The 56,937-nt window shown below is 40.1% G+C and carries 64 protein-coding genes and 2 pseudogenes (1 of these 66 only partly in view); 20 read left to right on the top strand and 46 right to left on the bottom strand.

Annotation, left to right across the window (positions count from 1 at the left end; genetic code table 11):
• From rpsM to MSG95_RS13765, 25 genes and pseudogenes are all read right to left on the bottom strand, one after another.
• On the bottom strand, positions 1-278 hold the 5' portion of the coding sequence (rpsM, locus tag MSG95_RS13885) for a 30S ribosomal protein S13 (RefSeq protein ID WP_000090816.1). The gene continues 79 nt to the left of window position 1, outside the view; 278 of the gene's 357 nt are visible here — the first part of the coding sequence; the start codon lies at positions 276-278; the stop codon falls past the left edge of the window.
• Positions 279-385: 107 nt separating this feature from the next.
• Complete coding sequence (gene rpmJ / locus MSG95_RS13880) at positions 386-502, bottom strand: 50S ribosomal protein L36 (protein ID WP_000867907.1); 117 nt, start codon at positions 500-502, stop codon at positions 386-388.
• A 20-nt stretch (positions 503-522) separates the two neighbouring features.
• Positions 523-1,842, bottom strand: coding sequence for a preprotein translocase subunit SecY (gene secY, locus MSG95_RS13875; protein ID WP_170318186.1), 1,320 nt, complete (start codon positions 1,840-1,842; stop codon positions 523-525).
• A 45-nt stretch (positions 1,843-1,887) separates the two neighbouring features.
• A complete protein-coding gene (rplO, locus tag MSG95_RS13870; protein WP_002049750.1) occupies positions 1,888-2,328 on the bottom strand; it encodes a 50S ribosomal protein L15 in 441 nt (146 codons plus the stop codon).
• A 3-nt stretch (positions 2,329-2,331) separates the two neighbouring features.
• Positions 2,332-2,508: a 50S ribosomal protein L30 gene (gene rpmD, locus MSG95_RS13865; RefSeq protein WP_000849088.1), complete on the bottom strand. Its 177-nt coding sequence runs from the start codon at positions 2,506-2,508 to the stop codon at positions 2,332-2,334.
• Positions 2,509-2,514: 6 nt separating this feature from the next.
• A complete protein-coding gene (gene rpsE / locus MSG95_RS13860) occupies positions 2,515-3,012 on the bottom strand; it encodes a 30S ribosomal protein S5 (RefSeq protein ID WP_001141025.1) in 498 nt (165 codons plus the stop codon).
• Positions 3,013-3,014: 2 nt separating this feature from the next.
• Positions 3,015-3,365: a 50S ribosomal protein L18 gene (gene rplR, locus MSG95_RS13855; protein WP_002049741.1), complete on the bottom strand. Its 351-nt coding sequence runs from the start codon at positions 3,363-3,365 to the stop codon at positions 3,015-3,017.
• A gap of 14 nt (positions 3,366-3,379) precedes the next feature.
• Positions 3,380-3,913: a 50S ribosomal protein L6 gene (gene rplF, locus MSG95_RS13850; protein ID WP_004705382.1), complete on the bottom strand. Its 534-nt coding sequence runs from the start codon at positions 3,911-3,913 to the stop codon at positions 3,380-3,382.
• A gap of 13 nt (positions 3,914-3,926) precedes the next feature.
• Positions 3,927-4,322 (bottom strand): 30S ribosomal protein S8, encoded by a 396-nt coding sequence (gene rpsH / locus MSG95_RS13845; RefSeq protein WP_002049732.1) that lies wholly within the window; start codon positions 4,320-4,322, stop codon positions 3,927-3,929.
• 11 nt (positions 4,323-4,333) lie between these two features.
• Complete coding sequence (gene rpsN, locus MSG95_RS13840; RefSeq protein WP_001074624.1) at positions 4,334-4,639, bottom strand: 30S ribosomal protein S14; 306 nt, start codon at positions 4,637-4,639, stop codon at positions 4,334-4,336.
• Between the two features lie 9 nt (positions 4,640-4,648).
• Positions 4,649-5,185, bottom strand: coding sequence for a 50S ribosomal protein L5 (gene rplE / locus MSG95_RS13835; protein WP_004705381.1), 537 nt, complete (start codon positions 5,183-5,185; stop codon positions 4,649-4,651).
• 15 nt (positions 5,186-5,200) lie between these two features.
• Positions 5,201-5,518, bottom strand: a complete 318-nt coding sequence (gene rplX / locus MSG95_RS13830) for a 50S ribosomal protein L24 (protein WP_002049703.1) — start codon at positions 5,516-5,518, stop codon at positions 5,201-5,203.
• Between the two features lie 9 nt (positions 5,519-5,527).
• Entirely contained in the window at positions 5,528-5,896 is a 369-nt protein-coding gene (gene rplN / locus MSG95_RS13825) for a 50S ribosomal protein L14 (RefSeq protein ID WP_001982634.1), read from the bottom strand.
• A gap of 92 nt (positions 5,897-5,988) precedes the next feature.
• A complete protein-coding gene (gene rpsQ, locus MSG95_RS13820; protein ID WP_001291845.1) occupies positions 5,989-6,246 on the bottom strand; it encodes a 30S ribosomal protein S17 in 258 nt (85 codons plus the stop codon).
• Positions 6,243-6,440, bottom strand: a complete 198-nt coding sequence (rpmC, locus tag MSG95_RS13815) for a 50S ribosomal protein L29 (RefSeq protein ID WP_000849927.1) — start codon at positions 6,438-6,440, stop codon at positions 6,243-6,245. The genes rpsQ and rpmC overlap by 4 nt, the downstream gene beginning before the upstream one ends.
• Positions 6,440-6,853 carry a 50S ribosomal protein L16 gene (rplP, locus tag MSG95_RS13810; protein ID WP_002049688.1) on the bottom strand — a complete coding sequence of 138 codons (414 nt, stop codon included), beginning with the start codon at positions 6,851-6,853 and terminating at the stop codon, positions 6,440-6,442. Before rplP ends, rpmC begins: the two co-directional genes overlap by 1 nt.
• Positions 6,793-7,609 (bottom strand): annotated as a pseudogene (gene rpsC, locus MSG95_RS13805) (30S ribosomal protein S3). Before rpsC ends, rplP begins: the two are co-directional and overlap by 61 nt.
• 1 nt (position 7,610) lies before the next feature.
• The gene (gene rplV / locus MSG95_RS13800; protein ID WP_001982638.1) at positions 7,611-7,940 is read right to left on the bottom strand and encodes a 50S ribosomal protein L22; all 330 of its coding nucleotides are present in this window, start codon (positions 7,938-7,940) and stop codon (positions 7,611-7,613) included.
• An 11-nt stretch (positions 7,941-7,951) separates the two neighbouring features.
• Positions 7,952-8,227 carry a 30S ribosomal protein S19 gene (rpsS, locus tag MSG95_RS13795; RefSeq protein WP_001138119.1) on the bottom strand — a complete coding sequence of 92 codons (276 nt, stop codon included), beginning with the start codon at positions 8,225-8,227 and terminating at the stop codon, positions 7,952-7,954.
• 13 nt (positions 8,228-8,240) lie between these two features.
• Positions 8,241-9,065 carry a 50S ribosomal protein L2 gene (gene rplB, locus MSG95_RS13790; RefSeq protein WP_002049686.1) on the bottom strand — a complete coding sequence of 275 codons (825 nt, stop codon included), beginning with the start codon at positions 9,063-9,065 and terminating at the stop codon, positions 8,241-8,243.
• A gap of 11 nt (positions 9,066-9,076) precedes the next feature.
• Complete coding sequence (gene rplW / locus MSG95_RS13785; protein ID WP_003653662.1) at positions 9,077-9,397, bottom strand: 50S ribosomal protein L23; 321 nt, start codon at positions 9,395-9,397, stop codon at positions 9,077-9,079.
• Complete coding sequence (gene rplD / locus MSG95_RS13780; RefSeq protein WP_002049755.1) at positions 9,394-9,996, bottom strand: 50S ribosomal protein L4; 603 nt, start codon at positions 9,994-9,996, stop codon at positions 9,394-9,396. Before rplD ends, rplW begins: the two co-directional genes overlap by 4 nt.
• An 11-nt stretch (positions 9,997-10,007) precedes the next feature.
• Positions 10,008-10,646 carry a 50S ribosomal protein L3 gene (gene rplC, locus MSG95_RS13775; protein WP_002117051.1) on the bottom strand — a complete coding sequence of 213 codons (639 nt, stop codon included), beginning with the start codon at positions 10,644-10,646 and terminating at the stop codon, positions 10,008-10,010.
• A gap of 57 nt (positions 10,647-10,703) precedes the next feature.
• Positions 10,704-11,015: a 30S ribosomal protein S10 gene (gene rpsJ, locus MSG95_RS13770; protein WP_000070912.1), complete on the bottom strand. Its 312-nt coding sequence runs from the start codon at positions 11,013-11,015 to the stop codon at positions 10,704-10,706.
• A 241-nt stretch (positions 11,016-11,256) separates the two neighbouring features.
• On the bottom strand, positions 11,257-11,985 hold the full coding sequence (locus tag MSG95_RS13765; RefSeq protein WP_019457783.1) for a type 1 glutamine amidotransferase: 729 nt from the start codon (positions 11,983-11,985) through the stop codon (positions 11,257-11,259).
• Positions 11,986-12,153: 168 nt separating this feature from the next.
• Between MSG95_RS13765 and MSG95_RS13760 the strand changes: the two genes are divergently transcribed.
• The 7 genes and pseudogenes from MSG95_RS13760 to MSG95_RS13735 all read left to right on the top strand — a co-directional run bounded on the left by MSG95_RS13760 (position 12,154) and on the right by MSG95_RS13735 (position 18,310).
• Complete coding sequence (locus MSG95_RS13760) at positions 12,154-13,344, top strand: PLP-dependent transferase (protein WP_077165175.1); 1,191 nt, start codon at positions 12,154-12,156, stop codon at positions 13,342-13,344.
• A gap of 43 nt (positions 13,345-13,387) precedes the next feature.
• Positions 13,388-14,923 carry a helicase HerA-like domain-containing protein gene (locus MSG95_RS13755; RefSeq protein ID WP_077165174.1) on the top strand — a complete coding sequence of 512 codons (1,536 nt, stop codon included), beginning with the start codon at positions 13,388-13,390 and terminating at the stop codon, positions 14,921-14,923.
• Positions 14,911-15,041 (top strand): annotated as a pseudogene (locus tag MSG95_RS18935) (hypothetical protein). The gene MSG95_RS13755 and the pseudogene MSG95_RS18935 overlap by 13 nt, the downstream one beginning before the upstream one ends.
• A 23-nt stretch (positions 15,042-15,064) precedes the next feature.
• Complete coding sequence (locus tag MSG95_RS13750; RefSeq protein WP_049064635.1) at positions 15,065-15,829, top strand: globin domain-containing protein; 765 nt, start codon at positions 15,065-15,067, stop codon at positions 15,827-15,829.
• An 84-nt stretch (positions 15,830-15,913) separates the two neighbouring features.
• The gene (locus tag MSG95_RS13745) at positions 15,914-16,351 is read left to right on the top strand and encodes an RrF2 family transcriptional regulator (RefSeq protein WP_288420801.1); all 438 of its coding nucleotides are present in this window, start codon (positions 15,914-15,916) and stop codon (positions 16,349-16,351) included.
• Positions 16,352-16,459: 108 nt separating this feature from the next.
• The gene (gene yihA / locus MSG95_RS13740; RefSeq protein WP_019457788.1) at positions 16,460-17,236 is read left to right on the top strand and encodes a ribosome biogenesis GTP-binding protein YihA/YsxC; all 777 of its coding nucleotides are present in this window, start codon (positions 16,460-16,462) and stop codon (positions 17,234-17,236) included.
• A gap of 123 nt (positions 17,237-17,359) precedes the next feature.
• Positions 17,360-18,310, top strand: a complete 951-nt coding sequence (locus MSG95_RS13735; protein WP_077165173.1) for a metal-dependent hydrolase — start codon at positions 17,360-17,362, stop codon at positions 18,308-18,310.
• Between the two features lie 43 nt (positions 18,311-18,353).
• Here the strand turns inward: MSG95_RS13735 and MSG95_RS13730 are convergent, their stop codons facing one another.
• Complete coding sequence (locus tag MSG95_RS13730) at positions 18,354-19,619, bottom strand: dicarboxylate/amino acid:cation symporter (protein WP_077165194.1); 1,266 nt, start codon at positions 19,617-19,619, stop codon at positions 18,354-18,356.
• A gap of 106 nt (positions 19,620-19,725) precedes the next feature.
• Positions 19,726-20,598, bottom strand: coding sequence for an acyl-CoA thioesterase II (locus tag MSG95_RS13725; RefSeq protein WP_324624832.1), 873 nt, complete (start codon positions 20,596-20,598; stop codon positions 19,726-19,728).
• A gap of 275 nt (positions 20,599-20,873) precedes the next feature.
• Here MSG95_RS13725 and plsB point away from each other — a divergent pair, with 275 nt between their 5' ends.
• Positions 20,874-23,447: a glycerol-3-phosphate 1-O-acyltransferase PlsB gene (gene plsB / locus MSG95_RS13720; RefSeq protein WP_077165172.1), complete on the top strand. Its 2,574-nt coding sequence runs from the start codon at positions 20,874-20,876 to the stop codon at positions 23,445-23,447.
• A 42-nt stretch (positions 23,448-23,489) separates the two neighbouring features.
• On the opposite strand, the gene MSG95_RS13715 is transcribed toward plsB, so the two are convergent.
• Both MSG95_RS13715 and MSG95_RS13710 read right to left on the bottom strand, forming a co-directional pair.
• Positions 23,490-24,476 (bottom strand): putative solute-binding protein, encoded by a 987-nt coding sequence (locus MSG95_RS13715; protein ID WP_077165193.1) that lies wholly within the window; start codon positions 24,474-24,476, stop codon positions 23,490-23,492.
• Between the two features lie 67 nt (positions 24,477-24,543).
• Positions 24,544-25,371, bottom strand: a complete 828-nt coding sequence (locus MSG95_RS13710) for an NAD-dependent epimerase/dehydratase family protein (protein WP_077165171.1) — start codon at positions 25,369-25,371, stop codon at positions 24,544-24,546.
• A gap of 20 nt (positions 25,372-25,391) precedes the next feature.
• On the opposite strand from MSG95_RS13710, the gene recG reads away from it, so the two are divergent.
• Together recG and MSG95_RS13700 are read left to right on the top strand one after the other, a co-directional pair.
• On the top strand, positions 25,392-27,437 hold the full coding sequence (gene recG, locus MSG95_RS13705; protein ID WP_077165170.1) for an ATP-dependent DNA helicase RecG: 2,046 nt from the start codon (positions 25,392-25,394) through the stop codon (positions 27,435-27,437).
• Positions 27,430-28,065, top strand: a complete 636-nt coding sequence (locus MSG95_RS13700; protein ID WP_077165169.1) for a ComF family protein — start codon at positions 27,430-27,432, stop codon at positions 28,063-28,065. Before recG ends, MSG95_RS13700 begins: the two co-directional genes overlap by 8 nt.
• Positions 28,066-28,070: 5 nt before the next feature.
• On the opposite strand, the gene MSG95_RS13695 is transcribed toward MSG95_RS13700, so the two are convergent.
• Together MSG95_RS13695 and MSG95_RS13690 are read right to left on the bottom strand one after the other, a co-directional pair.
• Positions 28,071-28,469: an NUDIX hydrolase gene (locus MSG95_RS13695; protein ID WP_068932463.1), complete on the bottom strand. Its 399-nt coding sequence runs from the start codon at positions 28,467-28,469 to the stop codon at positions 28,071-28,073.
• A gap of 14 nt (positions 28,470-28,483) precedes the next feature.
• Complete coding sequence (locus MSG95_RS13690) at positions 28,484-29,065, bottom strand: TIGR00730 family Rossman fold protein (RefSeq protein WP_004705346.1); 582 nt, start codon at positions 29,063-29,065, stop codon at positions 28,484-28,486.
• A gap of 157 nt (positions 29,066-29,222) precedes the next feature.
• On the opposite strand from MSG95_RS13690, the gene MSG95_RS13685 reads away from it, so the two are divergent.
• Entirely contained in the window at positions 29,223-30,236 is a 1,014-nt protein-coding gene (locus MSG95_RS13685; protein ID WP_004705344.1) for a magnesium and cobalt transport protein CorA, read from the top strand.
• Positions 30,237-30,309: 73 nt separating this feature from the next.
• Here the strand turns inward: MSG95_RS13685 and MSG95_RS13680 are convergent, their stop codons facing one another.
• The 8 genes from MSG95_RS13680 to dxs form a co-directional block, all read right to left on the bottom strand.
• Entirely contained in the window at positions 30,310-30,597 is a 288-nt protein-coding gene (locus tag MSG95_RS13680) for an STAS domain-containing protein (protein ID WP_019457795.1), read from the bottom strand.
• An 11-nt stretch (positions 30,598-30,608) separates the two neighbouring features.
• Positions 30,609-31,250, bottom strand: coding sequence for an MlaC/ttg2D family ABC transporter substrate-binding protein (locus tag MSG95_RS13675; protein WP_039253560.1), 642 nt, complete (start codon positions 31,248-31,250; stop codon positions 30,609-30,611).
• A gap of 26 nt (positions 31,251-31,276) precedes the next feature.
• Positions 31,277-31,960: an outer membrane lipid asymmetry maintenance protein MlaD gene (locus tag MSG95_RS13670; protein ID WP_019457797.1), complete on the bottom strand. Its 684-nt coding sequence runs from the start codon at positions 31,958-31,960 to the stop codon at positions 31,277-31,279.
• On the bottom strand, positions 31,960-32,736 hold the full coding sequence (gene mlaE, locus MSG95_RS13665; RefSeq protein ID WP_004705340.1) for a lipid asymmetry maintenance ABC transporter permease subunit MlaE: 777 nt from the start codon (positions 32,734-32,736) through the stop codon (positions 31,960-31,962). The genes MSG95_RS13670 and mlaE overlap by 1 nt, the downstream gene beginning before the upstream one ends.
• Positions 32,733-33,551: an ABC transporter ATP-binding protein gene (locus tag MSG95_RS13660; protein ID WP_004705339.1), complete on the bottom strand. Its 819-nt coding sequence runs from the start codon at positions 33,549-33,551 to the stop codon at positions 32,733-32,735. The genes mlaE and MSG95_RS13660 overlap by 4 nt, the downstream gene beginning before the upstream one ends.
• A gap of 404 nt (positions 33,552-33,955) precedes the next feature.
• Positions 33,956-35,821 (bottom strand): DEAD/DEAH box helicase, encoded by a 1,866-nt coding sequence (locus tag MSG95_RS13655; protein WP_077165168.1) that lies wholly within the window; start codon positions 35,819-35,821, stop codon positions 33,956-33,958.
• A 410-nt stretch (positions 35,822-36,231) separates the two neighbouring features.
• Positions 36,232-37,062 carry an inositol monophosphatase family protein gene (locus MSG95_RS13650; protein ID WP_019457801.1) on the bottom strand — a complete coding sequence of 277 codons (831 nt, stop codon included), beginning with the start codon at positions 37,060-37,062 and terminating at the stop codon, positions 36,232-36,234.
• A gap of 121 nt (positions 37,063-37,183) precedes the next feature.
• Positions 37,184-39,088 carry a 1-deoxy-D-xylulose-5-phosphate synthase gene (dxs, locus tag MSG95_RS13645; protein WP_068932467.1) on the bottom strand — a complete coding sequence of 635 codons (1,905 nt, stop codon included), beginning with the start codon at positions 39,086-39,088 and terminating at the stop codon, positions 37,184-37,186.
• Positions 39,089-39,391: 303 nt separating this feature from the next.
• Here dxs and ribA point away from each other — a divergent pair, with 303 nt between their 5' ends.
• From ribA to aroE, 3 genes are all read left to right on the top strand, one after another.
• Positions 39,392-39,994: a GTP cyclohydrolase II gene (gene ribA / locus MSG95_RS13640; protein ID WP_001121170.1), complete on the top strand. Its 603-nt coding sequence runs from the start codon at positions 39,392-39,394 to the stop codon at positions 39,992-39,994.
• Between the two features lie 127 nt (positions 39,995-40,121).
• Positions 40,122-41,072, top strand: a complete 951-nt coding sequence (gene hemF, locus MSG95_RS13635; RefSeq protein ID WP_077165167.1) for an oxygen-dependent coproporphyrinogen oxidase — start codon at positions 40,122-40,124, stop codon at positions 41,070-41,072.
• A 179-nt stretch (positions 41,073-41,251) separates the two neighbouring features.
• Complete coding sequence (aroE, locus tag MSG95_RS13630) at positions 41,252-42,040, top strand: shikimate dehydrogenase (protein ID WP_077165166.1); 789 nt, start codon at positions 41,252-41,254, stop codon at positions 42,038-42,040.
• Between the two features lie 46 nt (positions 42,041-42,086).
• Here the strand turns inward: aroE and MSG95_RS13625 are convergent, their stop codons facing one another.
• Complete coding sequence (locus MSG95_RS13625) at positions 42,087-44,435, bottom strand: hypothetical protein (RefSeq protein ID WP_077165165.1); 2,349 nt, start codon at positions 44,433-44,435, stop codon at positions 42,087-42,089.
• A gap of 256 nt (positions 44,436-44,691) precedes the next feature.
• Here MSG95_RS13625 and MSG95_RS13620 point away from each other — a divergent pair, with 256 nt between their 5' ends.
• Complete coding sequence (locus tag MSG95_RS13620; RefSeq protein WP_004705328.1) at positions 44,692-46,515, top strand: acyl-CoA dehydrogenase C-terminal domain-containing protein; 1,824 nt, start codon at positions 44,692-44,694, stop codon at positions 46,513-46,515.
• 71 nt (positions 46,516-46,586) lie between these two features.
• Here MSG95_RS13620 and MSG95_RS13615 read toward each other — a convergent pair whose 3' ends face one another.
• Positions 46,587-47,246: a hypothetical protein gene (locus MSG95_RS13615; RefSeq protein WP_171262300.1), complete on the bottom strand. Its 660-nt coding sequence runs from the start codon at positions 47,244-47,246 to the stop codon at positions 46,587-46,589.
• A 241-nt stretch (positions 47,247-47,487) separates the two neighbouring features.
• Between MSG95_RS13615 and MSG95_RS13610 the strand changes: the two genes are divergently transcribed.
• Positions 47,488-47,742, top strand: a complete 255-nt coding sequence (locus MSG95_RS13610; protein ID WP_019457808.1) for a PspC domain-containing protein — start codon at positions 47,488-47,490, stop codon at positions 47,740-47,742.
• A gap of 68 nt (positions 47,743-47,810) precedes the next feature.
• Here MSG95_RS13610 and MSG95_RS13605 read toward each other — a convergent pair whose 3' ends face one another.
• The 4 genes from MSG95_RS13605 to MSG95_RS13590 all read right to left on the bottom strand — a co-directional run bounded on the left by MSG95_RS13605 (position 47,811) and on the right by MSG95_RS13590 (position 51,632).
• Complete coding sequence (locus tag MSG95_RS13605) at positions 47,811-48,911, bottom strand: HPP family protein (protein ID WP_039253547.1); 1,101 nt, start codon at positions 48,909-48,911, stop codon at positions 47,811-47,813.
• A 132-nt stretch (positions 48,912-49,043) separates the two neighbouring features.
• Entirely contained in the window at positions 49,044-49,841 is a 798-nt protein-coding gene (locus MSG95_RS13600; protein WP_077165164.1) for a TIGR03915 family putative DNA repair protein, read from the bottom strand.
• 2 nt (positions 49,842-49,843) lie between these two features.
• Positions 49,844-51,106 (bottom strand): putative DNA modification/repair radical SAM protein, encoded by a 1,263-nt coding sequence (locus MSG95_RS13595; protein ID WP_014207773.1) that lies wholly within the window; start codon positions 51,104-51,106, stop codon positions 49,844-49,846.
• Between the two features lie 109 nt (positions 51,107-51,215).
• On the bottom strand, positions 51,216-51,632 hold the full coding sequence (locus tag MSG95_RS13590) for a lysozyme inhibitor LprI family protein (RefSeq protein WP_077165163.1): 417 nt from the start codon (positions 51,630-51,632) through the stop codon (positions 51,216-51,218).
• A 29-nt stretch (positions 51,633-51,661) separates the two neighbouring features.
• Between MSG95_RS13590 and MSG95_RS13585 the strand changes: the two genes are divergently transcribed.
• The 3 genes from MSG95_RS13585 to glyS all read left to right on the top strand — a co-directional run bounded on the left by MSG95_RS13585 (position 51,662) and on the right by glyS (position 55,223).
• Positions 51,662-52,087, top strand: coding sequence for a hypothetical protein (locus MSG95_RS13585; protein ID WP_077165162.1), 426 nt, complete (start codon positions 51,662-51,664; stop codon positions 52,085-52,087).
• Between the two features lie 89 nt (positions 52,088-52,176).
• Positions 52,177-53,154, top strand: a complete 978-nt coding sequence (gene glyQ, locus MSG95_RS13580) for a glycine--tRNA ligase subunit alpha (RefSeq protein ID WP_077165161.1) — start codon at positions 52,177-52,179, stop codon at positions 53,152-53,154.
• The gene (glyS, locus tag MSG95_RS13575) at positions 53,154-55,223 is read left to right on the top strand and encodes a glycine--tRNA ligase subunit beta (RefSeq protein WP_324624831.1); all 2,070 of its coding nucleotides are present in this window, start codon (positions 53,154-53,156) and stop codon (positions 55,221-55,223) included. Before glyQ ends, glyS begins: the two co-directional genes overlap by 1 nt.
• Positions 55,224-55,275: 52 nt before the next feature.
• On the opposite strand, the gene MSG95_RS13570 is transcribed toward glyS, so the two are convergent.
• Positions 55,276-55,560 (bottom strand): YciI family protein, encoded by a 285-nt coding sequence (locus MSG95_RS13570; RefSeq protein WP_077165159.1) that lies wholly within the window; start codon positions 55,558-55,560, stop codon positions 55,276-55,278.
• 218 nt (positions 55,561-55,778) lie between these two features.
• Here MSG95_RS13570 and MSG95_RS13565 point away from each other — a divergent pair, with 218 nt between their 5' ends.
• A complete protein-coding gene (locus MSG95_RS13565) occupies positions 55,779-56,816 on the top strand; it encodes a S41 family peptidase (RefSeq protein ID WP_324624830.1) in 1,038 nt (345 codons plus the stop codon).
• The last annotated feature ends 121 nt before the right edge of the window (positions 56,817-56,937 follow it).

Below are 56,937 nucleotides of genomic sequence, written 5' to 3'. Positions count from 1 at the left end.
CGACGATGACGAAGGCCACGATAGCAACCTAAATCCATTAAACGTTTAATGTTCATGGAAATTTCGCGACGTAAGTCACCTTCGGTAGGAACCTTAGCAACTTCTGCACGAATCGCATCAAGCTGTGCATCGTCCAACTCACGAATCTTAGTAGTTTCAGTGATGCCAACTGTAGCTAAGATATTCTTAGCAGTATGGCGACCGATACCAAAGATATAAGTGAGGGAGATAACAGCATGCTTGTTATCCGGAATGTTTACACCGGCAATACGAGCCATTCACTTTTCTCCAAAAAGGCAGTAGAGATAATCAACCGCCCCACAAAAATCTTGAGGGGCGGATATTAACCCAATTCGCCTACTGAAATCAACAGGTCTTGATTAGATTAACCTTGACGCTGCTTATGACGAGGTTCTGCGCTACAAATCACGCGAATAACCCCATTACGACGGATAACTTTACAGCTACCACAAATTTTCTTTACAGAAGCTTGTACTTTCATGATGAAACCTCTAAGTGCGCTTATCCCTTAGGATGAGCAGTCGTTTTTCTCATTAATGTTTGATTGTCATATTGATGAGAAGTTAAATGCGCTTGTAGCTGAGCCATAAAGTCCATAACAACAACGACTACGATAAGTAATGAGGTACCACCTAAATAGAATGGAATACCAAAAGAACTCTGTAAAATCATTGGCATTAAACAAATGACTGTAATATAAATCGCACCAATAAACGTCAAACGATTAAGAATATGATCTAAGTAACGAGCAGTTTGCTCACCTGGGCGAATACCAGGCACATAAGCTCCGCTGCGTTTTAGATTTTCTGATACTTCCTTAGGGCTAAATACTAAAGCCGTATAAAAGTAACAGAAAAAGATAATTAACGCACCAAAGAGCACCAAATACAAAGGCTGTCCAGGCGACAATACCAGAGCTAAATCTTGTAAGCTACGCTTAATTAAACCAGCATTCGGATCTGCACTACCTACCCATTGACCCAAACTAGCTGGGAACAACAATAAAGAGCTTGCAAAAATCGCAGGAATCACACCAGCCATATTAATTTTTAATGGTAGATGTGTTTGTTGAGCTGTAAATATACGACGCCCTTGTTGCTTTTGTGCATAGTTTACTGGAATACGACGCTGTGCTTTTTCAATAAACACAATCGCAGCCAACACACCAAGAGACAAAAGACCAAAGATGACAAGACCAATCAAACTTGTTTGACCATTATCTACAGATGACACTGATTGCATAATTAATTTAGGCAAACCAGCAACAATACCTGCAAAAATAATCATTGAGATACCATTACCGATACCTCTTTCAGTGATTTGTTCACCTAACCACATTAAGAACATAGTTCCAGCGATAAGTGACGTAACAGCAGGAATATAAAATGCAAGACCCGTAGACAGAGTAATACCCTGACCAATTAAGCCTGCACACATGCCTACTGCCTGAACCACTGCAAGTAATAATGTACCCTGACGCGTATATTGGTTAATTTTACGCTTACCTTGCTCCCCTTCCTTTTTCAAGGCTTCAAGAGAAGGAATCACTGTTGACATTAACTGCACAATAATTGATGCAGAAATATAAGGCATGATCCCTAAAGCAAGAATAGACATTCGCTCTAAAGCACCGCCAGAAAACATATTGAATAGCCCAAGAATAGTTCCTTGGTTTGCATGAAATAAATTTTCTAACGCAGCATTATTAATGCCTGGTACTGGAATATGCGCTCCTAGTCGAAAGACCAGCAATGCACCGATTAGAAAACTCATCCGGCGAATAATTTCACGGTATTTCACATGAAATGGCTGACCTTTCATCATGTTGACATGACCTGAAGAACTAGGAGACATAGACACTCGAGATTACTCCTCGACTTTACCGCCAGCTGCTTCAATTGCAGCTTTAGCGCCTTTAGTCAATGCAACACCTTGAACAGTGAATGCACGAGTGATTTCACCAGAAAGCACGATACGAGCACGAATTTGATCGCGACGAACAACATTCGCAGCTTTTAAAGTTTCAAGGCTAACAATGTCGCCTTCCACTTTAGTTAACTCAGACAAACGTACTTCAGCAGTTTTTAAAGCGATTTGGCTAGTGAAACCGAATTTAGGTAAACGACGATAAATCGCTGTTTGACCGCCTTCGAAACCTGGACGAACGCCACCACTTTTACGTGATTTTTGACCTTTGACACCACGGCCACCAGTCTTACCAACGCCAGAACCGATACCACGGCCTAAACGACGGTGTTCACGTTTTGCACCTTCTGCAGGTGCAAGCTCATTTAAACGCAGAGTCATGGCTTATTCCTCTACACTAACCATATAGTAGACTTTGTTGATCATACCACGGTTAGAAGGCGTATCTTGCACTTCTACAGTATGACCAATACGACGCAGACCTAAACCTTGTAAGCAAAGCTTGTGATTTTTCAAGCGATGTGAAGAAGATTTAGTCTGGGTAACTTTAATCGTTTTCATGATTGATTACCCTTGAATTTCTTCTACTGATTTACCACGTTTCGCAGCGACTTTCTCAGGAGAAGTCATATCACGCAAACCTTTAAAAGTTGCGTTTACTACGTTAGCAGCATTAGTAGAACCATAACATTTGGCAAGTACGTTATGTACACCTGCAGCTTCAAGAACGGCACGCATTGCGCCACCAGCGATTACGCCAGTACCTTCTGAAGCAGGTTGCATGTATACACGGCTTGCACCATGACGAGCATTCACAGGGTGTTGTAAAGTAGTACCAGCAAGGTCTACAGTGATCATGTTGCGACGAGCAGCTTCAAGTGCTTTAGAAATAGCAGCAGGAACTTCACGTGCTTTACCACGACCAAAACCAACACGACCATTACCATCACCCACAACTGTTAATGCTGTGAAAGAGAAGATACGACCGCCCTTAACAACTTTGGCTACACGATCAACGGCAACCAGCTTTTCAACAAGACCTTCGTTTTGTTCAACTTTAGCCATGATTAGAACTCCAAGCCGTTTTCACGAGCAGCATCAGCCAAGGCTTTGATACGACCATGATATTTAAAACCAGAACGGTCAAATGCAACTTTAGTTACACCAGCTGCTTTCGCACGTTCTGCGATTAAAGCACCTACTTTAGTAGCTGCATCTACATTACCTGTAGTACCGCTACGTAAAGATGCATCCAAAGTTGAAGCTTGCGCTAAAACTTTGCCACCATCTGCTGAAATAACTTGAGCATAGATGTGACGCGGAGTGCGGTTTACACACAAACGAGTCGCACCCAATGCACGAATGTGCAAGCGTGTGCTTTTCGCACGACGCAAACGGGATTGTTTCTTTTCGTTCATAAGAACCTCGCGCCTTATTTCTTCTTAGCTTCTTTACGAAGAATGACTTCATCCGAATAACGAACACCTTTACCTTTATATGGTTCAGGAGCACGGTATGCACGGATTTCTGCCGCTACTTGACCTAACAACTGCTTGTTTGCTGATTTCAAAATGATTTCAGTAGCAGTTGGAGTTTCCGCTGTTACACCTTCTGGTAAAGCGTAGTCAATTGGGTGTGAGTAACCAAGGTTAAGGTTTACAACAGTACCTTTAACCGCAGCTTTATAACCAACACCAACTAGCTGCAACTTACGTTCGAAGCCTTCGCTAACACCTTTTACAAGGTTGTTCAATACAGCGCGAGCAGTACCAGCTTGCATCCAAGCATCTTTCGATTCTTTAACTGGAGCAAGTTGAAGTTTACCTTCTTCCTGTTTTAGCTCGACCAGCGCATGCAGGTTGAAAGACAATGTACCTTTAGTGCCTTTCACTTCGACCTGCCGGCCGTTCTGAGTAACTGCTACACCATTAGGTACAGTTACTGGGGCTTTAGCCACACGAGACATGAGGAATCACCTATTAAGAAACAAAAGCAATAACTTCACCACCAACGCCCGCAGCACGTGCAGCGCGATCAGTCATGATGCCTTTGCTTGTAGAAACAATTGCAATACCTAAACCTTGCTTAACGCTTGGAAGTTTATCTTTACCACGGTATTGGCGAAGACCTGGACGGCTTACGCGCTTAACCATTTCGATAACTGGTTTGCCTTCGAAATATTTTAAAGTAATAGTCAAAGTAGATTTTGTCTCTTCTTGAGCAACTTCTACATTTGAAATATAACCTTCTTGTTGAAGTACGTTTGCAATAGCAACTTTCAACTTAGAAGAAGGCATAGAAACAGTTTGTTTCTTAGCCATTTGTGCGTTACGAACACGTGTTAGCATGTCGGCAACGGTATCTTGCATACTCATTTAGTCGCTCCTTACCAGCTTGCCTTAACAACGCCTGGTACATCACCTTGCATTACTGTGTCACGTAGTTTATTACGGCTTAAACCGAACTTACGGAAGTAACCATGAGGACGACCAGTTAAACCACAACGGTTACGAAGACGTACCGGAGATGCATTACGCGGCAATGCTTGTAACTTTAACATCGCTTCGAAACGCTCTTCGTCGCTAGCATTTACGTTTGCAATCGTAGCTTTTAATTCAGCACGTTTTGCAGCGTATTTAGCAACAGTTTTTTCGCGTTTCAATTCGCGATTAATCATACCTTTCTTAGCCATATCGACCTCTTATTTGAACGGGAAGCCGAATGCACGCATAAGCGCACGGCCTTCGTCATCGGTGCGAGCAGTCGTAGTAATGGTAATATCCATACCACGAATACGATCAATCTTATCGAAATCGATTTCAGGGAAAACGATTTGCTCTTTCAAACCCATTGAGTAGTTACCACGACCATCAAATGATTTCGCAGAGAAACCACGGAAGTCACGGATACGAGGGATTGCGATAGAGATCAAACGGTCCAAGAATTCGTACATTTGGTCGCCACGTAAAGTAACTTTACAACCAATCGGCCAACCATCACGGATTTTGAAACCTGCGATAGATTTACGAGCAAGTGTAATTACTGGTTTTTGACCAGCAATTAATTGCATGTCGACTACAGCGCCATCTAATAATTTCTTATCAGTTGCAGCTGCGCCTACACCCATGTTTAGGGTAATTTTTGTGATGCGTGGAATTTCCATCACGTTCTTAATGCTAAGTTCTTCTTTTAACTTTGCTTTAAGTTCATCATTGTAACGTGCTTTAAGTCTGGCCATTGCCTTTTCAACCTATTACTTCGCTACCGCCACTGATTCACCATTTGATTTATAAACGCGAGTTTTCACGCCATCAATCACTTGGTAACCAACACGGTCAGCCTTCTGGGTTGTAGCATTTAAAATTGCCACGTTTGAAATATGAAGCGAAGCTTCTTGAGTAACCACACCGCCTTCAGCGCCAGTTACACGATTCGGCTTTTGATGCTTCTTCACTAAGTTAAGGCCTTCAACCTTAACGCGGTCTTCAGAAACAGACAATACAGTACCCTGTTTGCCTTTTTCTTTACCTGCGATCACGATAACTTGATCGCCTTTTTTAATCTTAGCCATGATTGCCTCTTATAGAACTTCAGGAGCCAATGAAATGATTTTCATGAACTGTTCAGTACGAAGTTCACGAGTCACTGGTCCGAAGATACGAGTAGCAATCGGAGCTTTGTTGTTGTTCAAGATAACTGCAGCATTATCATCAAAACGGATCACAGAACCATCTGGACGACGAATGCCGAATTTAGTACGAACTACAACCGCATTCATCACGTCACCTTTTTTAACACGTGCGCGTGGGATTGCTTCTTTTACAGTAACTTTAATAATGTCGCCAACAGAAGCATAACGACGATGTGAACCACCAAGTACTTTAATACATTGTACGCGGCGAGCACCACTGTTGTCTGCTACGTCGAGCATAGTTTCGGTTTGAATCATTGCCCTACTCCAAAACCGAGCATCACCGGTCACAATTTCGAAAGGCTCAAAGAGTACTCGAAATTGACCGATGATGCAACAAGAACGTCGAATTACTCAGCAGCTGCTTCAACTACTTCCACTAAAGTCCAAGCTTTAGTTTTAGAAATTGGGCGGCTTTCTTTAATGGTTACAACATCGCCAATTTTAGCAACGTTGTTCTCATCATGAGCGTGTAACTTAGTTGAACGGCGAATTGACTTGCCATACAACGGGTGTTGAACGCGGCGTTCAATAAGAACAACAATAGATTTATCCATTTTGTCACTTACGACTTTGCCGGTTAACGTGCGGACTGTTTTTTCACTCATTGTCCGTTCCCCTGTTTTTCGGTAAGGAGTGTCTTAATACGAGCAATTGTCTTACGAGCAATTTGCACTTCGTGCGATTTACCCAACTGACCAGTTGCTTTCGCCATACGAAGACGGAATTGGTTAAGCTGTTGCTCATCAAGCAAAGCTTTCAACTCTTCTACCGATTTTTCACGTAGATCTTTAGTTTTCATTACATTACCGTCCGAGTCACGATAGTGGTTTTAAACGGAAGCTTAGCAGCAGCTAAAGCAAATGCTTCACGCGCTAATTCTTCGTTCACACCTTCAATTTCGTACAGGATCTTACCTGGTTGGATCTGGCAAACCCAGTATTCCACGCTACCCTTACCTTTACCCATACGCACTTCAAGAGGCTTTTGAGTAATTGGTTTATCCGGGAATACGCGAATAAAGATTTTACCACCACGCTTAATACGGCGGCTAATAGTACGACGTGCAGCTTCAATCTGACGCGCAGTCATACGACCACGTTCAGTTGCTTTAATTGCAATCGAACCAAATGATACTGTACTACCACGATGCGCTAGACCAGTGTTACGGCCTTTGTGCACTTTACGGAATTTGGTACGTTTAGGTTGCAACATGGATTATTCTCCCTTGTCAGCAGCACGGTCACCGCGACGACCACGACGCTCTTGACCTTCACCACGACCACGACCACGTTTAGCTGGACGATCTTCAGCAGGAGCAGGGTTCATGACTTGTTTCATGCCACCTAAGATCTCGCCACGGAAAATCCAAACTTTAACACCAATCGTACCGTAAGTTGTTTCTGCACGCATAGTTGCATAGTCAATGTCTGCACGTAATGTATGCAAAGGTACACGACCTTCACGATACCATTCTGTACGAGCAATCTCTGCACCACCTAAACGGCCAGACACTTCAACTTTGATACCTTTAGCACCAGCACGCATAGTGTTTTGAACCGCACGCTTCATAGCACGACGGAACATAACACGCTTTTCTAATTGAGAAGCAATTGCTTCAGCAACTAAACGCGCATCTAAGTCTGGGCGATCAATTTCGTTGATACTTACTTGCGCTGGAACACCCATAATGCTGGTAAGTTCGCGCTGTAATTTCTCAATATCTTCGCCTTTTTTACCGATTACGATACCAGGACGAGCTGTGCTAATAGTTACTTTAGCAGCGCCTGATGGACGTTCGATAAGAATATTGCTTACCATCGCATTCTTAAGTTTTTTAGTTAAAAACTCACGAACTTGAAGATCTTTAAGCAAGTATTCAGCGTATTGTTTCGGATTCGCATACCAGTTAGCGTTATGACGTTTCACAACACCTAGGCGGATACCGATTGGATGAACCTTCTGACCCATATCAAACCCCTACCTTAACGGTGATGTGACAAGTACGCTTAGTAATACGATCTGCACGGCCTTTAGCACGTGGCATAATACGCTTAAGGCTCATGCCTTCATCAACGTAAATCGTAGAAACTTTAAGATCGTCAACATCTAAACTGTTATTGTGTTCAGCGTTTGCAATCGCAGATTCCAATGCTTTTTTTACTAAAACAGCAGCTTTTTTATTGCTGAAGTTTAAAATATTTAAAGCATGCGCAACAGATTTGCCGCGAATAAGATCTGCAACCAAACGTGCTTTCTGTGCCGAGATAGCGGCACCGCGTAATTTAGCAGTTACTTCCATCATGACACCTATTAACGTTTAGATTTCTTGTCAACACCGTGACCACGATAGGTACGAGTTGGCGCGAATTCACCGAGTTTATGACCAACCATATGCTCAGTAACAATTACTGGAACGTGGTTACGACCATTATGAACAGAAATTGTTAAACCAACAAAATCTGGAAGGATCATCGAACGACGAGACCAAGTTTTAATCGGCTTGCGAGAGTTACTAGCAACAGCCGCTTCAACCTTAGCGAACAAGTGCGCATCGACGAATGGGCCTTTTTTCAGAGAACGAGGCATTAGTCAGATTCCTTTACTTGACGCGACGGTCGCGAATAATCATCTTAGTCGTACGCTTATTGGTACGTGTCTTGTACCCTTTAGCTTTTTGACCCCATGGGCTTACAGGTTGAATACCTTTGTTACGCCCTTCACCACCACCGTGCGGGTGATCAATCGGGTTCATCGCCATACCACGTACGGTAGGACGAACACCACGCCAGCGTGAAGCACCAGCTTTACCCAATGAACGAAGGTTGTTTTCTTGGTTAGAAACTTCACCAATTACAGCGCGGCATTCAACATGTACTTTACGCATTTCGCCTGAACGAAGACGAATAATTGCGTAAGAACCATCACGACCCAACAACTGAACAGAAGCACCAGCAGAACGCGCTAATTGCGCACCCTTACCAATTTTAAGTTCAACGTTATGAAGTGTAGAACCGATCGGCATATTACGAAGTGGCAAGCAGTTACCTGGACGAATTGGAGCATCGTTACCAGATTGTACTTTATCGCCAGCACGTAAGCCTTTAGGTGCGATGATATAACGACGCTCACCATCAGCATATTTCAACAAAGCAATATGTGCTGTACGGTTTGGATCGTATTCAATACGCTCTACAACAGCTGGGATGCTGTCTTTGTTACGTTTGAAGTCAACGATACGATAGTGTTGTTTATGACCACCACCAACGTGACGAGTAGTAATGTGACCGTTGTTATTACGACCACCAGTACGTTTTTTAGCTTCAACCAACGGTGCGTAAGGAGCGCCTTTGTGAAGATGGTCATGAACCACTTTCTCTACAAAGCGACGTCCTGGAGACGTTGGCTTACATTTTTGAATCGGCATAATTTTCGTCCTTATTCCGCTGCGCTTTCAGCGGTATCGCCCAAGTCAGCCATTTCAACATCTTGGCCGGCTTTCAGGGTGACGTATGCTTTTTTAACATCAGAACGACGTCCTAATGTTTTACCAAAGCGCTTAGTTTTACCTTTAGTAATAGTAGTGTTAACTTTAACAACTTCTACACCAAAAAGTTTTTCAACTGCTTTTTTAACTTCAAGTTTAGTAGCATTGATGTCTACTTTAAATACTTGAACGCCAACAGTATCACCTAAAACTTGTGCCTTTTCTGAGAAGACTGGTCCTTTAAGGACTTGATAGATACGTTCGTTGTTCATCCGAGTTCTACCTCAATTTTCTTAGCAGCAGCTACAGACATCACAACTTTATCAAACGCGATCAAGCTTACAGGATCGATTGCAGTTGCATCTACCACATCTACATGTGGAAGGTTGCGTGCTGCAAGATATAAGTTCTCATCTACAGCGTCAGTAACGATTAATGCACGAGCAGCATTTAAGTCGTTAAGCTTTGCAAGCAATTCTTTAGTTTTTGGAGCTGCAACAGCAAACTCTTCAACCAATACAAGACGATCTTGGCGAACAAGTTCAGCTAAGATACATTGCATTGCACCGCGGTACATCTTACGGTTTACTTTTTGAGACCAATCTTGTGGACGAGCAGCAAAAGTTTTACCACCACCAACCCAGATAGGGCTACGAATAGAACCCGCACGAGCACGACCAGTACCTTTTTGACGGAATGGCTTTTTACCACCGCCAGAAACGTCTGCACGCGATTTTTGAGCACGAGTACCTTGACGACCACCTGCTAAGTAAGCAGTAACAACTTGGTGTACAAGAGCTTCGTTAAATTCACGTCCGAAAGCAACTTCAGACAATTCAACAGCAGAGCCGGAAACAGTTTTCAAATTCACGGTATTTCCCCTCAGGCCTTGATGGTAGGACGTACAATTACGTCGCCGCCAGTTGCACCAGGAATTGCACCTTTAACAACTAAAACAGAACGTTCAGCGTCAATAGATACGATTTCAAGACCTTGTACTGTTACGCGTTCATCACCTAAGTGACCAGCCATTTTTTTGCCTTTGAACACGCGTCCAGGAGTTTGGTTTTGACCTGTAGAACCTAATACACGGTGAGAAACTGAGTTACCGTGAGTAGCGTCTTGGGTACGGAAGTTCCAACGTTTAACACCACCTTGGAAACCTTTACCTTTTGATTGACCAGTTACGTCAACAACTTGACCAACTGTGAACAAATCAACGCCGATAGTACCACCAACTTCACGACCTTCAAGCTCAGCTTCAGTAACACGGAACTCTTTAACTAAACGACCAGCAGCAACACCAGCTTTCGCGAAGTGACCTTTCTGAGCGTTAGTTACGCGAGATTCGCGACGTTCACCAGTAGTTACTTGAACAGCTTGATAACCATCAGTTTCAAGTGTTTTGATTTGCGTAATGCGGTTTGGATCGACTTCGATGACTGTAACAGGTACAGAAACACCAGCATCTGTAAAGATGCGAGTCATACCACATTTGCGACCGACTAAACCAATAGCCATGTGCATAAACCTCTAAAAAAGCGGCCTAATTAACTAATCGTTAATTAACCGAAAGCCTTAACCCAAAGCGATCTGAACATCAACACCAGCTGCAAGATCTAATTTCATCAATGCATCAACAGTTTTATCTGTAGGTTGAACGATGTCGATCAAACGTTTGTAGGTGCGGATTTCGTACTGGTCACGCGCATCTTTGTTAACGTGCGGTGAAGTAAGAACGTTGAAGCGTTCGATGCGAGTAGGCATCGGAATTGGACCACACACTTGTGCGCCAGTACGCTTAGCGGTTTCTACGATCTCTTGAGCAGATTGATCAATCAGACGATGATCAAAAGACTTAAGACGGATACGAATTCTCTGGTTAGACATACCAGTAAACTCCAAGCCAAATATATAAAGAATCACCTTTGACGCATCTCACCCATTGGTAAGTGTCAAAGGCAGTGATAATCACTAAGGTCATGATCGATGCCACGACTGTAATGCACATTTACTACTTTCTTCGCAGTAAATGCCCTCTTATTGAGGGTCGCTCATTATAACGATTGTTTAAGTCTTATGCAATTCTCTTTTTCTATTTTTTGCTCAAATCCTGTTTTAGCTAGTCATTTTAGGTATTTATTACAAATTCAATCGCTTTATTTAAAAGCTGATTACCCTGTTCAAATTTTTTCGCTTCTGAATATTCAAGCTCACGTGTAGATTGCACATATTCCCCACTAAAAATTGAAAGTTCTTCCTCATTTTCCAAAAGAAGTTTCAGGGCTGCTGGGGTCATCTCTGGATGAAACTGAAAGCCTAGTACATTCTTTCCAATCTGGTACATTTGATTACGACAAGCATTGCTCTCAGCCAAACGTATAGCACCTTTAGGTATTTCAAATGTTTCGCTATGCCACTGCATCACATTAATTTCTTCAGGCAAAGGAAAGCTTTCCTGAGGTAAGTTTGCAACTCTTTGAACTGTCGACCATCCAAGTTCTTGATAACGATTACGGCTAACCGCTGCACCCAATGCATTTGCGATCAGTTGGCCTCCCAAGCAAAGACCTATAGCTGGCTTACCTGCCGCTAAATATCGACGTAGCCATCTTTTCTCTATTTTCAGCCATGGGTAATTTGCTTCGTCATTAACACTCATGGTTCCACCCATAACCAATAACAAATCAACTTCTTCAATTCGTGGCAAAGCTTCTATTTCAAGAGAACGGTCAACTGGAAGTGCAAAAAACTCAGTAGAGCTAATAGTTGCATGATGAGCTTTTAAAAATGAGTAGCAACTTCCAAAACCTTCACCAGCAATATGTTGGAAATAGTGAACACGTAAATGCGACTTCATGCGCTTAAACCTATTGTTGTTAGAATGTTGGTTAGATCTTTGCAAAAATAAAGCCAAGTTTTTAGTGAATGTTACAGCAGTAACGAAACATGTTAGAAATAATCAAAAATCTAGCGAATAAGTAAGTTTTCTCTTAATCTAATCTTATTATTTAAAGTACAGCGCCCTATGAAAAAGCATAACAATTTTCAAACCCAACTCATTCATGCACCACGAAAAGCACCTCAGTTTATCGAGACCGTGCAACCTCCCTTATTTCGTGCATCAACTATTATTTTTAAATCAACTGCGCACCTTTTTGATCGCCATTGGACTGACCCTTATGATTATAGCTATGGGACACATGGCACACCTACCACATTCACTTTAGCCGACAATATTGCGCAAATAGAGGGTGGTTTGTACGGCTTACTTGCACCAAGTGGTTTATCTGCAATAAATATAGTTAACTCTGCTTTTTTAGGAACAGGTGATGAAGTTTGGGTACCAGACAATATATATGGTCCAAACTTAGAGCATTTAAACTATTTAAAAGCACAATATGGCATCAGGGTTAAAGTTTATAATTCAATTGATGTTTCAACTTTTCAACCTACTGAACAAACCAAGCTTTTATGGCTAGAGGCCGCGGGCTCTGTCACTATGGAGTTTCCAAATCTTAAAGAGTTAGTAAAAAAAGCAAAAGCTCAAGGTGTTTTAACAGCTTTAGATAACACTTGGGGGGCTGGGCTTGCATTTAATGCTTTTGATTTTTCTAATGAACATCTATCAGTTGACTTAACTGTGCATGCACTTACCAAATATCCAAGTGGTGGTGGCGATATATTGATGGGTAGCATTGTAACTCGTGATGAAAAACTATATCACCGCCTGTTCCGTACACATGCGATTCTAGGTATTGCTATCTCAGGAGATGATGCAGCACAAGTTCAGCGTAGCCTCGCACACATGTCACTACGATATGAACAGCAATCAAATAACGCGAAAACTTTATTGGAATGGTTAAAGCAACAGCCTCAATTTGCACAAGTTCTACATCCAAGTGATAAAGCTTCCCCAGGTCATCAATATTGGCAAGAGATTTGCACTACAGGTAAGAGTGCAGGATTAGTCAGTGTCATATTTAAACCTGATTATGATATTTCAGCTATACGTCGCTTTTGCGATGCTCTTAAGCTATTTAAACTTGGTTTTAGTTGGGGTGGTCCAGTTAGTCTTGTCATGCTTTATGATCTAAAAATGATGCGAAAACTTGAAAATACACATTTACAACAAGGTTTATTGGTTCGTTTGTGTATAGGTCTGGAAGATCCGCAAGATTTAATTCAAGATATCGAAAATGCGCTGAAATATTTGTAAAACGACAAGATCAACAGTGACTCACACCGAAGGATAAAAATATATGGGTACACCGATTGTTATTGCTAAAAATATTAATAACACCTCTAAAGAAATTGTTTTGCTTTCTCAATTTGCTAACCGGCATGGTTTAATTGCAGGTGCTACGGGTACAGGTAAAACAGTCACTCTAAAGGTTCTTGCAGAAAGTTTTTCTAGAATCGGTGTTCCCGTCTTTCTTGCCGACGCAAAAGGCGATGTTTCTAGCCTAGCAAAAGCTGGAGAGGCTTCAGATAAATTTAATGAACGCTTAAAGCTTCTACAAATTGATAGCGTTCCTTTTGCTGCCAATCCCGTTATTTTTTGGGATTTATTTGGGCAACAAGGCCATCCTATTCGAACCACTATTTCTGAAATTGGGCCAATTTTATTAGCACGTATACTCAATCTAAATGACACTCAAGAAGGTGTTCTATCTGCTGTTTTCCGCATCGCAGATGATCAAGGATTACTGTTAGTCGACTTTAAAGACCTAAAAGCCATGATCACTTTTGTGAGTGAACATGCAGCGGAATTTAAAGCTGAGTACGGCAACTTATCTCCAGCCAGTTTAGGAGCAATTCAGCGCAATTTGCTCGCTCTTGCCGACCAAGGTGGGGATCAATTCTTTGGAGAGCCAGCTTTAAATATTCTGGACTTTATACAAACCGATGCTAATGGCCGCGGCTATATCAATATTCTTGCTGCTGACAAGCTAATGAATACACCCAAGCTATACGCTACTTTTTTATTATGGATGCTTTCCGAATTATTTGAACAGCTTCCAGAAGTTGGCGATATGGATAAACCAAAACTCGTGTTTTTCTTCGATGAAGCTCACTTGTTATTTGATAATGCCAGTCAAGCTTTACAACAGAAAATTGAACAAGTTGTACGTTTAATTCGCTCTAAAGGTGTCGGTATTTATTTTATTACTCAAAATCCACTTGATTTACCAGAAAGTGTTTTGGGTCAGCTTGGTAACCGCGTACAACATGCTCTACGCGCATTTACTCCGAAAGATCAAAAGGCAGTAAAAACTGCTGCAGATACGTTTCGTGCTAATCCTAATTTCAAAGTGGATGAAGCGATTACACAGCTAGCGGTAGGTGAAGCCCTCATTAGTTGCCTAGATGAACAAGGTACTCCACAAATTGTAGAGCGTGGCTGGGTGATGCCTCCCTACTCCTCTTTTACACCGATTACACCTGAAGAACGAAAAACCCTAATTTCCCAAAGTATTATTACTGGTGTCTATGAACAAGTTGTAGACCGTGAGAGCGCTTATGAAATGCTCCAAAATAAAGTTGCTGAACGTGAGCAGCAAAAACAGGATGCTGAGCTTGCCAAAGAGCAAGAAGCTTTAGCGAAGCAACAAGCCAAGGAACAAGAACGTTTAGCACGAGAACAGCAAAAGGAAGAAGAACGTGCTGCAAAAGAACGAGCAAAACTAACTCAAGATATAGTGGGAACTTTTGCAAAAAGCGCTGCACGCACTTTAGGCGGCAGTACAGGACAGAAATTGGTACGCGGATTACTTGGCTCATTATTTGGAAAATAGACCGTTTAAATCAGCACTTTATTTTAAGGGATTTTATATCCCTTAATTTTTTTATGGTTTTATTAATAAAACTATTGCGATTAATTTTTATAAGATGTATTTTAAATACATCTTATAAAGCCAGATAATTAAGGTCTAGCCATGACTCCACAACAAATTGAACTCGTAAAATCTACTGTACCTGTATTGCGTGAACACGGCGTTACACTGACTACATACTTTTATAAGCGGATGTTAAATAACAGTCCTGAATTAAAAAATGTTTTTAACCTAGATGACCAGACAAGCTTACGCCAACCTCGCGCCCTCGCAGCGGCAGTACTCGCATATGCTGAAAATATTGAAAATCCTACAGTGCTTGCCAAAGCAGTTGAGCGTATTACCACTAAGCACGTAAGTTTAGATATTCAACCCGATCAATATGCAATTGTTGGAGACAACTTACTTCATTCAATTAGTGAAGTTTTAAATGTTCCATTTGAATCAGAACTGATTGAAGCGTGGAAACAAGCTTATTTACAGTTGGCAGATATTTTAATTGGCGTTGAAAAACAAAAATATGAACAGCTTGAAAGCTTAAAAGGTGGATGGGCTGGCTGGCGTTCATTTGAAATTACACAAATTGACCCACTTGAGTCTGGCAAGCGCTTTACGTTAAAAGCGACTGATCATGAAGATGTACTGACTAGCCCAGCTAATGCTTTTATTTCTGTAAAAGTACAAGTTCCTGAGCAACAACTTGAGCAACCTAAAGCATTTAAATTTACAGAAGCTCAGGAAAATAATGCGTACCACTTTGAGGTGCAACCAGAAGAAAATCATACTGAATTTTCCGTTGCTAATATTTTACTTGAGCACTATAGAGTGGGTGACCAAGTACAAGTTTCAGCTCCTTTAACGCTCTAATATAAAAAGCTCTAGCCTGAAAGTTTTCTTCTTTAGACTTTCAGGCTAAGATGATCGTCCGTCAACCTTTAGTTTTTGGTGATCATGCAACTTAATAAATTTACCGATTATGCTTTACGAATATTAATGTACATCGCTCGCCCAAGTGATGCACCGTATACGATTGCAGAAATCGCGAAAGATTTGCATGTTTCGCAAAACCATCTGGTTAAAGTTGTTCATTTCATGGGCAAGCAAGAATGGATTATTACCATTCGCGGCAAAGGTGGAGGAATTCGCTTAAATCCTAATGCACTAAACTCAAATTTGGGTGCAATTGTTCGTATATTACAAGGTGATAACCAAATCGTTGAATGCAATACACCACCATGTGTTTTGCGCTCTCATTGTGGCTTAAAAGGAATTCTCGATCAGGCTTTAGAAAGTTTTTATCAAAGCTTAGACCAATACACGCTTGGAGAAGTCTTACAACAGCCGAGATCTGCTTCAAATACCTCTCCGATAGACTTTTTGCAAATCTAAACTTCGTAATTCTATTTATCTTTACAAGCAAGCTTACTGAAAATTAGCAAGAATAACCAAGCTCCTTTATACTAGGCGCGAGCCCTCTCATTTAAAAAGTTATTTTTTATGCGTCGTAGTGAAAAATCGAAAGACACCAAAGCCAGACTCGCACCCAAACAAAAGATCAGTTATGAAAAGAAACCAGATCCAGCGATCACGGAATATGCCGTACAATCTCTGAACTGGTTACGCCAAGCTGAGTTTTTAATGAGTGCACCTAAATTGGCACTTTGTGTTGAAGATAGTGGCTACGAGATTGCTTTTGCAGGACGCTCAAATGCTGGTAAGTCTAGTGCTATTAATGCCTTAACCAACAAAAAACAACTCGCACGTGCCTCAAAAAAACCTGGCCGTACACAAATGATTAACTTCTTCAGCCTAGGTAATCCTGATCAACGCCTAGTTGACCTTCCTGGTTATGGTTATGCTGCCGTACCAGAGGACATGAAACGTGTATGGCAAAAAGAATTAGAGAACTATCTAATCCATCGTAAAAGCTTACAAGGATTAGTTTTACTTATGGATATTCGCCACCCTTTACAGCACTTTGACATGATGATGCTAGAGTGGGCTTATTCACGCCATCTATTTGTACATATTCTTTTAACTAAAGCAGACAAACTTAATCGTGGCCCAGCAAACAAAGTCTTGCTTGAAGTTAAACAACAACTGAAAAAAATGAAGCTTGATTTCTCGATTCAGCTTTTCTCTTCATTGAACAAACTAGGCTTAGAAGAACTCGCTAGTGTAATGGCTGGACGCTTACATTTTACGCTTGATCAAGAGCCAGAATTTGACGTTGATGCGATTCCTGAAGCAAGCGATGAGGATGCTGAAGAGTAAATCGTCATAACAGATACAATTTCTTTATCAAATTTATATTCAAATGGCCCCTATTGCTAAACACAAATGCAGGGGCTTTTTTTATACTCGTTATAACTTCATCGAGTTAAAAATCAGGACTAAATGATGAAATTGCTATCTTTTTTGAAGAATAAGGCTTTAGGTTCTTCTATTGATTATAAAATTCTTCCACGCAAGGTGAAATTTGATTGGAAAGACACGCCTGTAGACTGGATTCCAAACCAACCGTTTGCAAGTTACTTTATTAATGAAATTAATAATATCTTGCCTGCTGGAGAGTTCTGGTTCTGCCGTTTATATAACAAAGTTTTACCTCGCATTACCGATGAAAAACTTAAACAGGACGTTCAAGCATTTATTCGCCAAGAGGCTATGCATGCAAATGCACACACTTCTGCCAATAAAGAATATTTAAGTGCACGTAATATTGATATCCAGAGAAATCTGGACATTATGAATTATCTATTTACTACCGCTTTGGCAGATAAACCTTTTGACAAAGAAGTTCCTCAGTTCTTGCAAGAGCAATGGGATTTATTCCGTTTAGGTGTTATTGCAACTGTTGAGCATATGACCTGTGTACTCGGTAAATATGCGCTTTACAACAAACGTTGGGAAGAATTAGGCGCTGACCCTGAAATGGTCGATCTGGTTAAATGGCATGGTTCAGAAGAAATTGAACACCGTACCGTAGCCTTTGATTTATATCGTCATCTTGGTGGCGGATATATTCCACGTTACTACTTAAGCATTGCAGTTATTACCCTTGTGCTAGGATTATGGGTAGATGGCGCAGCACATATCATGAAGCAAGATCCTCGCTTTGCCGATGCAGCCAAATCTAAATTTTTTCCAGTTTGGGTTGCTGTAGAGTGGTATAAGATTAGCCGTAAGGATAATCAGGTATTACCAAATCCATTTTGGCTTATTGCTCAGCAAATTGATTACCTCATGCCTTGGTATGATCCAGTTAAAGAAGGTAGCACTGAAGATGCGGTAAGTTATTTATCTCAATCTCCAGCAGCAAAAAGAGCCGAGCTACAAGCCGCTTAAAAATAAAAAAGCAGGATATAAATCCTGCTTTTTTATTGAGTGATCAGATACTGATATCTTTCTCTTTGGTATATCGATCTACAACCACACTAATCATCATATCGCCCTGTACATTTACCACTGTTCTTACCGTATCGAGCAACCGGTCGATTGGAAGTAAAATAGCAATTGCTTCAGCTGGTAGACCCACAGACTGCAATACCATAATCATGGTGACCATACCTGCACTCGGAATTCCCGGTGCTCCAAGTGATGCAATCATCGCAGTTAAACACACAACAATTTGCTGAGTTAGGTTTAAGTCTAGTCCAACTAAATTTGCAACAAAGAGCGCAGCGGCAGCTTCATATAAAGCTGTACCATCCATATTAAGCTGCGAGCCTAATGGAATAACAAAACCTGCCGTTTGAGGACGAACACCTAAGTTTTCCTGTGTACATTTCATACTCAGTGGCATCGTTGCCGAACTAGAACTTGTTGCAAATGCAGTAATTAAGGCTGTACGTGTACCTTTGAAAAAAGTCCAAGGGCTCATACGACCAACAATCCAAAGCAGTAATGGCAAAACAACAGCACCATGAAAAATAGTGGTTCCAGTTACCACAACAGCAAACTCTGCCAAGCGACTTAATACTGAAATATCTTCTGTCGCCATTAATTTAGCAAGTAATGCAAAAATTCCTAATGGTGCCAGTTTCATGACCCATCCAACCAGCATCATCATCATTTCAAAAAACTGATGACTCAATAAACGAATACTCTTAAAGCGCTCACCACCTTGAACCAATGCAAAACCGACAAATAGTGCAAATACCACAACAGCTAAAACATTTCCGTCGCTAAATGCTTTAAAGGGATTAATTAAAGTATTTTGAATAAAGTTAGTAAAGAAAGTTGCTGGGTTTAAACTATCTGGTGCTTGATAGCTTTGCATGGATGCCTGAAAAATTGAAATATCCACGCCTCGACCCACCTCAAATAAATGAGCACAGCCAATACCCAAAACTAAGGCCAATGTGGTGGTGGTGATAAAACATAAAAAAGTGATTTTCCAAACTGGACCTAGCTGCCCGCCTGCCTGTAAATTTGAAACTCCGACTACAATCGAGCTAAAAATTAATGGCACCAACAACATTTTGAGTAGCCCAATAAAAACACTACTCAATATACCCAAGCCATATAAACTATGCTTTACAAAAGCAGTATCAGGATACATGGTGAGTAGGAAGCCAAAGGCTAAACCTAAAATCGCGGCAATCAGAATTTGTGTATTTAAGTTCATATCAACGTTATTTTTTTCAGTAGGCAATACTTTTGCAAATATGACATGAGGTTGCTTTTCATTCGAGCAATTTTTTGTCACATGCTTTGAATTAAAAATAAAAAAGCCATCTTTTTAGATGGCTCATTATTAATTATTGAGTTTCAATTTCCCGCAAACGTATCAAACCCTCTTGCACCGTACTACAAACGAGCTGCCCATTTTGCCACATACGGCCAAAGTTTAGACCGCGAGAAGCTGCGCTCACTGTGGCTTCCATGTCATAAAGCATCCATTCATCAGCACGAAGTGGGCGATGGAAATAAATGGCATGATCAATACTGGCACATTGTAAACTTGGAGAAATATAGCTTAAACCATGAGGTCTTAAAGCCGTAGTCATTAAAGTAAAATCTGAATAAAATGCCACAATTGCTTGATGTAAAGCGATGTCATCTAGCTGTTTTGGAATGCGATCATGAGTACGGATATAGTGCGCATTGAACGGCGCTTCCGGCTGAGGTTGAAATGGATTGACTGGGTCAATCGGACGAATTTCAACATGACGCTCACGCATGAAACTTGCACGGACATTCTCTGGTACGAAATTAAGAATCCCTTCTTTAAGCTCACTTTCTGACTTTAACGTCTCAGGAGCTGGGTATTCCGGTTCTGAAAGTTGGTAGTTCAAGCCTTCTTCAGGGTTGGCGAAAGACACCATTGCCGAGAAAATAACTCGACCATGCTGGATTGCCCGAACTTGACGGCTAACAAAGCTTTTCCCATCACGCAAACGATCTACTTCATAGATGATTGGAGCATTAATGTCGCCACCATATAAAAAGTAAGCATGCATAGAATGCGCAGGACGGTCGGTTGTATAAGAGGCAGCACGTAAAGCCTGACCTAAAACCTGACCTCCAAAAACACGTTTACCGACCAAATTACGGCTAATTCCACGGTAAATATTTTCTTCAAGCTTTTCTAAAGTGAGCAGCTCAACCAGTTCTTGGGTTAACGCATTCATGAGAGATACCTTCATATTGCAGGCAAAATTGGTATTAAAGGACAGATGTGTAGAATCTATTGTGCCATAAAAAACTATTTGTACATGGAACAATCAGTCAACTTCTGACGAACATTACCCTTAAAACAGCTAAAAATACGATTTTTAACGATAAAAAATGCCAAAAGCATTATAATTTATAAGAAAGTAGCATATTGTTTTTTTTAATAAATGCCTCAAAATAATTACCCTCTGCATTTGGTGCCGGGATTTGTCTTTAAGAAGTAGGAGTTCTTATGTCCAAGAGTGGGTTTGGTCAAATGTATCGTCGGCTTTCGAGTAAGCTACTTGACCTCGTGGTAACACCACATGTTCTTGGGGAAGTTCCTACTGAACCAGTATCAGAAACAACAGAAACTGAAGCAAAGACTGAGCGCCAAAAAGTGGTGTGCTATGTCTTACAAAACCATTCTCGCAGCAATGCTTTAGTGGTGGATGGGGAAACTCGCCGTTTAAATTTAAAGCCAGCATTAGATCCGTTAATTATCGGTTCTCACCAGGAAAAAGCATCAGTTTTATTTTTACAGCATAATGATGAAAATAACCTGTTAAATCCCCCACCTCATGCTTTTCCACCGCGCTTAATTAAACTGATTGAAGTTTTACAGGCAAACTCTGAGCTCGATATAGAACTGGTTCCAGTAACCGTTTTATGGGGTCGCTCCCCAGATAAAGAAGACTCTTGGTTCAAGCTCTTGTTCTCAGACACATGGGCAACACCAAGTACAGTTAAGCAGCTTGTGAATATCGGTTTACATGGTCGCCAATCTTATTTGGAGTTCCATGAACCGCAGTCTTTACGTGACCTTGTTGAATATGCTCAACAGCATTATCCAAACCTTTCACCAGCGACTTATATTGTTAGTACTTTAAATGACTACCTTGACCGTCAGCGTGAAGTGGTTTTAGGCCCTGACTTATCAGATCGTCGTAATGTAATGCAATCAGTTGTAAAGTCTCGTGATGTGCAAGAAGCTATTCGACGCGAGAGTATTCGCGGCAAAATTAGCATGCTTGAAGCAGAACGTCGTGCGATTGGTTATGTCAATGAAATCGTATCTGACTACTCACACTCAGCAGTTCGCTTTGCAGATTTAGCATTAACACGCCTATGGACTCAGCTTTATGACGGCGTAGAAGTTCATAACTTTAGTACCGTTCGTGAACTCGCGAAAGATTACGAAATTGTTTATACACCGTGTCATCGCAGCCATATTGACTACCTATTATTGTCTTATGTGATTTATAGACGCGGCCTAATGGTTCCGTATATTGCTGCTGGTGACAACTTAAACTTGCCTTTCGTGGGCCAGCTTTTACGTGGTGGTGGTGCTTTCTTTATTCGCCGTTCTTTCCGTGGCAATGGTCTTTATACAACTGTATTTAAAGAATATTTATATAGCATTCTTTCTCGCAATACGCCGCTTGAATACTTTATTGAGGGTGGTCGTTCGCGTACAGGTCGTTTATTACCACCGAAAACCGGTATGCTTGCCATGACGGTTCATAGTCATTTACGTGGCCGTACAAAGCCAATTGTATTTGTACCAACTTATATTGGTTATGAGCGTCTGATGGAAGGTTCGACTTACGTTGGCGAAATGCAAGGTAAGCCAAAAGAAGCTGAATCTATTTTTGGTATTGTTAAAACATTACGAAAAATTGAACGCATTTTCGGTAAGGTACACGTTAACTTTGGTGAACCCGTTTTCCTTGATGATTTGCTTAAACAGCATAATGCAGAAAATGTCTATATCGAGAAAAATGACGACCCAATCCCTCAAGCCGTTTCAGATGCTGTAAATAGCTCTGCACATGCAATTTTAGAAAATATTAACCGTGCGGTAGTCATTAACCCGGTTTCTTTACTCTCAATTATTTTGCTTGCTACTCCAAAGCATACTCTTGATGAAGAAATCTGTATTAAGCAGCTTGAAGCTTACCGCAATTTAGCATCAAATTTCCCATACGATCAGCGTACAGAAGTAACGCCACTATCTGGCAAGGAAATTATTGCTTACGGCTTAAAGCTAAAATTAATTAAGCGTGTACAGCATGCACTGGGCGATATTATTGCGATTGAAGATAACCAAGCAGTTCTGCTTACATACTTCCGTAATAACATTTTGCATGCTTTCGTTTTACCTTCGTTGGTTGCATCGCTTGTTGAGCATAACGGTAAAATCAGTCGTGCTGATTTAAGTAATGTCATCTATACCCTTTATCCATTCTTGAAAGCTGAACTATTCCTTAAGTGGCAAAGCAGTGAGCTTAAAGAACAGATTGAACAATATGCAGATGCATTAGTTCAATCAAACCTTATTCATCAAGATGAAGAAGGTAACTTGATTAGCTCTGCACCAAACACTGAAGAGCACAATCAACTTGTTGTATTGGCAACACCTGTTAAGCAAAGTCTTGAACGTTATTACATGACTTTAGCTTTAATTACTCAGCGCGGTTCAGGCAATATTTCAGCAAAACAAGTTGAAGAATTAAGTCATTTGTTAGGACAACGCTTGTCTGTTCTTTACGAGTTTAATTCTCCAGAATTCTTTGACAAAGCATTGTTCCAAAGCTTTATTAAAGTTTTAACTCAGCAAAATTACATCCGTACTAATGACCAAGGTCAGATTGAGTTTGACGATAATTTCCGTCAAATGGCAGCAGGCGCACAGTTAGTACTTGATGAAGTAACATTGCAGATGTTGCAGCACATCACGACTTTTACTGATGAAGAACTAAAAGAAGCACTTGAAGCAATGGCCTCTCAACAAGCGAAACGTCGTTTAAAACGTAAAAAATCTTAAAGTTTGACTCAAAATAAAAGGCAACTTAAGTTGCCTTTTATTTTATCGAGGCATTGAACACTCGAAGTAACGTGGATCATCAATACAACGTAAGCGCTTCATCAATTCAACAAAGTAAGCATCGTAATATCCAGAACGCACATATTGATTGCGTATTTTGGCTACCATAATGTCGTAGCTCTGCTTTTCGTAAAAAGAAACATCTACCCAATAGTAAGCTGGCAAATGATTTTCCCACTGTATCGCTCGATTCGTTAATAATTGGCTATTTTGCACAAACCAAGAACGAATTTTTCGGCCAAAATTGGCAGGATACGATTTAGGCTTAATAATTAGATTTACCCCAAAATAAGCCAATGGAAAGTTAATCACCTGAGTGTCTGGCCCAAAATCTTTCTGTAAGTTATATGGTAAAAGCCCATAAATCGGTGCAGGCATAATATCGATTTTGTTTTGCTGGAACTGAGTGATTGCATTGGATAAATCAACATAGACTGGCTGAGCACCTACACTTCTCACCAACGCCTGCTGTGGCGGATTATTGGCTAATACACCGACTCGTTGACCTCTAAGCTGTGCCACTTTCGATATTTTTTTATTTTTCATGACCATATAGGCAGTTCCTACGGGAATCATACCAACTACTTCATAGTCTTGATTAATGAGTTTTTTCTCAATTGTCGGGTGATTTAAAAGCTGCAATAAATTTCGGGCAGTCCTGTTATTAGGTATAAGGCCAATCCCAGAGCTACTTCCCATAAAATGATTGTATTGATACGTATTAAAGTTACTAGCTGCTAAACCTGCACATTTACCATCGTCAAAAGCTTGAATGGCTTGCTGCTCTTTTTGATAACTGACAACTTTGAATTTGACATTATATTGCTGAGCATATAATCGGATGTCATTTAAACGACGCGTTATATCCCCTTGGGTGCCCATAGGATCATATGTACACCATAACTGATCCTCTGCCCAACTCGCAACAGACGTTGCACTCAAAATAAGTGCTAAACAAAATTTCTTCACTTTCAACATTTTTATCTTTATCGGCAATTTATTTGCCTCTTCAGGTATTTCTATTGTTATTTAAAGTTTAGTCTAAATTTTGATTTGTACCATGAGCATTTAAACATAATAAATAGTCATTAAAGCAAATTGGGTGTTCAAGTTGAAAACCTGTTTCAAATAAGAGTTTCGCATATATTTTTTTACCTGAAACATGAGCTGAATCTAAAGTAAGCAGCGGTAAGTCTAACTGACTCTGAAACCAAAGGATGACTTCATGTAACGGTACAGGGGCATTATTGGCAACAAGATAACTCTTATGCGGTTTTTCATAATCGGCTAAAAATGCTAAAAATCTTGCCAAGTCATCAATATGAATACGATTACTATAGTGAATATTTGGATAGGTTTGTGTGTTTTCAGCCATCCGTTTTAATCGATCAACCGAAGCACCATAAATCCCTGTGGGACGTACAATCACACATTGAGCTGGAAAGTATTTCTGCCATAGCAATTCCATATTATGAAGAATATGGCCTTGAGCATCATTCGGGTGAATCTGACTATCATCATCAATCGTTTCACCAGAATTTTCACCATATACCCGCGTAGATGACACCACAATTAATCTTTTGACCGGATGTGATTTTAAGGCCTGTCGAATAGGCTCAATACTATCCACGTAAGTATGATGATAACCTTGAACTGTACTATCGTCTGGAGAAAGCAAAATATAAACTACATCTACAGGCGCAATTTCACTTAAATCGAGCGTAAAAATATCCTGTATGAGGTGTGTCCCGTAAGGATCTGTTTTTTCACTACGGCTAATTGTGGTAATTTGATGTCCTGTCTCAAATAGTTGTTTAGCAACACGCTGAGATGTTTTACCATAACCGATAAATAATATATGCATAGAGAACTCGTTGAGGGGACATGACTTCAGTCCATCAGTTACAAGGCGTTGGATCGGCTTCAGCAGCCCTACTCGAAAAACTAAATATTTTTACCACAGATGATTTACTGTTTCATCTGCCCCGTGATTATGAAGATCGCAGTACCATTATTCCTATGAATCAGTTGGTAGTTGGTCGTAGTTATTTACTTGAGGGTGAAGTCAAATCTGTTGATTTCCCTCCAGGTAAACGTAAATCTATGGCTGCATTAATACAAGATGAATTTGGTAAGGTGACTTTACGTTTTTATCATATTTATAAAAACTTAACCGATAAAATAAAACCTGGTAACCGTTTACGTATTTTTGGTGAAGTTCGCGTAGGTGCAAGGGGACTTGAGCTTTATCATCCAGAAATTCAGCTCATTAATGAACACACACCTCTGCCAAAAACGCAGCTCACAGCAATTTATCCGAGTACTGATGGATTAACACAACCTAAATTACGCGAATATGTTAAACAGGCGTTGAAGCATCATAGTGATGCCTTACCTGAGTTGCTCCCTAAACAATATACAAATGGATATGCACTCAAAGAAGCATTACATTACATTCATGGGCCACCTGTCGATGCCAATATGCTTCAGTTGGCCGAAGGATCTCACCCTGCACAGCAGCGTCTTATTTTTGAAGAACTGGTCGCACACCAAATTAGCCTTCTCACACGACGTGCTTATATTCGCCAAATTGCCTCACCCGCTTTCCCAAGTAGTAAGGTACTAGCAAAAAAACTGTTAGAAGCTTTACCATTTCAAATGACCAATGCACAAAAGCGTGTATCCAAAGAAATTTTAAGCGACTTAAAACAACACCAACCTATGCTACGTTTAGTACAAGGTGACGTGGGTGCAGGGAAAACTTTAGTTGCAGCAGTTGCAGCATGCCATGCATTAGAAGCCGATTGGCAAGTTGCATTAATGGCACCTACCGAAATTTTGGCAGAGCAGCATTATTTAAACTTTAAACGTTGGTTTGAACCTTTAGGCATTACGGTCGCTTGGTTATCAGGCAAACAAAAAGGTAAAGCGCGAGCACAAGCTGAACAACAAATTAAAGAAGGTCATGCCGAACTGATTGTAGGTACTCATGCCTTATTTCAAGATAACGTTGGGTTTGCAAAGTTAGGTCTTGTGATTATTGATGAGCAACATCGCTTTGGGGTAGACCAACGGTTAGCTCTACGCAATAAAGGTGCTGAACAACTCACTCCACATCAATTGGTCATGACTGCAACGCCAATTCCAAGAACATTAGCAATGAGTGCTTATGGCGATTTAGACACATCCATTATTGATGAATTACCACCAGGTCGTACACCAATTCAGACAGTTACGATTCCGCTAGACCGTCGTGAAGAAGTGCTAAATCGAATTGCTACAAATTGTCGAGAAGGTAAACAAGCTTACTGGGTATGTACTCTGGTTGAACAGTCCGAAACTTTAGATGCTCAAGCCGCGGAAGCCACCTATCAAGAAATGAAAGAGCGCTTTCCTGAACTTAATATCGGTTTGGTTCATGGCAAAATGAAAGCTGATGAAAAGCAATCTGTCATGCAAGCATTTAAAAATAACGAACTACAGCTCTTAATTGCGACAACGGTCATTGAAGTCGGTGTAGATGTACCTAACGCTTCAATTATGGTCATTGAAAATGCTGAACGTCTAGGCCTTTCACAACTACACCAATTACGTGGTCGTGTCGGACGAGGTGCAAAGGCTAGTTTTTGTGTTCTTCTTTATAAACCACCACTTTCACAAAATGGGCAAGAAAGACTGTCAATTTTAAGAGAAAGTAACGACGGCTTTGTGATTGCAGAAAAAGACCTTGAACTAAGAGGTCCGGGTGAATTATTAGGAACAAAACAAACAGGTGACATGGGGTTTAGAGTCGCACGCTTAGAACGAGATGATCATTTACTGAGTCAAGCGCATTATGTTGCACAACAGGTTCTAAAAGACTATCCACAACAAGCTGATGCCCTCTTGAAACGCTGGCTACCTGAAGCACCCCGATACGCTTATGTTTAAGTTGTTCAATCCTCAATATCTTTTTCAGTTATTGTCCCCTTGCCTGTTATGTGAAATAGGAACGCGGGGTAAGCACTCGCTTTGTAAAGAATGTTGGGAACAACTACCATGGCTTAAGCAGGCAGTTCAGCGTAATGATCTATCTGTTCTTGTGGCCTGTCATTATGCCTATCCAATGAACCGCATAATTCAGCAGTTTAAATATGAACAGAAATTACATTACCAAACCCTACTTGCTGAAATTTTACAGCAATTAAAATTTCCTAAGGTACAAGCCATAGTACCTATGCCTATTTCTAAAGAGCGTTTAACGGAGCGAGGTTTTAATCAATCATTATTACTTGCCAAGCTTCTAAGTAAACAATTAAGAATACCCGTTTGGCAGCCTGTCCAACGCCTCAATGAGCGTTCACAAAAAGGATTATCTCGACTCGAAAGATTTGAAAATATTGAACAGCAATTTGTTGCGATAACTCAAGAAAAACGGCGCTACCGTCGTGTGCTGATTATTGATGATGTAATCACAACGGGAAGTTCAATTTCTGCTTTAAGTCTAGTGCTAAAACAGCTAGGGTGCACATCTATTTATGCAAGCTGCCTAGCTGCTGCCTCATCTACATCATATTAAAATTATTAAATTGCAGATAAGTTTTGCTCACACCATGGAATTACTATTTCTTTGGTTAATGGCGCAAGTTTAGTTTCGGAATCATTAAATTTTATCCACTTCATTTCAGCAATCTCAGCTGCAATTTGTGGGGATTGTTTTAATCGAACCAAATATAAATGACTAATCAGCGTATGATCTGGTTCATTAGCAGCCGCTGTCTCAAAACGCCCTATAAACTGTTCTATTACGCAAGAGCTGCCAACTTCTTCCAAAATTTCACGTTGTATGGCTGTTTCCGGAGCCTCATTCGGCTCCAGCTTACCGCCTACTTGCATAAAAGCTTGTGTATCACGCTTTCTAACCAGTAATAATTCATTGTGCTCATTTAAGATCACCGCAGCGGCGACCGTAATTATTTTCACCTATCTAACCTCGTTTATGGTTGAACATCTGCATTAGCCCATTTTGGAGCTGGTGGTTGATATTGTTCAAATTGTTGAAGAATATCCTCAATTTTATCCGAAGCGATCAATTTATCAGCGAATCGCGCTTGGCTAAAACCTTTATCTACAGTTCCTTGAACCATTTTAAGCAAATCTTCATAAAAGCCCGCTACATTTAGAAAAGCACACGGCTTTTGATGAATACCTAATTGTGCCCATGTCCATTGTTCAAAGATTTCTTCCAATGTACCTGCCCCACCTGGTAACGCAATAAAACCGTCCGACAGATCTGCCATTTTGGTCTTACGCTCATGCATATTCTCGACGACATATAACTTTGTCAGTCCGGGATGAGCTAACTCGCGATCGACTAAAGCACGAGGAATGACGCCAATGACCTGCCCACCGGCTTGCAAAGCACTATCAGCGACAACGCCCATTAAACCTGAACGACCACCGCCATAAACGAGAGTTTTACCTTGCTTGGCAATAGTTTGACCGGTTAATTGAGCAATTTGTTGAAAGATTGGGTCTGACCCTAAAGATGAACCACAGAAAATGCAAATTGAATTCATAGTATAAAAACCGTTTTATTGAACTGTCATGCTGACAAACTAGACTATCGACAGAGTTTTTTTTTGCAAAATAGTGTATTGGCAAGTGTTTTTCGGCAAATCCTTGTCTAAAATACACCCATCAATTTCCATCAGACTGCGTGAGGAAAAAAGACACATGCTTGAAGCCTTTTATGCCACAGAACGCGGAAGTCTGGAAGATGCCACCATCAACGGTGGATTTGATCTACATCCCGAATTAGTATGGCTTGATCTAATTGCACCCTCTCAAGAAGAACAACAATGGGTCTTAGATGCCTACGATCAGAACTTACCTACACTAAAGTCCCTAGAAGACATTTCTTCTTCTGCACGATTCTACCGCGATGATGACGGTATTTTGCATATCAGTACCTATTTTTTAACGAAAAATAAAAATTATCAGGTTGATGGAGATGCTGAAGAGTCATCACATATGCTTGCCATGGTACAAACCGTAGCATTCATTTTACATAAAGATCGCTTATTTACGTTACGCGGTGAAAAGCTCGTCGCGTTTCGTGCATTTCGTGCCCGAGCTCGCCGTAACGACTATGAAATGGATTATAAAGATCCAACTTGGATTTTATTAGGACTGCTTGAAGCAAAGCTAGATGAGCTTGCGGATATCTTAGAAGATATCCACAAGGATCTAGAAAAATACTCTACTGAGGTGCTTAACAACCATCAACGTGAGAAAATTTTAGACCTTGATGACATGATTACCCGCTTGGCTCAACAAGAAGACATGCTTGGAAAAGCTCAACTGTGTTTAATTGATTTACGACGTGTCTTAACGTTTTTATCTCGTCCACGCGCCTTAGGTAGTCACATCTACGATGCTGATATCCGAGAGCTCAGTGAAGATGTCCGCTCACTTGTAGAACATGATGCGTTCTTATTCCAAAAAGTACGATTCTTGCTTGATACAACGTCTGGGTTCATTAACACCGAACAAAACGATACGATTCGTCGATTCTCGATTTTACCAAGTATGTTAGCACCACCAATGCTGATCGCGAGTATCTATGGCATGAACACTGAAGTATTGCCTTTTGCTCATGGTAAAAGTAGTTTTATCGCAGTGCTATTAATTATTGTCGGCTTTTTTATTGGCCCTATCATTTACTTCCGCTGGAAGAAATGGATTTAAAATCTGCACTTACCCCCTATTAATTTTTATAAAAAAAGCACCTAAATTTAGGTGCTTTTTTATTTTTGCATGACTAGACCAAATGTAGGTCTTCTTGCAAATGGCAAGCTTGAATAATTTTCAGCATCTTCTCTGGAACATTTTTAAAATGTAAGCCAGCCTTCTGCGGAGTCTGACGTAGCCATTGGACTAACACCGCCAATGCCAACGTATTACCATGCTCAAGCTGTTTTAGATCGACTATTAAAGGAAAGCTTGTTTGCTTCTTAATAATTGCCAATCCAGCTTGGTATTGTTGCTCAGCATTTTCAAAATCGATTTTGCCTGAAACAACTAACTCTTGGTTAAGATACTGAACCACTCTTCACCTACTTATTTTTGTTTGTTCTGATTAACAGCAGCATCTGCATCAGGTTGGAATGTCGCAATTGCTTTATTCAAATCGCCGCCATTACGCTTCACAGTTGCAGCAAACTGGTTGCGGAACTGTAACCCTAAATCAATACCAGAAACATTGATGTTACGGATTTTCCACTGTGAGCCTTTGTCAGCCAACTGGAACGACACAGGAATTTTATCGCCATTATGGTTAAAGTCTAAAGTCACAACTGGGTTTTTACCTGCTGTCGCTTTATAAGGACGCATGGTGTAAGTTTGGTTTGTGTATTTAGCAAATGCACTACCGTAATTCTCAATTAAAGTATTACGGAAGTTTGTTTCAAACTGAGCACGTTGTGCAGCAGTACTATACTGATTTGTTGCATAAGTACCCATCACAATACGAGTAAACGCTTGTGAATCAACATAAGGGTCTAAGTTTTGACGTATGATTGATTTAACCAAAGCAGGGTTGTTTTGCAACTTGGCATGGTCTGTTTTCAAACGAGCAATCAAACCATCAGCAACACGCTTAATAAAATCAGGTGGTGCTTCTGAAGGTGCAGCAAAAGCTGTACCAGCAATCATAGTAGACAAAATACTTGCTGTCAGGGTTTGTTTAAACAACTTATTCACCTGGAACCACTCCTTCAAATAATCTCTTACTCAACAAATGACGGCTGTGCGCTGCTGTCAGTACTTGCAGGAGCTTTTTCTTCTGCTGAGGATGATGAACCAGCGGCAACTTTACCTGCGCCACCACCAGTAATAAATTTACTAATTAAATCTTCTAAATCCATCGTTCCTTGGGTGTTAGAAATCGTATCACCACGTTTAAGGTAGTTAAGACCACCACCTGGTACGATTTTTAAATATTTCTCACCCAATAAACCATTGGTTGCAACCATTATATAAGCATCTTCATCAATACTGGTGATGGATGACATGTTACTGATCAGTTGCTGTTCCATTGTTTTTTGTTGCGCTGGTGTCGCTTGCGTATAATCAGAACTATAACGCAATTCGTCTAAAGCATTTTTTTGAACTTCTTTTAATTGCTGAGCATTAAAACTTGTCAGTTTTCCATCAAGGTCAAAAGTCACGGTAGCTAAACGTGTAACCGGATCAAGCGTAATTGAATCAACACGACCAATTGTTACACCGCTCATCGTTACTTTAGCACGAGGCTTAAGCCCGTTAACGTTGTCAAACTGAGCTTTCATTGTATAGCCATCGCTCAAGTTTGTACCAACCAAACCACTAACTTTCATCGCTAAAAAAAACAAAGCAATACCGAAGATAATGACAAAAATACCTACGGCCAGCTCACTAGTACGTGATTTCATTAAATCCCTCCGAACATGACCGCAGTCAACACGAAATCAAAACCTAAAACACATAATGAAGAATATACAACCGTACGGGTCATCGCTGTCGCAATGCCTTCAGGTGTTGGATCACACGCATACCCTTGGAAAACTGCAATCCATGTACAAAGTAAAGCAAATACAATGCTCTTAATGATGCCATTTACAACATCATGGCCAAATTGAACATTATTTTGCATACCACTCCAGAAGGAGCCTTCATCAACGCCAAGAAAATCAACGCCAACCATTTTGCCGCCAACAATACCAATCGCAGCAAAGATAACGGTTAACATTGGCAAACTGACTATGCCAGCCCAAAGACGTGGTGATACGATTTGCTTTAAAGGATCAACACCAATCATTTCCATACTGGCAAGCTGCTCACTTTGTTTCATTGAACCAATTTCAGCAGTTAATGCAGAACCTGCGCGCCCAGCGAATAGTAAAGCAGCAACAACTGGTGCAAGCTCACGTAGCAAAGTTAAAGACACCATAGTGCCTAGCATTGATTCACTACCCACATTGACCAATATTGAGTAGCCTTGCAGTCCGAGTACCAGACCAATAAATAAACCTGATACCGTAATAATAAGTAAAGACATTACCCCTACACGATGCATTTGATAGACGAAACGCCCAAAACCACCCGATGAAGGTAATGAAAAAATAATCTGTAAGAGCATCAGTGCCGCAACACCAATCCCTCGAATCCGCTCAATAACGAGTCTACCTAACCAGGCAATCGTATTCATGGACGAACCTCGTTATCTAAATAAGCTTGGTGGCTAAACTGGTACTCAACCGGACCTTCTGCCGAACCGGTTAAGAACTGTTTTACAAAAGGAGAAGCATATTTTTGCAATTCTTCCGGCGTTCCTTCCCCTTGAATCTTTCCTTCCGCTACGACATAAATGTAATCGGCAATAGATAAGGTTTCGGAAACATCATGCGAAACAATAATGGTGGTTAAATCCAAAGCTTCACGTAACGAACGAATTAGACGAGTTAAAACACCTTTTACAATCGGGTCTTGCCCAGCAAATGGTTCGTCATACATGATTAAATCTGGATCAAGCGCGATTGCACGAGCCAAAGCAACACGTCGATTCATACCGCCTGATAACTCTGTAGGCATGAGCTGTTCTGTTCCACGCAGGCCAACAGACTCAAGCTTTAAAGCAACCAGTTCAGCAATCAAATTTTCAGAAAGCTTGGTATGTGCACGGATTGGAAAAGCGACATTTTCATAAACCGACATATCGGTAAATAAAGCGCCACTTTGGAAGAGCATTCCCATACGCGCACGAGCGGCAAACAATTCCTGACGTGACATTTGAGCAATATCTTTGCCATCAAGCAAAACTTCACCCTGATCAGGAACAAGTTGTCCACCAATCAAACGTAATAAAGTCGTTTTACCTGTACCAGATGGTCCCATAATGGCCGTAATCTGACCGCGACGTATATTTAAACTAATATTGTCATAAATGACGCGTTCCCCTCGATTAAAACTCAAATTTTTCACTTCAATAAGTGACTGAGTCGAGAGAGGAGTTTTATTATTCATAATGGCAATCATTCCTGCACTTTTATGCCCGCATACTATAACACTGAATTTTGGGAATCTTGTTGTAATTTTGACAAAAGCAAAGACAACTAAACGTATAAATATAGGTTAGTTTTTGAAGGGAATTTACTGATTGAGCACTTGGAACTGATCTACAAAATGGCCTGTTAACAAAGCATAGGCAAAGTAAATCCCATTGCACAAAGCAAGTACAATAAAAAGATATGGCAACCCATGTTGAAGTAATAATTTACTCAACCATGTCAAAGATGCCCTTTTTCGATTACTTTTACGCATTATTACAATTAAACTTGAACTGCTTCACACTTTATTATTTTATAGCAAAACTGAAAAATAAAAAAGGCCAGTTTGTTAACTGGCCTTTTTTTAAATCTTTTTAAAGATTAACGGTCGAATTTACGACGTGGTTTGTCATCAAAACTACGACGTGGACGATCTTCACCACCGAAGCTACGCTTTGGACGATCTTCACCACCAAACGATGGACGTTCACCACGAGGTTTATCATCAAAGCTACGACGTGGCTTATCATTAAAACCACCTTCGCGACGTGGACGATCTGAGTTGAACTCACGACGTGGACGATCTTCGCCACCAAATGACGGACGCTCACCACGTGGCTTGTCATCAAAACTACGGCGTGGACGATCTTCACCACCGAAGCTACGTTTTGGACGATCACCAAAACCGCTTTCACGACGTGGTTTATAGTCTACACGGTTACCACGGTTGTCATCATTCAAGTCAAAACGCGGTTTATCATTGAAACCACCTTCACGACGTGGGCGATCAGAGTTGAACTCGCGACGTGGACGGTCTTCAAAACCACCTTCACGGCGTGGACGATCTGAATTGAACTCACGACGCGGACGATCTTCGCCACCAAATGGACGATCACCACGTGGCTTGTCATCAAAGCTACGACGTGGACGGTCATCACGACCACCTTCACGACGTTTGAAGTTGCTTTCGCCTTCAAAACGACGACCACCGCCAAAACCGCCACCACGACGACCATCACGGCCACCGCCATTGCCGCCACGACCACGACCACCACCATCACGACCTGAACGAGCAGGAGGTGGAGATGGCTCTAAGCCTTCAATTTCAGAAACGCTTAAACGAGCTTCTAAGTATTCTTCAAGTGCACGAATCTTACCGCGTTCACGATAAGTCGCTAAAGTAATCGCTTGACCTGTACGACCAGCACGACCTGTACGACCAATACGGTGTACGTAGTCTTCGTGCTTCATCGGAAGACCAAAGTTAATTACGTGAGAAATAGTTGGTACGTCAAGACCACGAGCAGCAACGTCAGTTGCAACTAATATCTTCGCACGACCTTCACGGATACTACGTAAACGACGGTTACGCACTGTTTGTGGCATCGCACCGTGAAGTGCAACAACTGAATGACCTGCTTCTGCAAGTTCTTCAGCCAACATATCAGTGTCTTCTTGAGTGCTTGCAAAAACCACAGCTTGATCTAAGTTTTCATCACTTAACCAATGAGTAAGTAATTTTTTCTTATGCTCAAAGCCATCAGTCCAATGCAATGTTTGCGTAATATCTGTATTGGTTGAATGACCAGTTTCAATTGCGATACGCATTGGATCTTTCATCATGCATGCTGCAAGACGAATAATACGATCAGCAAATGTTGCAGAGAACATTAATGTTTGTTTACGGTTAGCCGCTAATTCGCTAATTGCTTCTAAGTCTTCAGAGAAGCCTAGGTCAAGCATACGGTCCGCTTCATCAACAATTAAAGCATCTACTTGGTCTAATTTAATTTGACGACGGTTTACCAAGTCAAGTAAACGACCCGGTGTTGCAACAACAACTTGCGCGCCTTTTAACTGTTGAATTTGTTTAGCAAATGGCATACCACCCATAATTGCAGCAATACGAACACCTTTCATGTGACGTACAAATGCAATTGCATCTTGGCTTACTTGTTGTGCTAATTCACGAGTAGGAGAAATAACCAAAATATTTGGTTGAGTTACTGCTTTCATGCGTTCTTTGAACGGAACGAAAGTTTCTTGACTAGCCAAGTTATTTAATGTCGGCAATAAGAAAGCTGCAGTTTTACCAGAACCAGTCTGGCTAGAAACTAAAAGGTCTTTACCTTCTAAAGCTGCAGGAATAGATTGTTCTTGCACAGGAGTCGGGGTAGTAAAACCTAAACCTTCAAGCGCTTGTTGTAAGGTTTCATGCAAAGAAAATTCGGCAAAAGTTTTGCTCATAGAGAGTTTCACCCTAATGGGTGCTCCATTTTTAATAAGTACAAAATAGACATCGGCACAAAGCGGCAAAGCAAAATTAGCTGAACCTTATTATTCAGCGGCAATCCGAGTAACGACGATGTGGATTAAACGCACGCTTGATTACGGCCGAACCTGAAGAATCGCTGAGCGATCGGGGCGCAAGAAATGGTCCTCTCTATGGACAGCGTGCGCTTACAATGAATAGAACAGAATGTTCAGGTAATGAACGGAAATTTAAGTGCGTGGGCGGATTATAGCAGAAAGAATTTAAAAGTCATGTGTTTTAATCAACTTTCTCGTTATTTCTATTATTATTTGTATTTTACCGATCATTAAAAAGTTAAAACCCTCTATAAAAAGAGGGTCTTAACAGAAAAACCATTTCTAAATTATTTTGCAGCTTTGTCCCAAGCAGGAACAACAGTTTGCATTAATGGCTTTAACATTTTAAGTGAACATGCGATCACTTGACCATTTTCAAGTGAATCATTGCCACCACGAGCATCAACAACTACACCGCCCGCTTCTTTAATAATAAGCTCACCAGCAGCGATGTCCCATGGTTTTAAACCAAGTTCAAAGAAACCATCGAAACGACCAGCAGCAACATAAGCCAAGTCTAGAGCAGCTGAACCACCACGACGGATTTGAGCACCCGCTTGAGTCACTGCTAATAATGATGCGAAATGTTGTTCTGCATAAGATACGATCTCACCAGCACGTTTAGCGCGGTAAGGATGGCCTACTGCCAAGAATGTATTTTCTAAGCTATCTTTTACATTTACACGAATACGGCGTTGATTCATAACCGCACCGCGACCGCGACTTGCAGAGAACAATTCGTCACGCACTGGGTCGTAAATTACGCCGTGCTGAGTAACGCCTTTATGTTGAACTGCAATAGAAATACAGAAATGAGGGAAACCATTAATAAAGTTTTGCGTGCCATCAAGCGGGTCAATGACCCAGCACCAGTCTGCATCGTGGCCTTTGCCTTCTTGCATACCAAACTCTTCACCTAAGAAGCTATGGTTTTTATAACTTTTACGTAATGTATCAATCGTTAATTGTTCCAAATAACGATCTACACGTGTTACCGGGCCATCAATGCCTTTCTCTTCAACTTGCAAATCGAGTTTATGACGATTTTGATGCGCTTTTAAAAGCTCTTGACCAACTGTTTGAGCCGCACGCGCAGCCATAACCACCATAGGTTCCATTGAACACCCACTACAATACAAATTTGAAGATTTTGACAAAGAATAATGCATAAAAGCGCATACATTTTAGCAAATGAATGCGCTTTATGGGAAAAAATGTTTCAAATTTTTTGTGAAAGGCTTAAACGACCTGATTTTGCTTAAGCCAAGCTCTCTCAATTGAGTTCAAAATACCTTTCGTATCTAGACCACAATCTTGCAGCATTTGATTATGTGAAGCCTGATGCAAGAAAGAGTCTGGCAAACCTAAGTTAATGATAGGTTTAACAATTTGTTCTTGTGCCATAAACTCATTCACTGCACTGCCTGCACCACCCATAATCGCATGCTCTTCAACTGTTACGAATAAATGAGTATGCTCAGCCAAGTCTCGAATGATTTGTTCATCAAGCGGTTTTACAAAGCGCATGTTTACCACACGCACACCAACATCATGTTTTTGTGCAAGTTGCTCACCAGCTTCTATAGCAACCATGACACGGCTACCAAACGCTAGAATTGTAATTTGCTCATCATTGTTTGCATTAATTTCTGCAACAATTTCAGCTTTACCTAATTCAAGAACCGTCATTTCTTTTTGAATTTCGACACCAACACCAGCACCACGTGGATAACGTACAGCGGCTGGGCCATTGTAGACATAAGCAGTATGAAGCATTTGACGACATTCATTTTCGTCTTTTGGCGCCATGATCACCATATTCGGGACAGTACGCATATAAGCATAGTCATAAGCACCAGCATGAGTTGGGCCGTCTTCACCCACTAAACCTGCACGGTCGATTCCGAAAGTTACATCAAGATTTTGTAAAGCAACATCATGAATAAGCTGATCGTAACCGCGCTGTAAGAATGTTGAATAAATTGCAACAACAGGTTTGAGCCCTTCGCAAGCCATACCAGCCGCAAGTGTTACAGCATGCTGCTCTGCAATGGCAACATCAAAGAAACGCTGTGGAAATTGCTTGGCAAATTTAACCATGCCTGAGCCTTCACACATCGCAGGTGTGATCGCAAGCAGACGTTCATCTTGAGCAGCTTCATCACACAACCACTCACCAAATACATCGGAATACTTTGGTGGAGTTTTGCCACCTGAGGTAGCATTTATTTTACCAATCGCATGGTAAGTGATCGGGTCTGCTTCAGCAGGAGCAAATCCTTTTCCTTTCTTGGTATAAACGTGTACTAAACGCGGTCCTTTACGTTTTTTGAGCGCGTTAAAAACTTGAGCTAATTGAGTAACATCATGCCCATCAAATGGACCAAAATAGTCAAAACCAATTGCTTTAAATAAATTATCTGCTGCATCGGTTGCTGATTGGTGTAAGCGAGAGTTATAAGTCCATTTTGGGTGTGGCTGAATGTAAGCCTCACCATGTTCATCTACATTGACTAAATGACCCTTTTCCCAAATTGCAGCTAAATGCTTAGCGAAGCCACCGGTACTGCAAGAAATTGACATGTCATTGTCATTAAGGACAACAATCAAGTCAGCATCATGTGCAACAGCATCATTCATCGCTTCAAAAGCCATGCCCGCAGTCATTGCCCCATCACCCACAATACACACCACTTCACATGGGTCATTTTGATAGCGACGTGCAAGTGACATGCCCAAGCCGGCAGAAATAGCTGTCGATGAGTGCCCCACTCCGAAAGTATCAAAAACTGATTCTTCTCTGGCAGGGAAAGCTGCTAAACCATTTTTTGAACGGATAGTGGTAATTTGTTCACGACGTCCAGTCAGGATTTTATGTGGGTATGCTTGATGTCCCACATCCCAAACTAAACGGTCATTTGGTGTATTAAAGCAATAATGCAGCGCAACCGTCAGCTCAACCACGCCGAGGTTAGCACCGAAATGGCCACCACTCTGGCCTGCTGCATATAAAATATATTGACGCAACTCATCAGCCACTTGAACCAGTTGGCTATGCTCGAGCTGACGTAATTGTTGAGGATGATCAATTGCATCTAACAATGGCGTAACAGGGCGTTGAGTTGGAATTTCGGTATACAACATATGTGGCAAAGCCTTTATAAGCCTGGCAAATCCTAAGCTGGGTCAAAATGGGTCGATCATACAATCGAATGAAGTCACCTTCAATCAGCCACATTTGCGAACGAGATCATGCAAAGCAGTCTCTCATACATTATGGGTATGGTTGGCAGATTATCCTGAATAATCTGACTATTTATCAACTATTATCGTCTTCTTTATACAAAAAAGAAAACCTTAGTGTGCAAAATGATTATGACAATTCGACCAATCTCCCAGCATTACGCTATACTTTAAACCGTTTTCGGTTAAAAGATGAGTTAATCTGTGCCTATAGAGTTCATTGCAACATCAAAACTCCCGACCGCTTTTGGTGAATTCAATATTTCTGTGTTTCAAGATCCCGCAACAGGTGAAGAACATGTGGCACTTTCTAAAGGGTTAGAAAATCCGCCAACAGGCCCTGTTTTAGTCCGTGTACATTCTGAATGCTTAACAGGTGATGCTTTTGCGTCATTGAAATGTGATTGTGGTCCACAATTGCAAGCGACTCAAAAACTCATCAATGAAGCAGGACAAGGCGTAATTTTATATTTACGCCAAGAAGGTCGTGGAATTGGTTTAACCAATAAAATTCGTGCTTATGCCCTACAAGATCAGGGACACGATACAGTAGATGCCAATTTACTACTGAATTTACCTGCCGATGCACGTCGTTACGATATGTGTAGCATTATGCTCGACCACTTAAAAGTAAAAGAAGTGAAGTTAATTACCAATAATCCTTTGAAAATTCAGGCACTCAAAGATCAAGGTATTAACGTTGTAGACCGTGTACCGTTAACCGTAGGTCGTAATCCTTTTAATGAACAATATTTAAAAACCAAACGTGAAAGAATGGATCACCTTTATCAAAAAGATGATTTTTGATTTCAAGTCTATAGTTTAAAAACAATGTTTAAGGGATTTTTTCAAGATTTAGAAAAAATCCCTTACTTTTTTTATGGTTTTATGTTTTGATGTATTTAATTTATATCAATCATCTTTGAGGGTCATTATGCAACATCCGACTTCCACAGATATTCAACGTGTCCGCGAATTTCTCCTCGATTTACAAGCTCGTATTTGCGCTGGTTTAGAACAACAAGAAAAAGCTGGCGGTGGTAAGGCAGAATTTATTATTGATGATTGGGAACGCCCAGAAGGTGGCGGCGGTCGTTCACGTGTGCTGCAAAATGGTACAGTGATCGAAAAAGGCGGCGTGATGTTTTCTCACATCAACATTAGCAAACTTCCTGCTTCTGCAACAGAACGTCACCCTCAAATTGCAGGTGCTAAAGCTCAAGCACTTGGTGTTTCTTTAGTTATTCATCCTAAAAACCCAAATATTCCAACCTCTCACGCAAATGTCCGTTTATTCGTTGCAGAACGTGAAGGACAAGATCCGATTTGGTGGTTTGGTGGTGGTTTTGACTTAACGCCATTTTATCCAGATGACCAAGATGTTTTAAATTGGCATCAAGCTGCTTATGACCTATGTAAACCTTTTGGCGACAATGTTTACAACGAACACAAGCAATGGTGTGATGACTACTTTTATTTAAAGCATCGCGACGAACAGCGCGGTGTCGGTGGTTTATTTTTTGATGACTTAAATTGCTGGGATTTCGAAACTTGCTTTAAATATATTCAAGCTGTAGGCAACGGTTATTTAAATGCCATTTTGCCAATTTTCGAAAAACACCGTGAACAGCCGTATACCGAAGCTCAACGAGAATTTCAGCTTTATCGCCGCGGTAGATATGTTGAATATAACTTGGTTTATGACCGTGGTACGTTGTTTGGATTACAAACAGGTGGCCGTATTGAGTCTATTTTAGTGAGCTTGCCTAACTTAGCTGCATGGTCATATCGTCCTGAGTGGGATGAAGACTCACCAGAGAAGCGTTTAACTGACTATTACTTAAAACCGCGTGATTGGTTAGGTCTAAAAGAAAAAGTCGCTTAATTTTTTTGTTTTGGGGATTCTTTGGCTTCCACCCTAAAGAATCTCCTTTTTTATTTTTCAAGGTTTCTGACACCCTCCTAATATTTTTTCTTGTGCCAATTTGACTTATAGTGAGGCCTGCTGAATATTCAGTATAGGCTTTATCTGCTTCACGCCATTTTAAAATTTTGGATACAAGAATGACCAAACAGTTTGCAGTAATTGGCAACCCGATCGAACAATCACGCTCTCCTGAATTGCATCATGCTTTCGCTAAAAAAACAGGTGTTGATCTAGACTATCAAAAACGACTGGCCCCTCTCGATGGCTTTGAATCAAGCATGCGCGGCTTCTTTGCAGAAGGCGGAAGTGGTATGAACGTTACCGTTCCGTTTAAAGAGCAAGCTTTTGCTTTATGTGATGTGTTAACCGAGCGCGCCCAAATTGCTAAAGCTGTAAATACGTTATGGATAGAAAATGGCAAATTGCATGGTGACAATACTGACGGTCAAGGCTTAGTTGCCGCAATTCAAGCATTAGAATGGAACCTTGATAATACAACTATTTTAATTTTAGGGGCTGGTGGTGCAACTCGTGGTGTTATTTATCCGCTTGTACAAGCTGGCGCTAAAAAAATCGTTATTGCAAATCGAACTCTGACTCGTGCAGAGCAACTCGTAGATGACTTAAAAACAGCAGTTCCGCAAGCTCAATTACAAGCTATTTCTCTAAATGACTTAGAAGGGAATTTTGATATTGTAGTTAATGCGACTTCTGCAAGCCTTTCAGGCGATGCTTTACAATTACCTGAAAAATTACAATTCAAACATGCTTACGAAATGGCTTACGGCAAACCTTCTAATTTCCTAGATCAAGCGAAACAACGCAATGTGCCTTATGCAGAAGGTTTTGGCATGTTAGTAGGCCAAGCGATTGAAGCTTTTTATATCTGGAATGGTGTAAGGCCAGACTTAAAAGATTTCTTATAAACAAAAAAAAACCTACATCAAGTAGGTTCTTTTTTTATCTCATTTACTATTTTTTAGCAGCGACCATTTGCTTATAAACATCTCGGAAAATTTCATAATCAATAAATTCATTATGTTCAGGTTTTAACTTCTGAATTGTTTTTTCCGTAAGCTGTTGTTTACGAGCGGCCACATAAACGTTTCCTAAAATATCAGCGGTTTCTGATAACAAATGTTTTTCTTCAGCAGAAACACCGTTTTGTTTTTCAAACTCTAACTGATACTGTTTTGAGAAAAGTTGGGCTGGTTGCTTATATTGCTTCTGTAATTTCTGCCAAGCTTCACGCCCTGCTTTACCTTGCATGGTCTCTATTACAATATGATCTACAGCACGACCTAACTCATGGTCAAACTGCTCATCTTGCTCAAGATGATGCTTTTTCTGTAAAGCTGTAATGCGCTCTAAGGCCTTTCCTTGAGGATTATAGGTATCTTCTTCTGAGAACCAGTAAGCATAAACCTCAGCAATTTCTTGTAGCTGTTGAACAGAGTAATACTTAATATATGACGGTTTTTCAGCAGTCAATTTGGCAATAAATACTGCTTTATAAGTTTTGTCATAGGCATGCGTTGCGTCATAGGTTTTATCTGCAAGTACAGCCAGATTTGCATCTAGATCTTGTACGTCACTATGCGTGCCCACTGGATGCTCTAACACATCACCTTGACCGAGTTTGTCACCAAAACCTTTAATAAAGTTTTCTAGCATAGAACCTTTACTTGCTTCAGCTACAGATTTGGCTTGTTTAAGCTGCTGTTGATCAATTGAGGTCGCTTTACCGTAGTTTAAAATTTGCATATCAGCTTTAATATTGAAGCTATGTTTAAACTCGGCTGGCGTATAAGCAACATCATAAGCCATGTTCACTGCACGGCCTTTGTCATCTAAAGCCACATCAATCGTGATTGGATTTCTTTGCTTCGGTAAAGCTTGCTCAATCTCAGCTTTATGTTTTAACCATAAAGCTTTGAAAGCTTCATCATTGATAAACTGGTTTTGGTTATAAGCTTCAAACGTTTGTTTTAAAGCGTCTCGGCGAGACTTAGTTTGAACTTTTTCAGCACTTGCAGCGCTCTGGTCTAGCACATCAATGCCATAAACTTGGCAATAATTAATATCACCTAAAGCAACAGGTTTCTTCAGTGTTTTTAATTCAATACATTGATCTTCAGTGAGAGTTACAACCTCTTCAGCTTGTGCATCTTGTACACCATCTGCAGCAGCTTCTTCACTGGCATCTTCGTCTTCAGAAGCCGATGTATCTGCAGCTTCAGGAGCTTGCGCCGGCGCACTTAAATTATCTTCACCTTCATCATCTGATGAAAGAGCGCCATCAAAGTGTGCGTTGATTAAACTATATAGTTCCTGACTTACAGCAGCAGCGTCATCGGAAGAAACTTTTTGTTCTTCCTTATTAGTTGCTCCTTTTTTTGCTTCAGAAGCAGCAAGCTCAGTTGCTACCTTTTCTGCCATCTTTTCATTATCGAAGCCTAAAACACTTTTTTGAAGGTATTTATCATTGACCTGACCATACAGCTCAACTTCTAAAAGCAACTCTTCAATCGTAGTTTTCAAACGAATTTTATCAACAGCCCCAGCCTTACGATCAGTATCTGTCAGAGATACACGTTGTAAGTTTTGCGGGTCAGCCAACCGATATGACACTGCACTAGAAGCTTTAAGATATTCAACAAACTTCTTCATATCGACATTTTTAAAGAAGTCTTTGTATTTTGAAAAATCAATGTAAGTTAAATTGTTTTGATTTTCTTTATTGACTAAATACGGCATTAAACCGAAGTAATTTACATAAAACTTATAATTTTCTAAATCAAGCACCATTGGCAATTTTGCCTGAACCAATAGCGTTGGCTTTTCATATCTGGCAGTTAGGTTAAATGAACCCATTTTTTGACGATAATGAATTGAGCCGTCATAGCTAAATTGAAGATCATTTAATAAATTAATTAATACGGCATTTACTTTGTCAGAACGTGCCGATGAGGTCAATCCCAAATCACCTTGTTCATTTGCAATAGCCGCATAGAGGGTTTGTTTCTGTGCTTTACTTAAGCCAACCTTTTGCTCACGTAGATACTGATCGACTTTCTTTTGTAATTCAGCATCAAGCTTAGGTGTATTTTCAGCTTTTGAATTTTGCTTTATTTGTGATGGATCAACCGTAATTTTAAAGTTTCCGCGATAATCATAACTTGGATATTCATACATCGCGTTAACGCTTTGAATAGCTTTTTGCTCTAAATTCGCAGATGCCAATTGCGGACGCACACTGTGTTGCGCACACGCCGTCAAGCCCAAACTAAATAAACATAAACTGAGATATTTTAAATGCATAACCTTTTTTAAAACCTTATCGCTTTATCTTTTCAGCAAAACTTGCTAAAAATAAAAAATTAGTTGTTTTTTCACATAAAAGTATAAGACCTGACTTTATCAGAAAATATAATTTACGGTGTATTTATTTTCGACAAAATTCGCTTTTCTGACATTCTTTTCGGGTGTGATTAACATTGTATTTTTATCATGCGAGTGAATAATCAAATCATCGATTGAGATAATCCCACAATGATTCAAAATTAGGATTAAAGCCATGCCAGCATATAAAGCTCCCCTACACGATATCCGCTTCTTAATGAATGAAGTACTAGATTATCCTGCTCACTATAAAACTTTATCAAATGGTGAAAGTGCAGATCCAGATACTGTAGATATGATTCTTGAAGGTGCGGCAGATTATTGTGAAAACGTACTGTCACCACTTAACCAATCTGGCGATGAAGAAGGTTGCCATTTTGACAACGGCGAAGTAAAAACGCCAAAAGGTTTTAAAGAAGCTTATGACCAGTTCGTAATGGGTGGCTGGCAAGGACTTTCTTATCCTGAAGAATTTGGTGGTCAAGGCCTGCCAATGTCTCTAAACCTGATTAAATCAGAGATGATGGGTACTGCAAACTGGTCATTTACCATGTACCCAGGTTTAAGTTCAGGTTGTATGAACACGATTTTGCAATTCGGTACAGATGAGCAAAAACAAACATATATGCCTAAACTTGTTGAAGGTACATGGAGCGGCACAATGTGCTTAACCGAACCTCAATGTGGTACAGACTTAGGCCAAGTAAAAACTAAAGCTGAACCTCAAGCAGATGGTACTTACAAACTCACAGGTACAAAAATCTTTATTTCTGCGGGTGAACACGATTTAACTGAAAACATTATTCACATCGTACTTGCTCGCCTTCCAGATGCGCCAGCAGGTACACGTGGTATTTCTTTGTTTATCGTACCTAAATTCATGCCTACAGCAGATGGCGGTGTGGGTGAACGTAATACGGTAACTTGTGGTTCAATCGAACACAAAATGGGTATTCGTGCTTCTGCAACGGCTGTACTCAACTTTGACAATGCAACAGGTTATCTAATTGGTGAAGTAAACAAAGGTTTACATGCAATGTTTACCTTTATGAACACAGCACGTATTGGTACTGCAGTTCAAGGTATTGCACATGCTGAGTTATCTTTCCAAGGTGCTCTTCCATATGCTAAAGACCGTATGTCTATGCGTGCGCTTTCTGGTAAGAAAGATCCAGATAAAGTTGCTGATGCAATCATTCACCACGCAGACGTACGCCGTATGCTTTTAACTCAAAAAGCAATCGCTGAAGGCGGTCGTGCAATGATTTACTACGCTGCGCAAATCGCTGACAAAATGACAGATGCGTTAACACGTGGTGATCAAGCTGCTTTTGAAGACTACGATGACAAACTTGGTTTCTATACACCGATCTTAAAAGGTTTCTTAACTGAACTTGGTTTAGAAGCAGCCAACCACGGTATGCAAGTTTACGGTGGTCATGGTTATATTAAAGAATGGGGTATGGAGCAAATCGCACGTGATGCACGTATTGCGACCCTATACGAAGGAACAACTGGTGTTCAAGCACTCGACTTAATTGGTCGTAAAGTGTTGTTAAGTTCAAAAGGTAAAGTAGTACGTGAATACACTGCTGAAATCTTAAAATTCTGTGCTGCTCACGCACGTAATAAATACTTACGTCGTTTTGCTTGGGACTTAACTAAGCTTTGTGCTCAGTGGAATACTTTAACAGTTCGTATCATGCTTGCTGCACGTAAAGACCGCGACATCGTGTCTTCTGCTTCTGTAGATTTCTTAATGTTCTCAGGCTATGTCATGATGGCTTACTTCTGGGCTCAACAAGCTGTGATTGCTTCTGAAAAATTAGAAGCTGGCAACGGTCAAGAAACCCCTGAGTTCTATAAAGCAAAAATTAAAGTTGCTGATTTCTACTTCGACCGTTTATTGCCACGTGCACAAGGTCATGCAGAATCGATGGTAACTACATCTCGAACACTTACTTCATTACCAGTTGAACACTTTAGCTTCGACTACTAATGATTTGTAAATACTAAAATTAAAAGAGCGCAATTTATATTGCGCTCTTTTTTATTATATTAAAATTAACTTTATTCTTTTTTAAGGATATAAGCTTTTTTAGGAACAAAATAATTTTGCTCTAGAAACTCACGATTTTTACCATAATCACTATAAAAGAGTTTTTCTAAATTTACCGATAAAATTCTTTCTGAATCAATATTAAAGTAGAAATTCACATCTGATGCTGGGCAATGAATAATTAAATTACGTTCTACATTATCTACTTTCCACGTTAAGTTAGGACACAATTGATTTACAACCGCACTTTTAGCACCATCTTTAGTACCTATACGTCCGTAATGAATTACATTCCAGTAGGCAGAACCATCGGCTAGTAAATTTAAAATATATTCGGCTTCTCCGTTCTCACAATCAGCAAAAGCATCTGTACAAGATATGCGAGTATGATAACGTCCAACATACTGTAATGATGAGGCTGACAATTTCTGTAAGTGGCCTTGTGAATTATTTGGTAGAAAAGTCCGACCAGCCGCAGCATCTAAAGTTGTTACTGCCGAATTATTTTTTATAGCGTCATTTTCATGCTTTGAAGCTGTCGTGGATACGCTGGAATGATCTTTCGATTCCGCATGGTTTATATCGCAGGCAGTTAACCCTATGCCTAGGATAATCATTAAACCTAAATGCTTTATTACAAAACCAGACTGCTTCAAAGATATATACATCATTTAAATACGACAGCAATGTTACAAGTTTATCTTTAATCCAAGAACTATTTACCTATATAAATAAGATTTAGCCCTGAAAAAGTGCATTTTAGTTGATGTTTCTTTCATTCCCTTAAATCGTTTACATATTTTAACCATTTTTAGTTTTATTAAGACTTTAACTTGGTAATTCGATCTCCATATCTTTATTAAACAAGTGAATAAATGATTCCTTGTAGTTTATATATTTGAGGAGAATTAGATGGCCAATTCTGGTTTATATCGCTCGAACCGACAAAGCATGATCGCCGGTGTAATGGGCGGTATTGCTGAACGTTTTGGTTGGAACGCAAATTTATTACGCATTATTTTCGTATTGGTTTCGGTAATGAGTGCGGCTTTCCCAGGGATTCTAGTTTATCTCGTTTTATGGTTAGTCATTCCTAAAAGACAGCCTGAACAAGTCCATGGTTATCAACAGCCTGTTCGTACTGTACGAGAAGAACAAGTACATTAAATAACTTAGTTTATTTTGGTCGCTACGGTTGCATCCCCTAATCAACCGTAGCTTTTTTTATTCTAAAATTATAGCTTCCGATTTAACTGTTGCTGTAATGCAGCAATCATATCTGCACGGCTAATCATTCCTATAAGCTTACGATCTTCAACAACAGGAATGTAGTTAAAAGACTTTTCAACAAAGTATGGTACTAAATCTTGAATAGGTTGAGTTGATAGTACAGTAACCACTCGACGACTCATGATCTGCTTTACATAATGCTGCCAAGAGTTTCTTGGATCGGCTGCGCCTTTAAACCACTCGACGACTTCATAGAGCGCTAAAGTTCCTACCAAATGGTTTTCTGCATTGACCACAGGTAAACTCATAAGATTCTGTTGTTTAAACTTATCGAGTGCCTGATGAATATCGTCATTTTCATGTAGTTTAATCACATCACGGCTCATAATATCCTGACAGATATATTGGTTCACCATACGTTCATTGGCATGTTCTTGCGCTTCTAAAATAATTTTTTCTAAGTCGTACTGGCTTATATCTAACAGTTCAGTGTGATGCCCTAATGCATACTCAATATCTTTTGGCTGAATCGATACTTTCTGAGTGGGCGTTGGATCCTTACTTCGCTCATTTAAATGTGCGGTAACAGGATAATGTCGCCCAATCAATCGATTAAAGAAAACAGCAAACCCAAGTAAAAGAAGCGAATTGAGTAAAACTGGATAAAAAATAAAATAAAAGCCTAATTTATGGATGGCTGCACCACCCAGTACAGCCGTAATTGCAACTGCACCACTTGGTGGGTGCAAAGAGTCGGTAGTCATCATTAAAAAGATGGCAAGCCCGACAGCCACACTAAAAGCCGTAGTTAAATCAGGAATCCACTGTGCACAAGCAACGCCAATAATGCCAGCTAAAGTATTGCCAACAATCACATTCCAAGGTTGAGCCAACGGACTAGTTGAAACTGCAAATAAAAGAACAGATGAGGCACCCATAGGCGCGATGTACCAAGCATTAATTCCGCCAAGAACATACCAGCTAATTAAGGAAGAAATTGCTAAACCACATAGTGCTCCAATACCGCAAAGCAATCGCTCTTTTAGTGGTAAAACCTTAAAATTCGGCTTTAAAATCTGTAACCATTCTCGCTGTATAACACTCACAGTACACCTTTGGGGATATGCCGTTATTTATAACGGGCAAAAGTATACGCCCAAAGCCGCATAAAATGCATTTAAATTATATCTTTTAATGTTCAGAGAATTTTTTGAAGTTATTCTTACTATTTTAAAACTTTAATATTCCATCAATTTTTCATTTAAGTAACGCCAGTAACGTTTTGGCAAATACTGCACATGAAGTTTTATATTCTGGCGTTCTGTAATATTTACGCTCTTGAAATAATCTTTCCAAAGTTGATCATACAAAACTTCTTGTTCATCTAGCTCAAGTTGAAAGCTTTGACTCATGCCATTTTTTAAATTACGGTCAACCTCAGAGGCTTCGAGTGAAACTTCATGTATTTCACTTAAATCATAATAAATACCAAACTTACGTTGCTCGTCATAAATGAGCCAACGCTGATCTTGATAACGCCGTTTAAAATGCGGCTGAATAAGCGGTAAAACATTAAAATCAGGACGTACTAAACTTAAAAAAAGCTCATCTTTAGTTTTCTTAAAGCGAATAAAAGCCTCCATTCTATGCTTTTCTCGCCCGATTTTTTTCGTCCACTGTGCAATTGCTAGAACACTTGGGTGCGAGTAATCTTTTTCTACAGACGAATGACTACTAAACACATAAATACAGTAATTAAATAAGTGCTGATAGGCATCTAAAGATTCAGATAAATAAGCAAAATAAAATTGTTTCAACGAAGAGGATGAAAGCTTTTTTTGTAGCGCAGACCACACACGTTCGGCATGTTGCTCGTTATTTACAACCTCAATTTTATCGGCAAATAAGCCATGCTGAGCTGCATCATTCAGACAGAGTTTGACCTGTAATTCTTTAAATTGAAATGCACGAAAAACACAGCTCAGCAGCCCAACCATTGAACCATCAAAATAGTAAGCCACTTCCTCATTAAACATGGCTAAAACCCAAGGCTTAATTGTGGCGAGAGTTGCTGCACATATTTCGAAGAACCCTGCGTTAAAATCTGCTGTCGAATAAAACTTGAAGAAAGTTCTTTTTGGAATTTTGGACTGTCTTCACAGCGAATAAAGAATTTTGCACGCTGGTAGGCCACGCCTAATTTTTTAAGTAAATCGATATGGATTTTTCCAAAGCGGCGAGCCTGCACAATTTTCTTGGCCGATTTCACTCCAATGCCCGGTACACGCAAAATCATTTGGTAATCGGCACGATTTAAATCTACCGGAAACTGTTCAGGATGCCTTAAAGCCCAGCTTAATTTCGGGTCTACATCCAAATCTAAATTTGGATGTTTTTCATTAACGATTTCATTGACTTCAAAACCGTAAAAACGCATCAACCAATCGCTTTGATAAAGCCTATTTTCACGAAGCAACGGCGGTGCAGAACCAACTGCTGGCAAGTAATTATTTTCGGTATTAATTGGAATATAGCCAGAGAAATAGACACGTTTGAGTTTAAATTCCTTATAGTGCTTGTCTGCCATAAACAAGACATCTTGGTCTGACTCTTGATGTGCTCCCACTACCATTTGGGTGGTCTGCCCTGCTGGTACATATTTCGGTACATGCTTAATGATTTGGCGTTCATCTTTAAGCTGAATCAGTCTGTCACGAACCAAACCTAAATCTTTTTGCACTTCCTGATGTGATTTTTCTGGTGCAAAAGTTTTTAGGCCAACCTCGGTCGGCATCTCTAAATTAATACTCATACGGTCAGCATATAAACCTGCTTCATGGATCAGTTCAGGCGATGCTCCCGGAATTGTTTTTAAATGAATATAGCCATTAAAATTTTCTTCAAGACGTAACTTTTTCACGACTTGAAGCATACGCTCCATCGTGTGATCTGCCGATTTAAAAATGCCTGAGCTTAAAAATAACCCTTCAATATAATTACGGCGGTAAAAATTAATAGTTAAGTCTACGACCTCTTGCACCGTAAATGCCGCACGCTGGACATCATTAGAACGGCGTGAAACACAGTAGGCGCAGTCAAAAATACAAACATTACTAAATAGAATTTTTAAGAGAGATACACAGCGGCCATCTTCAGTATAGCTATGGCAAATACCCGAATGGCTGGCATCCCCTAGACCTTTATCTTTGTTTTTACGGTCACTGCCACTTGATGAACAAGACACATCATATTTAGCAGCATCAGCAAGAATCTGTAGTTTTTCTCGAATGCGATCAGACATATCAAACGACTCATTTGTGGCATCGTTTAAAAAATATCATGTCGCATTCTTAAATTTAATCTAGTGAAGTACGGTCAGCGTCATGAGGTGACGTTTAAAATGAACTAGCTTAATTAACGTATTCTTCAAGCTGCTTTACACGCTTTTCATACTCTTGCATAGGGCAATACGAATACATCGGTGAGCCAATGTATGAACCTGCATTATTACATTCCTGATCTACATAGGCTTTCCAGAGGCGCTGAGATTTTAAAATATCTTGGTAACGTTCTGGCTGTTTGTATTCTTCGCTTTGTGCACGAATTTGATCAATCAGAGCAACAATTTTTTCTTCATAAGTCTTTTTAGTTTGTTCAGAACAACTATACACGACCAAATTATTAATACTTTCAAGCTTCATTTCTTTAATAGTCTGGTCTACACATTGGTTGTATTCATCTTGCTCATCAGCATCGGTCTGCGCATATAGCCATGGACTATAAAAAAGGCTGGATAAAACAATAAGTTTGCAGCAAAATTTCAACATAACTTCTTCTCAGTTCTATAATTTTTAATATGCTTCAATATAACAAAAAAACGATTATTCACGCACTTGCGCTTGCACCTATACCATTGCTAAGTTTATCTGCCTTAGGAGTAATGACATTAAATGCTGAGTTCAACCTTTATTCGATTGGAGTTATTTTTCTAGCCCACTTCTTATTTTATTTACTTTTTTATGGCCTTCTGGTTATTCCTTTCACATATGTCATTTCATATTTACTCGCCCGTAAAAATCGTTTAAATCTGATGAGTATTTTCATTAGCGCAACTGCGATCTGGATTTTGATAAGCCCTATTGCACGTTTGTTTTTTGTCGGGTCATTTCCATCTCCTTGGTGGGATATTTATAAGATTTACAGTTTTTATCTCATGATTTTATTTACCGGCTTTTGCTACTGGTTAAGCTTGAAGTGGCTAAGCCGAAAACAAATAGGCTAATCACGTATTCCTTTGATTAAGCCTTTGCCACTCCCCTACAAAATCCTTATACTTAGGGGCAATTTTTCTCATAAATTCGTGGATGCTACATGAGTCGCGCCATCTCGCATATTGATACATTTCAGGGTTTAATTCTTGCCCTACAAAACTACTGGGCCGAACAAGGCTGCGTCGTATTACAACCTTACGACATGGAAATGGGCGCTGGAACATTCCACACCGCAACATTCTTACGCGCTTTAGGGCCTGAAACTTGGAATGCTGCATACGTTCAACCTTCACGTCGTCCAAAAGATGGCCGCTATGGTGAAAACCCAAACCGTTTGCAACACTACTACCAGTTCCAAGTGGTACTTAAGCCAAACCCAGACAACATCCAACAGCTTTATCTTGATTCTTTAAAAGCAATCGGAATTGATACGCTTACTCACGACATCCGTTTCGTAGAAGACAACTGGGAATCTCCAACTCTTGGGGCTTGGGGCTTAGGTTGGGAAGTTTGGCTTAACGGTATGGAAGTAACTCAGTTTACTTACTTCCAACAAGTGGGTGGCGTTGAATGTTACCCAGTAACAGGCGAAATCACTTATGGTTTAGAACGTCTAGCGATGTACCTTCAAGGTTTTGACTCGGTTTATGACCTTGTTTGGACGAAAGGCCAATTCGGTACTGTAACTTACGGCGACGTATTCCATCAAAATGAAGTTGAGCAATCGACTTATAACTTTGAATACGCTCCAGTTGAAAAACTATTTGAACTCTTTGATTTTTACGAGTCAGAAGCAAACCGTTTAATTGAAGCAAAACTTTCTCTTCCTGCTTATGAGCAAGTGGTTAAAGCGTCTCATACCTTTAACTTGCTTGATGCACGTGGCGCAATTTCTGTGACTGAGCGTCAACGTTACATTTTACGTGTACGTACTTTAGCGCGTGCTATTGCACAAAGTTATGTACAAGCACGTGCAGAGCTTGGCTTCCCGATGGCAGAACCACACTTACGTGATGAAGTATTGGCACAGTTAAAAGCACAAGCTGAAAGTGAAGCAGCAAAGGCGGAGAAAAACTAATGAGCAAACATACTGTTTTATTCGAACTTGGCTGTGAAGAGCTTCCACCAAAAAGCTTAAAAAACTTACGTGATGCCCTAAAAGCTGAAACAGAAAAAGGCTTAAAAGATGCAGGTTTAAACTTCGCATCAATTGAAGCTTATGCAGCGCCACGTCGTTTAGCGCTTAAAATTGTAGATATCGATGCTGCTCAGGCAGACACACAAAAGCGTTTTGACGGCCCTGCTGTTCAAGCAGCTTACGATGCAGAAGGCAAACCAACTAAAGCGCTCGAAGGCTTTATGCGTGGTCAAGGTATTACTGTTGATCAGCTTTCTACTTTCCAAGCAGGCAAAGTTGAAAAAGTTTGCTATTTAAAAGATGTGAAAGGTCAAAGCCTTGACGCTTTACTTCCACAGATTTTACAAACTGCTTTAGACAATTTACCAATTGCTAAGCGTATGCGTTCTGCTGCAAGCCGCACCGAATTTGTACGTCCAGTGAAATGGGTTCTCTTACTTAAAGATGACCAAATTGTTGACGCGACTATTCAAGATCATAAAGCGGGTAATGTGACTTATGGTCACCGTTTCCATGCACCTGAAGCTGTGACTTTAGCGCATGCAAATGACTATTTAGCTGCTTTAGAAAAAGCTTACGTCGTTGCAAACTTTGAAAAACGTCAAGCAACTATTCAAGAACAAGTTAAAAAGTTAGCTGATGAAGTGAACGCAACTGCGATTGTTCCAGCTGATTTACTTGACGAAGTAACAAGCCTCGTTGAATGGCCTGTGGCTTTACGTGCAACTTTTGAAGAACGCTACTTAGCTGTTCCTCAAGAAGCTCTTATTACGACAATGCAAGACAACCAGAAGTATTTCTGTTTGATCAATGCGGAAGGCAAATTACAGCCTTACTTTATTACTGTTTCAAACATTGAGTCTAAAGATCCGACTCAAATTATTGAAGGTAACGAAAAAGTTGTTCGTCCTCGTTTGTCTGATGCTGAATTCTTCTTCTTACAAGATCAAAAGCAACCACTTGCATCTCGTAAAGAAAAACTAGCAAACATGGTATTCCAAGCTCAGCTTGGTACGCTTTGGGATAAATCAACACGTATTGCAAAACTTGCTGTTGCATTATCTGCAATCACTGGTGCAAACCCAGCAGATGCTGAAAAAGCTGCATTACTTGCTAAAAGCGACTTAACGTCTGAGCTTGTTGGTGAGTTCCCAGAACTTCAAGGTATTGCGGGTACTTACTACGCGCGTATTGAAGGTGAAAACACTGAAGTTTCAGAAGCTTTAGGTGAGCAATATTTACCAAAATTTGCGGGTGATGTTTTACCTAAAACTAAAACAGGTACAACGATTGCTCTTGCTGACCGTTTAGATACGCTTGTTGGTATTTTCGGTATTGGACAAGCGCCTACAGGTTCTAAAGACCCATTTGCTCTTCGTCGTTCAGCAATTGGTATTTTACGTTTAATCATTGAAAATGAATTAGATGTAACAATTGAAGAGTTAGTAAATCTTGCGCTTCAAGGTTATGGCGATATCGTTAAAGATCACGACAAGACTCGTGCTGATGCTGTTGCATTCTTGGAAGGTCGTTACCGTGCTAAGTACGAAGACCAAGGTGTTGCTGTTGACGTACTTCAAGCTGTTCAAGCACTTGCACCGAAGTCTCCACTTGATTTTGACAAGCGTGTAAATGCTGTAAACCACTTCCGTGCTCTGCCTGAAGCTGCTGCACTTGCTGCTGCAAACAAACGTGTTGCTAACATTCTTGCCAAAGAAGAAACACCTGAAGGTTCTGTAGTTGAAGCGAACTTAGTTGAAGACGCTGAAAAAGCATTATTTGCTGAGCTTCAAGCAGTGACACCTGTGGTTGAACCATTACTTGCAGCAAAAGACTATACTGCTGCACTCTCTAAGCTTGCAGCACTTCGCGCGCCGATTGATGCATTCTTTGATGGTGTAATGGTAATGGCAGATGATGCTGACCTGAAAGCAAACCGTTTACGTTTACTAGCTCAGTTACGTAACTTGTTTACTGCTGTGGCTGATGTGAGTGTGTTGCAGGGTTAATTAGCTCATTATTAAATAAAGGGATCTTTTATAGATCCCTTTATTTTTTACGTTAAACAAATTCTTTAATTTCTTCTAAACTTTTCGATGGCTCAAACCACATAAAATCATAATCGGCCATATCATGAATATAAAACGGATCATTTTTCATGATTTCTTCGGCTTCTTGAACCGAAGAACTTAAAACCAAAATCACCCCACCTACTCTATTTTCGCGGCGCCCCGACGCTAAAAACTTCTTTTGCTCATAGTAATGATCTAAAAACGCAATATGTTCTTTGAGTACAGCATCAACTTCGGCTAATGGTTTTTTATAGGTCAAGGTAACAACAATCATCTCATTCTCTTAAAGCAAGTAGCGCATTACATATGCTTATTCGATAGTACGCCTATTCCCCCAATTCATCCATAATCAGACCACTGAAAATAGGTATATGTCATAAAATACTACTTATAACCACATAATTATAAATTTGGCACAGAATTTGCAAATCTACTTGAAATATATTTGATAAAAATCAACCTATCCATCCTACATTTTGTGATTAAAATAAAATGCCAACCTTATTTTTTTATACACTATTGCCTTTATTTATTTTTTTCTCATTTCTTGGGAAATATGCATACGCTCAACAGCCATCTACAACACTAATAACAAGAGAAGAATGTAAGCAAGATTTAGATTTTATTGCATATTTTTTACTACATAATGATGCTGGAATAAATGCACTCGCATGGAATAATTATCCGTCGTTCATTCAAAAAATTTTAGATACACAAACTAAAAAATCTGTTCAGGCACAAACTGTTCAAGAATGCCTTAATACTATCAAACCTTTTCTCACAAGTATTCGGAAAGGGCATCTTTGGGTAAGTGGTAAAGCGATGATAGAAGACGTCTTTCGTACCCACAAGAATATACAACCGTCTCTAAAAGTTACAACTAAACAGCTATCAAATTTAACCACTTACATTCACATTCCATCATTTGATGAACATATTCGCACACAATTAGAAAATATTATTCAAGAAAATCAGGATAATATTCTCCAAAAACCCTATTTGATTATAGATGTACGTAACAATAATGGTGGCTTTGACTCTGCATTTAAGCCATTACTAATGTTGATGGGTGACACTCGTTACTGGTTACAGTCTCCCCAAATCTATACAACCTCAGCAAACATCCAATCATGGAAGAAAATTGAGAGATTAATTTCTACATCATCAGACAAGAAATTTTTAAGAGATATAATTGAAAAAATGGAGCTTAAGAAATCTGGATGGGTCAATATGTTTGATCAACTAGAGGTATCAGAATTTATACAAGGGTATAAAAATATGACATATCCTAACAAAATAATTGTATTAGTAGGAGAAAACTGTGGCAGCTCATGTGAACAATTTGTTCTGTATGCCCAACAAAATCCAAATGTTACAACAATGGGACAACGAACCTATGGAGCATTAGATGCTTCGAATGTCAGAGAAAAGCAAACGCCTTCAGGGAAAATATTACTTTCTTATGCAACAACCTTTGTATTTCGTCATCGCCAACTAAATATCGATACAGTTGGCATCTCTCCCGATTGATCCTAGCCAAAATAATGGACAGTACTTCCCTCTAAAGATAACGTAACGTTAACTTTGGAGATCCAAGAAATGGCCAAACGTTTTAGTGCTGAATTTAAACAGCAAGCAATTGATTATGCAC

The sequence above is a fragment of the Acinetobacter sp. IK23 genome (genome assembly GCF_035615275.1).
In the GTDB taxonomy this organism is placed as follows: Bacteria; Pseudomonadota; Gammaproteobacteria; order Pseudomonadales; family Moraxellaceae; genus Acinetobacter; species Acinetobacter seifertii.
The sequence above is the reverse complement of the archived record's forward strand: the minus strand, read 5'-3'. Positions and strand labels throughout refer to the sequence as shown.

Excerpts from the sequence above, each read along its gene's own strand:
- rplR (WP_002049741.1), bottom strand. The coding sequence starts at position 3,365 with ATGAACGAAAAGAAACAATCCCGTTTGCGTCGTGCGAAAAGCACACGC.
- MSG95_RS13690 (WP_004705346.1), bottom strand. The coding sequence starts at position 29,065 with ATGAATTCAATTTGCATTTTCTGTGGTTCATCTTTAGGGTCAGACCCA.
- MSG95_RS13650 (WP_019457801.1), bottom strand. The coding sequence starts at position 37,062 with ATGGAACCTATGGTGGTTATGGCTGCGCGTGCGGCTCAAACAGTTGGT.
- MSG95_RS13735 (WP_077165173.1), top strand. The coding sequence starts at position 17,360 with ATGATGAAATTGCTATCTTTTTTGAAGAATAAGGCTTTAGGTTCTTCT.
- rplP (WP_002049688.1), bottom strand. The coding sequence starts at position 6,853 with ATGTTGCAACCTAAACGTACCAAATTCCGTAAAGTGCACAAAGGCCGT.
- glyS (WP_324624831.1), top strand. The coding sequence starts at position 53,154 with ATGAGCAAACATACTGTTTTATTCGAACTTGGCTGTGAAGAGCTTCCA.
- MSG95_RS13670 (WP_019457797.1), bottom strand. The coding sequence starts at position 31,960 with ATGAAATCACGTACTAGTGAGCTGGCCGTAGGTATTTTTGTCATTATC.
- rplN (WP_001982634.1), bottom strand. The coding sequence starts at position 5,896 with ATGATTCAAACCGAAACTATGCTCGACGTAGCAGACAACAGTGGTGCT.
- recG (WP_077165170.1), top strand. The coding sequence starts at position 25,392 with ATGACTTCAGTCCATCAGTTACAAGGCGTTGGATCGGCTTCAGCAGCC.
- dxs (WP_068932467.1), bottom strand. The coding sequence starts at position 39,088 with ATGTTGTATACCGAAATTCCAACTCAACGCCCTGTTACGCCATTGTTA.
- rpsE (WP_001141025.1), bottom strand. The coding sequence starts at position 3,012 with ATGGCTAAAGTTGAACAAAACGAAGGTCTTGTTGAAAAGCTGGTTGCC.
- hemF (WP_077165167.1), top strand. The coding sequence starts at position 40,122 with ATGCAACATCCGACTTCCACAGATATTCAACGTGTCCGCGAATTTCTC.
- glyQ (WP_077165161.1), top strand. The coding sequence starts at position 52,177 with ATGAGTCGCGCCATCTCGCATATTGATACATTTCAGGGTTTAATTCTT.
- rpsN (WP_001074624.1), bottom strand. The coding sequence starts at position 4,639 with ATGGCTAAGAAAGGTATGATTAATCGCGAATTGAAACGCGAAAAAACT.
- rplB (WP_002049686.1), bottom strand. The coding sequence starts at position 9,065 with ATGCCGATTCAAAAATGTAAGCCAACGTCTCCAGGACGTCGCTTTGTA.
- rplC (WP_002117051.1), bottom strand. The coding sequence starts at position 10,646 with ATGGCTATTGGTTTAGTCGGTCGCAAATGTGGTATGACTCGCATCTTT.
- rplV (WP_001982638.1), bottom strand. The coding sequence starts at position 7,940 with ATGGAAGTAACTGCTAAATTACGCGGTGCCGCTATCTCGGCACAGAAA.
- MSG95_RS13585 (WP_077165162.1), top strand. The coding sequence starts at position 51,662 with ATGCTTCAATATAACAAAAAAACGATTATTCACGCACTTGCGCTTGCA.
- mlaE (WP_004705340.1), bottom strand. The coding sequence starts at position 32,736 with ATGAATACGATTGCCTGGTTAGGTAGACTCGTTATTGAGCGGATTCGA.
- MSG95_RS13615 (WP_171262300.1), bottom strand. The coding sequence starts at position 47,246 with ATGATGTATATATCTTTGAAGCAGTCTGGTTTTGTAATAAAGCATTTA.
- MSG95_RS13600 (WP_077165164.1), bottom strand. The coding sequence starts at position 49,841 with ATGTTTAATGAGGAAGTGGCTTACTATTTTGATGGTTCAATGGTTGGG.
- MSG95_RS13700 (WP_077165169.1), top strand. The coding sequence starts at position 27,430 with ATGTTTAAGTTGTTCAATCCTCAATATCTTTTTCAGTTATTGTCCCCT.
- rplX (WP_002049703.1), bottom strand. The coding sequence starts at position 5,518 with ATGGCTAAGATTAAAAAAGGCGATCAAGTTATCGTGATCGCAGGTAAA.
- plsB (WP_077165172.1), top strand. The coding sequence starts at position 20,874 with ATGTCCAAGAGTGGGTTTGGTCAAATGTATCGTCGGCTTTCGAGTAAG.
- MSG95_RS13655 (WP_077165168.1), bottom strand. The coding sequence starts at position 35,821 with ATGAGCAAAACTTTTGCCGAATTTTCTTTGCATGAAACCTTACAACAA.
- MSG95_RS13565 (WP_324624830.1), top strand. The coding sequence starts at position 55,779 with ATGCCAACCTTATTTTTTTATACACTATTGCCTTTATTTATTTTTTTC.
- rpsH (WP_002049732.1), bottom strand. The coding sequence starts at position 4,322 with ATGAGTATGCAAGATACCGTTGCCGACATGCTAACACGTGTTCGTAAC.
- rpsQ (WP_001291845.1), bottom strand. The coding sequence starts at position 6,246 with ATGAGTGAAAAAACAGTCCGCACGTTAACCGGCAAAGTCGTAAGTGAC.
- MSG95_RS13570 (WP_077165159.1), bottom strand. The coding sequence starts at position 55,560 with ATGATTGTTGTTACCTTGACCTATAAAAAACCATTAGCCGAAGTTGAT.
- aroE (WP_077165166.1), top strand. The coding sequence starts at position 41,252 with ATGACCAAACAGTTTGCAGTAATTGGCAACCCGATCGAACAATCACGC.
- rplE (WP_004705381.1), bottom strand. The coding sequence starts at position 5,185 with ATGGCCAGACTTAAAGCACGTTACAATGATGAACTTAAAGCAAAGTTA.
- MSG95_RS13765 (WP_019457783.1), bottom strand. The coding sequence starts at position 11,985 with ATGAAGTCGCATTTACGTGTTCACTATTTCCAACATATTGCTGGTGAA.
- MSG95_RS13745 (WP_288420801.1), top strand. The coding sequence starts at position 15,914 with ATGCAACTTAATAAATTTACCGATTATGCTTTACGAATATTAATGTAC.
- secY (WP_170318186.1), bottom strand. The coding sequence starts at position 1,842 with ATGAAAGGTCAGCCATTTCATGTGAAATACCGTGAAATTATTCGCCGG.
- MSG95_RS13620 (WP_004705328.1), top strand. The coding sequence starts at position 44,692 with ATGCCAGCATATAAAGCTCCCCTACACGATATCCGCTTCTTAATGAAT.
- MSG95_RS13610 (WP_019457808.1), top strand. The coding sequence starts at position 47,488 with ATGGCCAATTCTGGTTTATATCGCTCGAACCGACAAAGCATGATCGCC.
- rpsS (WP_001138119.1), bottom strand. The coding sequence starts at position 8,227 with ATGCCTCGTTCTCTGAAAAAAGGCCCATTCGTCGATGCGCACTTGTTC.
- rpmC (WP_000849927.1), bottom strand. The coding sequence starts at position 6,440 with ATGAAAACTAAAGATCTACGTGAAAAATCGGTAGAAGAGTTGAAAGCT.
- rpsJ (WP_000070912.1), bottom strand. The coding sequence starts at position 11,015 with ATGTCTAACCAGAGAATTCGTATCCGTCTTAAGTCTTTTGATCATCGT.
- MSG95_RS13760 (WP_077165175.1), top strand. The coding sequence starts at position 12,154 with ATGAAAAAGCATAACAATTTTCAAACCCAACTCATTCATGCACCACGA.
- MSG95_RS13595 (WP_014207773.1), bottom strand. The coding sequence starts at position 51,106 with ATGTCTGATCGCATTCGAGAAAAACTACAGATTCTTGCTGATGCTGCT.
- rpmJ (WP_000867907.1), bottom strand. The coding sequence starts at position 502 with ATGAAAGTACAAGCTTCTGTAAAGAAAATTTGTGGTAGCTGTAAAGTT.
- yihA (WP_019457788.1), top strand. The coding sequence starts at position 16,460 with ATGCGTCGTAGTGAAAAATCGAAAGACACCAAAGCCAGACTCGCACCC.
- rplW (WP_003653662.1), bottom strand. The coding sequence starts at position 9,397 with ATGAACAACGAACGTATCTATCAAGTCCTTAAAGGACCAGTCTTCTCA.
- MSG95_RS13625 (WP_077165165.1), bottom strand. The coding sequence starts at position 44,435 with ATGCATTTAAAATATCTCAGTTTATGTTTATTTAGTTTGGGCTTGACG.
- MSG95_RS13750 (WP_049064635.1), top strand. The coding sequence starts at position 15,065 with ATGACTCCACAACAAATTGAACTCGTAAAATCTACTGTACCTGTATTG.
- MSG95_RS13710 (WP_077165171.1), bottom strand. The coding sequence starts at position 25,371 with ATGCATATATTATTTATCGGTTATGGTAAAACATCTCAGCGTGTTGCT.
- rplO (WP_002049750.1), bottom strand. The coding sequence starts at position 2,328 with ATGACTCTGCGTTTAAATGAGCTTGCACCTGCAGAAGGTGCAAAACGT.
- MSG95_RS13590 (WP_077165163.1), bottom strand. The coding sequence starts at position 51,632 with ATGTTGAAATTTTGCTGCAAACTTATTGTTTTATCCAGCCTTTTTTAT.
- MSG95_RS13685 (WP_004705344.1), top strand. The coding sequence starts at position 29,223 with ATGCTTGAAGCCTTTTATGCCACAGAACGCGGAAGTCTGGAAGATGCC.
- rplF (WP_004705382.1), bottom strand. The coding sequence starts at position 3,913 with ATGTCTCGTGTGGCTAAAGCCCCAGTAACTGTACCTAATGGTGTAGCA.
- MSG95_RS13755 (WP_077165174.1), top strand. The coding sequence starts at position 13,388 with ATGGGTACACCGATTGTTATTGCTAAAAATATTAATAACACCTCTAAA.
- MSG95_RS13725 (WP_324624832.1), bottom strand. The coding sequence starts at position 20,598 with ATGAATGCGTTAACCCAAGAACTGGTTGAGCTGCTCACTTTAGAAAAG.
- MSG95_RS13660 (WP_004705339.1), bottom strand. The coding sequence starts at position 33,551 with ATGAATAATAAAACTCCTCTCTCGACTCAGTCACTTATTGAAGTGAAA.
- rpmD (WP_000849088.1), bottom strand. The coding sequence starts at position 2,508 with ATGAAAACGATTAAAGTTACCCAGACTAAATCTTCTTCACATCGCTTG.